General features: G+C 51.2%; 52 protein-coding genes, 5 pseudogenes and 1 riboswitch (1 of these 58 running past the window's edge). Of the genes and pseudogenes, 22 read left to right on the top strand and 35 right to left on the bottom strand.

From position 1 onward, the window contains the following. The 3 genes from HBN79_RS20125 to HBN79_RS20115 all read right to left on the bottom strand — a co-directional run. Positions 1–926, bottom strand: partial view of a hypothetical protein gene (locus tag HBN79_RS20125; protein ID WP_169917097.1) — the start only. The gene continues 2,413 nt to the left of window position 1, outside the view; only the first 926 of its 3,339 coding nucleotides appear in the window; the start codon lies at positions 924–926; the stop codon falls past the left edge of the window. Further along, positions 923–2,329 (bottom strand): site-specific integrase, encoded by a 1,407-nt coding sequence (locus tag HBN79_RS20120; RefSeq protein ID WP_169917096.1) that lies wholly within the window; start codon positions 2,327–2,329, stop codon positions 923–925. Before HBN79_RS20120 ends, HBN79_RS20125 begins: the two co-directional genes overlap by 4 nt. A 488-nt stretch (positions 2,330–2,817) precedes the next feature. Then, entirely contained in the window at positions 2,818–3,291 is a 474-nt protein-coding gene (locus HBN79_RS20115) for a hypothetical protein (protein ID WP_169917095.1), read from the bottom strand. A 561-nt stretch (positions 3,292–3,852) separates the two neighbouring features. Between HBN79_RS20115 and HBN79_RS24025 the strand changes: the two genes are divergently transcribed. Further along, positions 3,853–4,182: a 3'-5' exonuclease gene (locus HBN79_RS24025; RefSeq protein ID WP_262372719.1), complete on the top strand. Its 330-nt coding sequence runs from the start codon at positions 3,853–3,855 to the stop codon at positions 4,180–4,182. Positions 4,183–4,603: 421 nt separating this feature from the next. Here HBN79_RS24025 and HBN79_RS20105 read toward each other — a convergent pair whose 3' ends face one another. Continuing rightward, complete coding sequence (locus HBN79_RS20105; protein WP_169917094.1) at positions 4,604–6,145, bottom strand: AAA family ATPase; 1,542 nt, start codon at positions 6,143–6,145, stop codon at positions 4,604–4,606. 469 nt (positions 6,146–6,614) lie between these two features. On the opposite strand from HBN79_RS20105, the gene HBN79_RS20100 reads away from it, so the two are divergent. Together HBN79_RS20100 and HBN79_RS20095 are read left to right on the top strand one after the other, a co-directional pair. After that, entirely contained in the window at positions 6,615–7,253 is a 639-nt protein-coding gene (locus HBN79_RS20100; protein WP_169917093.1) for a hypothetical protein, read from the top strand. Next, positions 7,250–8,452 carry an XRE family transcriptional regulator gene (locus HBN79_RS20095; RefSeq protein ID WP_169917092.1) on the top strand — a complete coding sequence of 401 codons (1,203 nt, stop codon included), beginning with the start codon at positions 7,250–7,252 and terminating at the stop codon, positions 8,450–8,452. Before HBN79_RS20100 ends, HBN79_RS20095 begins: the two co-directional genes overlap by 4 nt. Positions 8,453–8,686: 234 nt before the next feature. Here the strand turns inward: HBN79_RS20095 and HBN79_RS20090 are convergent, their stop codons facing one another. Next, positions 8,687–9,874: a restriction endonuclease gene (locus tag HBN79_RS20090; RefSeq protein WP_169917091.1), complete on the bottom strand. Its 1,188-nt coding sequence runs from the start codon at positions 9,872–9,874 to the stop codon at positions 8,687–8,689. A 169-nt stretch (positions 9,875–10,043) separates the two neighbouring features. After that, a pseudogene (locus HBN79_RS20085) lies at positions 10,044–10,307 on the bottom strand (DDE-type integrase/transposase/recombinase); the annotation flags it as partial. 173 nt (positions 10,308–10,480) lie between these two features. Here HBN79_RS20085 and HBN79_RS20080 point away from each other — a divergent pair. Next, entirely contained in the window at positions 10,481–11,605 is a 1,125-nt protein-coding gene (locus HBN79_RS20080; RefSeq protein WP_169917090.1) for an alpha/beta hydrolase, read from the top strand. Positions 11,606–11,842: 237 nt separating this feature from the next. On the opposite strand, the gene HBN79_RS20075 is transcribed toward HBN79_RS20080, so the two are convergent. The 5 genes from HBN79_RS20075 to HBN79_RS20055 form a co-directional block, all read right to left on the bottom strand. Next, complete coding sequence (locus HBN79_RS20075; RefSeq protein ID WP_048350899.1) at positions 11,843–12,052, bottom strand: hypothetical protein; 210 nt, start codon at positions 12,050–12,052, stop codon at positions 11,843–11,845. A 369-nt stretch (positions 12,053–12,421) separates the two neighbouring features. Further along, entirely contained in the window at positions 12,422–13,987 is a 1,566-nt protein-coding gene (locus HBN79_RS20070; RefSeq protein ID WP_169917089.1) for a PAS domain-containing methyl-accepting chemotaxis protein, read from the bottom strand. A gap of 288 nt (positions 13,988–14,275) precedes the next feature. Next, positions 14,276–15,808: a sensor domain-containing diguanylate cyclase gene (locus HBN79_RS20065; RefSeq protein ID WP_169917088.1), complete on the bottom strand. Its 1,533-nt coding sequence runs from the start codon at positions 15,806–15,808 to the stop codon at positions 14,276–14,278. An 801-nt stretch (positions 15,809–16,609) separates the two neighbouring features. Next, positions 16,610–17,032, bottom strand: coding sequence for a DUF6691 family protein (locus HBN79_RS20060; protein WP_153328856.1), 423 nt, complete (start codon positions 17,030–17,032; stop codon positions 16,610–16,612). A gap of 2 nt (positions 17,033–17,034) precedes the next feature. Continuing rightward, positions 17,035–17,469 carry a YeeE/YedE family protein gene (locus HBN79_RS20055; RefSeq protein WP_169917087.1) on the bottom strand — a complete coding sequence of 145 codons (435 nt, stop codon included), beginning with the start codon at positions 17,467–17,469 and terminating at the stop codon, positions 17,035–17,037. A 472-nt stretch (positions 17,470–17,941) separates the two neighbouring features. Between HBN79_RS20055 and HBN79_RS20050 the strand changes: the two genes are divergently transcribed. Beyond that, entirely contained in the window at positions 17,942–19,816 is a 1,875-nt protein-coding gene (locus tag HBN79_RS20050; RefSeq protein WP_095019782.1) for a DUF294 nucleotidyltransferase-like domain-containing protein, read from the top strand. Positions 19,817–19,818: 2 nt separating this feature from the next. Further along, the gene (locus HBN79_RS20045) at positions 19,819–20,541 is read left to right on the top strand and encodes a 3'-5' exonuclease (RefSeq protein ID WP_095019783.1); all 723 of its coding nucleotides are present in this window, start codon (positions 19,819–19,821) and stop codon (positions 20,539–20,541) included. 90 nt (positions 20,542–20,631) lie between these two features. On the opposite strand, the gene HBN79_RS20040 is transcribed toward HBN79_RS20045, so the two are convergent. The 4 genes and pseudogenes from HBN79_RS20040 to HBN79_RS20030 all read right to left on the bottom strand — a co-directional run bounded on the left by HBN79_RS20040 (position 20,632) and on the right by HBN79_RS20030 (position 23,842). Further along, positions 20,632–22,296: a BCCT family transporter gene (locus tag HBN79_RS20040; RefSeq protein ID WP_095023404.1), complete on the bottom strand. Its 1,665-nt coding sequence runs from the start codon at positions 22,294–22,296 to the stop codon at positions 20,632–20,634. A gap of 256 nt (positions 22,297–22,552) precedes the next feature. Then, positions 22,553–22,942, bottom strand: coding sequence for a hypothetical protein (locus HBN79_RS20035; protein ID WP_346010147.1), 390 nt, complete (start codon positions 22,940–22,942; stop codon positions 22,553–22,555). After that, positions 22,942–23,058: pseudogene (locus tag HBN79_RS24020) on the bottom strand (glycoside hydrolase family 19 protein); the annotation flags it as partial. The gene HBN79_RS20035 and the pseudogene HBN79_RS24020, both read right to left, overlap by 1 nt. 418 nt (positions 23,059–23,476) lie before the next feature. Next, a complete protein-coding gene (locus tag HBN79_RS20030) occupies positions 23,477–23,842 on the bottom strand; it encodes a histone-like nucleoid-structuring protein, MvaT/MvaU family (protein WP_095019784.1) in 366 nt (121 codons plus the stop codon). 692 nt (positions 23,843–24,534) lie between these two features. Between HBN79_RS20030 and chrA the strand changes: the two genes are divergently transcribed. The 4 genes and pseudogenes from chrA to ppa all read left to right on the top strand — a co-directional run bounded on the left by chrA (position 24,535) and on the right by ppa (position 27,078). Then, positions 24,535–25,728 carry a chromate efflux transporter gene (gene chrA, locus HBN79_RS20025; RefSeq protein ID WP_095023405.1) on the top strand — a complete coding sequence of 398 codons (1,194 nt, stop codon included), beginning with the start codon at positions 24,535–24,537 and terminating at the stop codon, positions 25,726–25,728. A 72-nt stretch (positions 25,729–25,800) separates the two neighbouring features. Continuing rightward, positions 25,801–25,861, top strand: a riboswitch (Fluoride riboswitch). Between the two features lie 137 nt (positions 25,862–25,998). Then, entirely contained in the window at positions 25,999–26,382 is a 384-nt protein-coding gene (crcB, locus tag HBN79_RS20020; RefSeq protein WP_095019786.1) for a fluoride efflux transporter CrcB, read from the top strand. 10 nt (positions 26,383–26,392) lie between these two features. Beyond that, positions 26,393–26,488: pseudogene (locus tag HBN79_RS20015) on the top strand (DUF190 domain-containing protein); the annotation flags it as partial. A 59-nt stretch (positions 26,489–26,547) separates the two neighbouring features. Further along, a complete protein-coding gene (ppa, locus tag HBN79_RS20010; RefSeq protein ID WP_095019787.1) occupies positions 26,548–27,078 on the top strand; it encodes an inorganic diphosphatase in 531 nt (176 codons plus the stop codon). Positions 27,079–27,294: 216 nt separating this feature from the next. Here the strand turns inward: ppa and HBN79_RS20005 are convergent, their stop codons facing one another. The 3 genes from HBN79_RS20005 to HBN79_RS19995 form a co-directional block, all read right to left on the bottom strand. Then, positions 27,295–27,729, bottom strand: coding sequence for a universal stress protein (locus HBN79_RS20005; RefSeq protein ID WP_095019788.1), 435 nt, complete (start codon positions 27,727–27,729; stop codon positions 27,295–27,297). Positions 27,730–27,796: 67 nt separating this feature from the next. Further along, positions 27,797–30,529 (bottom strand): cation-transporting P-type ATPase, encoded by a 2,733-nt coding sequence (locus HBN79_RS20000; RefSeq protein ID WP_169917108.1) that lies wholly within the window; start codon positions 30,527–30,529, stop codon positions 27,797–27,799. A gap of 424 nt (positions 30,530–30,953) precedes the next feature. Further along, the gene (locus HBN79_RS19995) at positions 30,954–33,164 is read right to left on the bottom strand and encodes an LTA synthase family protein (protein WP_095019790.1); all 2,211 of its coding nucleotides are present in this window, start codon (positions 33,162–33,164) and stop codon (positions 30,954–30,956) included. A gap of 271 nt (positions 33,165–33,435) precedes the next feature. On the opposite strand from HBN79_RS19995, the gene nhaA reads away from it, so the two are divergent. Then, entirely contained in the window at positions 33,436–34,638 is a 1,203-nt protein-coding gene (gene nhaA, locus HBN79_RS19990; RefSeq protein WP_169917086.1) for a Na+/H+ antiporter NhaA, read from the top strand. A 112-nt stretch (positions 34,639–34,750) separates the two neighbouring features. Here nhaA and HBN79_RS19985 read toward each other — a convergent pair whose 3' ends face one another. The 3 genes from HBN79_RS19985 to HBN79_RS19975 form a co-directional block, all read right to left on the bottom strand. Continuing rightward, a complete protein-coding gene (locus HBN79_RS19985) occupies positions 34,751–35,284 on the bottom strand; it encodes an NUDIX domain-containing protein (protein WP_095019792.1) in 534 nt (177 codons plus the stop codon). Positions 35,285–35,375: 91 nt separating this feature from the next. Beyond that, positions 35,376–36,227, bottom strand: a complete 852-nt coding sequence (locus HBN79_RS19980) for a universal stress protein (protein ID WP_169917085.1) — start codon at positions 36,225–36,227, stop codon at positions 35,376–35,378. Positions 36,228–36,238: 11 nt separating this feature from the next. Continuing rightward, positions 36,239–37,726 (bottom strand): SulP family inorganic anion transporter, encoded by a 1,488-nt coding sequence (locus HBN79_RS19975; RefSeq protein ID WP_169917084.1) that lies wholly within the window; start codon positions 37,724–37,726, stop codon positions 36,239–36,241. A gap of 792 nt (positions 37,727–38,518) precedes the next feature. Here HBN79_RS19975 and HBN79_RS19970 point away from each other — a divergent pair. Together HBN79_RS19970 and HBN79_RS19965 are read left to right on the top strand one after the other, a co-directional pair. Then, positions 38,519–38,989 (top strand): anti-virulence regulator CigR family protein, encoded by a 471-nt coding sequence (locus HBN79_RS19970; RefSeq protein ID WP_169917083.1) that lies wholly within the window; start codon positions 38,519–38,521, stop codon positions 38,987–38,989. Positions 38,990–39,605: 616 nt separating this feature from the next. Next, positions 39,606–41,063 (top strand): TrkH family potassium uptake protein, encoded by a 1,458-nt coding sequence (locus HBN79_RS19965; protein WP_169917082.1) that lies wholly within the window; start codon positions 39,606–39,608, stop codon positions 41,061–41,063. A 135-nt stretch (positions 41,064–41,198) separates the two neighbouring features. On the opposite strand, the gene crcB (HBN79_RS19960) is transcribed toward HBN79_RS19965, so the two are convergent. The 9 genes and pseudogenes from crcB (HBN79_RS19960) to arsN2 all read right to left on the bottom strand — a co-directional run bounded on the left by crcB (HBN79_RS19960) (position 41,199) and on the right by arsN2 (position 47,688). Beyond that, positions 41,199–41,603 carry a fluoride efflux transporter CrcB gene (gene crcB, locus HBN79_RS19960; protein WP_095023947.1) on the bottom strand — a complete coding sequence of 135 codons (405 nt, stop codon included), beginning with the start codon at positions 41,601–41,603 and terminating at the stop codon, positions 41,199–41,201. Between the two features lie 16 nt (positions 41,604–41,619). Further along, a complete protein-coding gene (gene crcB / locus HBN79_RS19955; RefSeq protein ID WP_169917081.1) occupies positions 41,620–42,000 on the bottom strand; it encodes a fluoride efflux transporter CrcB in 381 nt (126 codons plus the stop codon). A 150-nt stretch (positions 42,001–42,150) separates the two neighbouring features. Beyond that, positions 42,151–42,254: pseudogene (locus HBN79_RS24100) on the bottom strand (fluoride efflux transporter CrcB); the annotation flags it as partial. A gap of 134 nt (positions 42,255–42,388) precedes the next feature. Next, positions 42,389–43,444: an ArsO family NAD(P)H-dependent flavin-containing monooxygenase gene (locus HBN79_RS19950; RefSeq protein WP_262372711.1), complete on the bottom strand. Its 1,056-nt coding sequence runs from the start codon at positions 43,442–43,444 to the stop codon at positions 42,389–42,391. A gap of 165 nt (positions 43,445–43,609) precedes the next feature. Continuing rightward, positions 43,610–43,855: pseudogene (locus tag HBN79_RS19945) on the bottom strand (arsenical resistance protein ArsH); the annotation flags it as partial. 373 nt (positions 43,856–44,228) lie between these two features. After that, complete coding sequence (locus HBN79_RS19940) at positions 44,229–45,773, bottom strand: LA2681 family HEPN domain-containing protein (RefSeq protein ID WP_169917079.1); 1,545 nt, start codon at positions 45,771–45,773, stop codon at positions 44,229–44,231. Positions 45,774–45,869: 96 nt separating this feature from the next. Continuing rightward, positions 45,870–46,166: a hypothetical protein gene (locus tag HBN79_RS19935; protein ID WP_169917078.1), complete on the bottom strand. Its 297-nt coding sequence runs from the start codon at positions 46,164–46,166 to the stop codon at positions 45,870–45,872. A 308-nt stretch (positions 46,167–46,474) separates the two neighbouring features. Next, positions 46,475–46,729, bottom strand: coding sequence for a hypothetical protein (locus HBN79_RS19930; RefSeq protein WP_095023960.1), 255 nt, complete (start codon positions 46,727–46,729; stop codon positions 46,475–46,477). Positions 46,730–47,223: 494 nt separating this feature from the next. After that, positions 47,224–47,688: an arsenic resistance N-acetyltransferase ArsN2 gene (arsN2, locus tag HBN79_RS19925; RefSeq protein ID WP_169917077.1), complete on the bottom strand. Its 465-nt coding sequence runs from the start codon at positions 47,686–47,688 to the stop codon at positions 47,224–47,226. A gap of 127 nt (positions 47,689–47,815) precedes the next feature. On the opposite strand from arsN2, the gene HBN79_RS19920 reads away from it, so the two are divergent. From HBN79_RS19920 to HBN79_RS19885, 8 genes are all read left to right on the top strand, one after another. Further along, positions 47,816–48,238, top strand: a complete 423-nt coding sequence (locus tag HBN79_RS19920; protein WP_095023940.1) for an arsenate reductase ArsC — start codon at positions 47,816–47,818, stop codon at positions 48,236–48,238. Then, positions 48,235–48,591: a metalloregulator ArsR/SmtB family transcription factor gene (locus HBN79_RS19915; RefSeq protein ID WP_153405723.1), complete on the top strand. Its 357-nt coding sequence runs from the start codon at positions 48,235–48,237 to the stop codon at positions 48,589–48,591. Before HBN79_RS19920 ends, HBN79_RS19915 begins: the two co-directional genes overlap by 4 nt. 25 nt (positions 48,592–48,616) lie before the next feature. Beyond that, positions 48,617–49,900, top strand: coding sequence for an arsenic transporter (locus tag HBN79_RS19910; protein ID WP_153405720.1), 1,284 nt, complete (start codon positions 48,617–48,619; stop codon positions 49,898–49,900). Between the two features lie 16 nt (positions 49,901–49,916). Then, entirely contained in the window at positions 49,917–50,387 is a 471-nt protein-coding gene (locus HBN79_RS19905) for an arsenate reductase ArsC (protein ID WP_095023937.1), read from the top strand. A gap of 46 nt (positions 50,388–50,433) precedes the next feature. Then, the gene (gene arsH / locus HBN79_RS19900) at positions 50,434–51,147 is read left to right on the top strand and encodes an arsenical resistance protein ArsH (RefSeq protein WP_169917076.1); all 714 of its coding nucleotides are present in this window, start codon (positions 50,434–50,436) and stop codon (positions 51,145–51,147) included. Positions 51,148–51,167: 20 nt separating this feature from the next. Further along, complete coding sequence (arsC, locus tag HBN79_RS19895; protein WP_169917075.1) at positions 51,168–51,590, top strand: arsenate reductase (glutaredoxin); 423 nt, start codon at positions 51,168–51,170, stop codon at positions 51,588–51,590. Between the two features lie 38 nt (positions 51,591–51,628). After that, complete coding sequence (locus HBN79_RS19890; RefSeq protein WP_169917074.1) at positions 51,629–52,702, top strand: ArsO family NAD(P)H-dependent flavin-containing monooxygenase; 1,074 nt, start codon at positions 51,629–51,631, stop codon at positions 52,700–52,702. A gap of 61 nt (positions 52,703–52,763) precedes the next feature. Further along, on the top strand, positions 52,764–53,315 hold the full coding sequence (locus HBN79_RS19885; RefSeq protein ID WP_169917073.1) for an arsinothricin resistance N-acetyltransferase ArsN1 family B: 552 nt from the start codon (positions 52,764–52,766) through the stop codon (positions 53,313–53,315). Between the two features lie 76 nt (positions 53,316–53,391). On the opposite strand, the gene HBN79_RS19880 is transcribed toward HBN79_RS19885, so the two are convergent. The 3 genes from HBN79_RS19880 to arsH (HBN79_RS19870) are packed head-to-tail and all read right to left on the bottom strand — an operon-like array spanning position 53,392 to position 56,168. Next, on the bottom strand, positions 53,392–54,606 hold the full coding sequence (locus HBN79_RS19880) for an MFS transporter (RefSeq protein ID WP_186348357.1): 1,215 nt from the start codon (positions 54,604–54,606) through the stop codon (positions 53,392–53,394). Between the two features lie 36 nt (positions 54,607–54,642). Beyond that, positions 54,643–55,431, bottom strand: a complete 789-nt coding sequence (locus tag HBN79_RS19875; RefSeq protein ID WP_169917072.1) for a metallophosphoesterase — start codon at positions 55,429–55,431, stop codon at positions 54,643–54,645. Continuing rightward, a complete protein-coding gene (arsH, locus tag HBN79_RS19870; protein WP_346010148.1) occupies positions 55,428–56,168 on the bottom strand; it encodes an arsenical resistance protein ArsH in 741 nt (246 codons plus the stop codon). Before arsH (HBN79_RS19870) ends, HBN79_RS19875 begins: the two co-directional genes overlap by 4 nt. A 205-nt stretch (positions 56,169–56,373) precedes the next feature. Here arsH (HBN79_RS19870) and HBN79_RS19865 point away from each other — a divergent pair, with 205 nt between their 5' ends. Then, on the top strand, positions 56,374–56,754 hold the full coding sequence (locus tag HBN79_RS19865) for a PadR family transcriptional regulator (RefSeq protein ID WP_217902871.1): 381 nt from the start codon (positions 56,374–56,376) through the stop codon (positions 56,752–56,754). 501 nt (positions 56,755–57,255) lie between these two features. On the opposite strand, the gene HBN79_RS19860 is transcribed toward HBN79_RS19865, so the two are convergent. Both HBN79_RS19860 and HBN79_RS19855 read right to left on the bottom strand, forming a co-directional pair. Next, a complete protein-coding gene (locus tag HBN79_RS19860; RefSeq protein ID WP_169917070.1) occupies positions 57,256–57,525 on the bottom strand; it encodes a hypothetical protein in 270 nt (89 codons plus the stop codon). 42 nt (positions 57,526–57,567) lie between these two features. Continuing rightward, positions 57,568–57,671: transposase domain-containing protein (locus HBN79_RS19855; protein WP_169916207.1), on the bottom strand; the 104-nt coding region annotated here is incomplete at its 5' end.

The following is a 57,671-nucleotide window of genomic DNA, read 5'->3' as shown; positions in this document are numbered from 1 at the left end:
TGTCCAATCTGCAAGAACTTAATTTCCGTAGGCCCAAAAAAAGTCATATGGCATTTACTTCGGTGCGCTTTAAGCCTCTGCAATACACCATCAGCAGTCAGGACATCGTTAAATATTTTTTCTACAAAATCCCCGTCAGCTATTCGCTGCCTTCGCGCGCCCCTGCCAGCTTGGAAAATCACTGAAGCTTCCGATATATCTTGCGAAAGCTGCCCAGGAAAAGCCGTATTGATATGGGCAAATAATTGAGCAAATGGGATCGGAGATATTTCGAAACGTCCACTGGAGGAAAGCTTAGTTTTGCGCGCGTGCTGCCATGATACGCAATCGTCCAAAGTAATATCTGCAGGCAAAAACCAATTGGATGCAAACAAGACCTTGGTAGACATGTCCGCTAGACGCTTAGCTTTCCTTTCTGCATAATTCTGATCATCACGAGCTTTCGATTGCGGAGAGTTATAGATGTTTTCAAGCTGAACAGACCGCATGAGAGGGGTATAGCAACTCACTCCATTCTCTGGATCATCCATCCATGTACCCTTAGGTCTTGAAAATTTGTACGGTAATAACACGCACTCAGCTTTGTACATCAACATTAGTAATATGCGGCAACCTGTCCGAAAAGTGTTACGAAGAAATTTTTCTCCAAAGCTGCCAACTCCTAGAAAATTTTCAAACTCCAGCTGTTTGTTACGCCCAGAGCGCCGGTAAGCCTCTAAGCAGAAATCATTCATATGTGTCAGCAGATCTCTTGCATCATAATTTGCGTAGCCACACATTTCAAAAATCTTCCAGAACCCCCATATATCAGCTTGAGTTTTCCTAATCTCCGAAAGCCGTATCAAGATAACAACTGAATCATGAAGAGCCAGATCAAGATCGCGCTTTTCTTTAAGAAATATCAGTTCAAGAGATGTATTTATCATACAATCTTCACCTCTTGATCCTTCAACTCCTCCTCAACCGCTTTCTTGAATGTCTTAGCTCTATCCATATGATAGATAAGCATGAGTTCATTGAAGCTCTTTCTGTGCCGGTTATCCCTCAAATTGAACGCCAGCGCGAGCTTTTCTTCGATCTTGACCTTATCTATGATTGCGTATATCTGAACACTTTCAACTGAAACATGCCCAGTTAGAAGAATTATCTCACTATCCGAAAGCCCCATACCTTCTGTGTGCAATATAAAGTTCTTAAGGAAAACGCAATAACTATGTCTCAGACTGTGAAGCTTCATTCTATAAGACTTAATAAAACCTTCCCCCAACACTACTGTAGCTGCAGCCTGAAAAGGCCTTATCACATTGTACTTATAATCACAGAAACGAAGAGGCTTAGCATCAGTACCTTGAAATATAAAATTGTGTCTCGCCTTAGCGTCGTACTCATACTTCATATAAAGCGAAAGTGCTTCAAAAAACATTGTCGCATAGGGCTCAATCAAAAATGTGAACTTCGTACGTCGTCCTTTCCAGCTCAACCGATTAATTTCTAACTCACCCAACCCAATATAAGAAAGCTTTATATCCTCGCGCTCTTTAGGGTTTACTGTATATACTTTAGCTTCAGAGAAATCTATATCCTCCCAAAGCAGCTGCAACACTTCGGATATCCGTAAGCCTGCAGCAGCCAAAAGGCACCAAATTGCTGCGTCCCTGTAACAGGTGGCGCGCTCAACCAAACTTAAAATAAGCTCCAACGGAAAGAACTTTGACTGGTCAATTATCTGAACTTGTTGATTATGCCTCGGAATATCACGATATACCCGATGCGATCTACCGACATTCTTTCGACCAGTACCCCACAGACTTATCCTGCCAATCAATAATATACGACTTGAAAACTCCTGTAATGCCGTAAGCATATCGATAGAAAAATCCCTTTCAAATTTCGGCGCAGAGCTATTACGCAGATCCACAAGAAATAGATTATTGAGACACAGAAACTGCGTCACAACCACATGATAGTTTCTGGCCGTTCTTGCAGACACTCCACGACGAGGGCACTCAATGCTTATATCTTTAACCAACTCATCAGCCGACTTGCCCCCATGAACCAAGTACGAGTAATAGCCATTGCACAATTGGTTAGCAACAGATGCTGACACAGCGCCCGCAAGTTCAAACCCTGCAAACAGATAACGTAAAAAACCAACTAAACAGTAGAGATATTTGGTTACGGAATTAGGTGCCATACTGGCATCAATCATTTCCGTGAGAAATATCCGAAACGGGATAAATTCAAACCCCCGCCCCGTCCCATCTATGCAAATCAGCCTGGGACAGCTACGCCCTTTATAAATGGATCTAACCAGATTGAACTTATACATAGATATAACTCCCATCATGAAAGACAGTACGAAACCAAATATCACTACCGCCGAAGCAATACTTGTGAAAAAACAGAGCCCAGGCTTTCACAACATCACACATACAGCACGAATAACCCTCGCGCGTGAATCCATAGCTTGCGACATTATCTTCTTCGGATTCGGATGTAATGCGGAAAAAATCCACTCCAAGGACGACTTCAAAAAACTTGGCATGTGATCGGGTTACCAAGAATCACAGACTCTGAAACAAGAGAAAGCCACTCCGAGCTCTTGCTCCAGTTGCTTGCAAAGCATTTTGACGATCAATTGCCGCTCACGCAGATCCCGCCCACGGCCTAGCTCGTCTAGCGTATCGAAATATCACCCCGACTTACTCACTATCACGAGTCCGGCCTTCAAAAAAGCTCGCACATATGGGTGGAATTATCTTCGAAGTAAACCCAGCAGCACCCAGCATGATTGGAAACAGACAGTGCAGAGAATTATCAGAAGTTTAAATTTTTATTAGTATCAGTGATCGGGAATACCGACATCGGGCAAGTAAAGTTGCGCGTAAATAAGGGAGATAATGCATGTACCATTCGGCCTTTATTCGCCACAGGACAGCGGGCGACCACCTTGACGCACAGATATCGGACTTCTTGTATCGATAAGTAGGTTGTAACCCCTGCCCCCCAAGGAGACGAGGTCTTTGCATGATCTGATTTTAACTTATAATGATTTACGACCGAATCATCGGGCCAATCATCGCAGGATAAGATCCTGTATGGCCCAAGTACCAGAGCATTGGATTCAAAAATCGGTCGGTGGTACAAGATTGCAAATCGTTGCTTGGCCGCCTCAGGCATTACATCAAAATTCGAGCTCTTCCACCGTGGGCAACTGAACAGCTGGTGGCTGGTGACGTCATCAATAGCGACGGGGTCAGATTCAGCGTGAAACAGGATGGACAAAGGCATGGTTCGTCTCCTCGTTAGTGAGGAGGAGTCAAGTCGCGCTAGAGTAAATCGTCAAGGATGCGCCCCCCTATAAAACCATGTTAATCAGTAGGTTAGCAAACATATGGCATAAATTGACACACTACCATATATGCATTTTTTACTGCTCTACATCGTAGACTTTCAACAATTTACGCGATCAATTCGGCCCAAGAAACGAACACGCTGCGACTATACGTGTGCGGTAACCTTCTGATAAATTTCGAAAAATACTCACAGACGATGGTATAGAGTCATCTTTCATTCCGACTGATGCGTTCTTGGTGCTGGCATAACATGCCACGATTGACACCGCAGCCTTCAGGTGACCGGATGAATGAAAAGTGGAAAGTTTCTCTAAAAAAAGGCTTTAAAATAAGCGACGAACGGTCATGATTCTAACGTTTTTTACGCCCGCGCTGATTTACGGATAGCTATGTGGTGGTTGGCTTATTGCACCACAGCTCCCCCTTTCACGCACTGCTACATTGGGTTGAAGGCTAGGTGAAACCTGCACAGACTCTATATTAGGTCACCCCAGCCATGAGTATTGAAGCAAAGCTTCTTCACCTCCAAGCCATTCAAAACGTCCTCGCGTCATTCCGCTACCTCTATTGTGTAGACCTTGAGGCAACCTGTGATGAGGTTGGCGCAAACGAATCTCTAAGGCCGCTCGCAGTCGTCCCTGAACAGATGAAGACGATTGAGATTGGCTTGGTGGTGATCGATCTGGAAACGCTTAAAGTCATTGATGAGTTCCAGAGTTTCGTTCGACCGCAGATCAATCCTGCCCTCACCGACTTCTGCAAACAGCTCACATCCATTCAGCAAGCGAAAGTAGATGGTGCAGGAACCTATGTGGAAGTTGGCTAAGAGCTAGGAGCATTTATTACGCGATTTCCAAATGCGGCTTGGGCATCGTGGGTTGACTAAGGTGCAAGGCAACTTGAGCGAGACGTAGGGGTTGCTGCGCTCCCATCCCGAATCGAAGGCTTACCCCATCTCAATGCCAGGAGATGGCATGCAGGCAACTGTAAATTGCACCAGGCCGGCACGCCCGATGAGCCCTACATTGATATGAGCTGCTCAATCCTGAGGAGGCCCCACCGGTTGCGATAGTACAAGCTTGCAAACCGGCCTACTCTAGCTATCACGAACGAGTGGCCTTCCTGCAGGAGCCGCAAAAGCCTACTGAAATGCCGCCTCGCCTGGGGTGCGTTAATCACCTGCATTTCATACCCTGCCTCTAATGCGTTCGCCAAGACCAAACCTGGCGAAATCTGAGTTCAGCATCTCAAGGTAGCATGAGTGAAATCGTATTTTTTAAGTCATCGAATTCTTCAGAGAAGTTTTTATATACAATACCGCACACCAATATGAGGCATCGCTCTGGCTCTAGGTTAACTTGCTCACCGATTTCGGCGAATTCCTCATGTTTACCTGCTTGCAATGCATATTCGACAATTGCAGATGCGCGCCTAGAATCAACACCTAGTTCAACACCGAGCTCTTGAGGTATTTCGCCGCATTTTTGCAAAAGCCAGGCTTCAGGCCATGTGTCACCTGGTAGATAACTTGTTCGTGCAAGTAACCAATTGGTGATTTCATCATCCTTTCGCTCCGCCATGTTTTTGGCATGCTCTATGTTTTTAGCTTGGAGCTTTCTCTGATCAGCATCATATACAGCCAATATGTTTGCATGCTCATTTTTTAGATAGTTGGCTGCTAACTGGCGAGCCACTGCAGCGGCGGAGCCGATACGAGTGACATTGACTCTGCTGCGGGTATTTCCATCCAATACTGTTTCGATCATTACCTTTGCGACTGGGTCTTCAACAAATATTTCGAGTTCTTTTTCACCAATCGCTCCCATTTTCGAGAACGCAAATTCCGCTGAAACACCGGGGGTGATCTTCGTCTTGCCTCCGTTCTTCTCAATAAAAAACCTAGCGTCGTCAGGTAGACACTGAAAGACTTGCTTTGAATGTGTCGTGCATATAACTTGAGTGCCCGTGCTCATGCAAACTTCTTTTAGACGCTCAATGAATAGTCTTTGAGCCTTTGCGTGGAGGCCAAGCTCAATTTCGTCGAGAACTAATAAGGCGCCTTCGCCGGAAGCATAAATTGTGGAGAATATATCAAATAATGCATTTTCACCTGCACCCATGTTAAAACCAGAGTAAATCACATCACCGACCTTAACTATTGGGAGGCCGTACTTCCTGTATTCTAATTGCCGGTAATCATCGTATCGCTTTCCAAGGACATAACCGACCGCATCCTTAACTTTTTGCTCCCAACCATGAACTCTCAAGTCTTTGAAGGCGCGAGAGTAAGATCGTGACTGACTTCGTTCAGCATGAGGAACAATACGTTCAATACCCAAAAAAACCACTGTCCGGTTAATCCTAGTATCGTAGTCGTTCCACTTACCGCCGGCCTTCTTTTTTCGTACTTGGGTTCCAATCCCTTCAGGTCTGCCTTTCCAATTGTCATGAGCGAAGGTATACCAAATTTCTACTCCAGGAGGAGCAATCTCTTCTGAATGCTGCACGAAAAAATCGGAGAACGTGTAATAACTTCTGGTGCGTTTCGGAAGTTTGAATCCTTTCGACTTATTGTGATAAGCGCAGGCAGCGAGCGCCAGCATAGTTGACTTTCCGGATCCATTAACTCCGGCAAACGCGGTAATCGGATAGTCTAGATTTACCTTGAATGACGTCAGCCCGCGAATGCCCCCCGTTGAGATTTGAATGCTTCGAAGTAGCGCTTTGGTATTATCCTTACAAAACCACTTCCGTAATTTCTTATCTAGATTACTTTCCCTGTACTTCATCGGTTCTCCAAATATTTGACTTAGCAACGCTGCAAGACTATGTGGCTATTTGCTATACGTATCACAAAATTCGGAGACTATCGAGCCAGCAAATAGCTTTACCCGAAACTACGCGCGCATAGTGCTGGTCGCCTCTTAGCCTGAGATGCCTGGTCGAACAAAAAAGGTCGACCAGCGACACCAGTGTAAAGGACGTCGCACGACTGGTACGGGAGAAGAAAAACAATCCGGTTAGGACGGGCGACCCTGGCGCTAATGGGGGCGGGACGCTTTCCTTATGCCCACAAAGGCGTCCATCTCCATGTCACCTAATCCTAAATGACAGGCACGATTCGCCTACGACCTTATGCAAGCGGTAGGCGAAAAACCGATAATAAGGCTCATAACAACATCAAAACCCAGAAAACACCTACTAACACGAAATTTTTAAGGTGTATAATCTCGAAAACCGAAACCTGAGCACGACTACATGATCCCAAATCCGGATACTATCGCCGCTTTGCTAATCGCCAACGTTCCGCGTGACCTTGTGATGGGTGTCGAAGACGCCTTTGCCGCAGGTGCGCTACAAGCCTTTGGGTTGACGAAAGAGGTCAGTAAAAAGCAGAGGAAAACTGCGCTGGGGTACATGCGGCACATCCAGATGAACGAGCGCTTCAGTGATTTGCTGGAAGCATCCAACTCTGAGCTGATTTCCTCCCAAGGCAACCGCGTGATCGTGGGCGTGGCTGGGATGTTCAAATTTGCGCGCTTGAACATGAGTACGACGAACTGGAATCGCCCCACTCGTAGCACCATCCGACGTGAGCTGGCTGAAGCGAATGAAGCCATGAGCCAACTGGTGCAGCCGTCTCTTTTTGGGCCACAGGATGTGACCTCGGGGGCGTTTTTCTTCGTCGCACGCTTCAGTGGCTCACTGCATCACCACCCCGAGAAGCCACTGCAGGTCTACATCGCAGTGCCCAATCCGAAAATGGACGGGTGGCTGTTTCGGGAAACTTTGAGCCAGTTCCTAGATCGCTATGATGCGGCTCCGAAGCAGGCCGACAACGCAACAGTAAAACTCAAAGCGGGCTTCATCGAGCTCGGAGGACAGGAAGAAACATGAGCCGGGGCATTACAGACTTTCAGCCAGGTCGATTAATTCAAGCATTGGCTGTCCGAGCGCTTTCGCAAGTACAGCTCGCTGCCATGGTCGGCGTATCGCCGGCCACAATCAGCAAGTGGAAGTCTGGGCAGCAGGCACCAGAAGCGGAGGCACTAGACAGCCTCTCCAAGGTCATCAATGTCAGCCCTGAATGGTTCACCCGCCCTCTTCCTAAGAAGGGGTCGCTGCCTCTTTTTCGAAGCAATGCGTCTGCACACGTCTCCGCGCGGGCGATGCTGGAAGCCCGGCTAGAATGGACGCAGGACATTGTCTTGGCGATGAACGAATTCGTGGACTTTCCGGACGTAAATCTTCCGGTCAGGTCGTTCACCGATCCTCAGCAAATCGCCAATTCCGACATCGAGGAAGCTGCCAGTGAATGCAGAGACCTCTGGAGTCTTGGCCGTCGTGCAATTCCTGATTTGGCAATGGCTGTGGAAGGTGCCGGCGTTATCGTAGTGCGGGAGGAAACGGGTATCGCGCCAATCGAAGGCCTTTCTGCATGGAGCTACGAACTTCAACGGCCACTGATACTTCTGTCAGCCGACAAAGGTAATGGCTTTCGCAGTCGATTTGACTTGGCGCACGAGCTCGGCCATCTCATCCTTCACAAAGGCATAGACCGCTCAACGGATCCCGAGCGATACAAGTTGATGGAGTCACAGGCTCATCGATTTGCGGGAGCATTTTTGCTGCCGGCAGAAACGTTTGCAGCTGACGTGAGGACTCCCGTCACGCTGGACAGCCTACTGTTGCTCAAGCAGCGCTGGGGCGTCTCAGTCGCGGCCATGATCATGCGTCTTGAAGCGCTCAAGATCATCGACGCTGATGCGAAGCTTGTTTTGTTCAAGCGAAGGTCTGCCAGGTGGGGAGCCAAATCCGAGCCAGGCGATGACGCGCGCGCCCCTGAACAACCTCGGCTTCTCAAGCGCACGATCGAGTTGTTATCGTCTTCTGGGGTTATGCCGATTGAGTCGGTATCGAGCTATATCGGTTTGGCTGCAAATGATGTCGAAAAGCTGGCGGGCTTGCCGGAGCGTTATCTGTCGGGGAAGGCTTCTGTTTTCCATCTAGCGAAGCTTAAGTCCATGGTGAGCAGCAACTCGGCGGTTAAGTCTGACGACAGTGCTGTAGTGCTCCCCTTCAATCGGGGTAAATGATTCAAATCCGCCACTAGACGAACGCCCTCTGTTGGGCGCTCGCGTCATTGTTTGAAATTCTGACCCAGATTATTGCATGTGTTGGCTAAGAAGCCTGCGGACTATAGACGCTGGGGGTTATGTCATGTGTGTGATTTGCAAGAAACGGGCTCCAGCACTCCAATCCCCACCAGCGCCAAGCTGATGAAGATATTAGGTAAACGACGACAACGGCGCCAAGTGCCGATTGAGATATCAGTCGATATGGCTGAAGAAACTTGGCTTCCTATCCCATATCGAGTAAAGATTTCTGCCATCCCAGTAGTCCACCCGCCCTTGACTATCTACTGATCGCTTCGCCCGAAAAACGGTGTCGATATTTTTTGCATTTAGGATCTGCTTATCCAAGATGGGCAGTTCGTGCCCTTCTAGCCCATGCGCATCCTGCCCAATGATCTGCCTTGGTAGCCTCATGAGCAGGGCGGCATGCTTGGTTTCTTTGAGGACAAGGGCAAAACTGTTACCAATGGTTTGATACCCAGTTCGAGCATGTACGACCAAGGCCTGACTTCCACCTTCACTGCGGCGCAGCACTGAAAGAAGATGAGCATCTGATACCAAGACGGATTTATCCCGGATAATCCCTTCTTGAGCCTGCTGACACCATTGAGCAACGTCGGCCGAAGTCTTCAGCTCCAGTTTTCCATTCGAACGACGTGCAAACGTTTCCGCGCTGCGTAGATAACGCGACGTGGTCACAAATATACCTCGTTCGACCCCGTCGTTTGCTACAGCACCACGTAACGCTTGCACTGCTTCAAGGCCTATGGGACGTCTCGGCGCATAGCGTTTGGCTTGCACGTAAACCAAGGTGTCTCCCAGCGGGCCTCGCTGAAGCAACCGGACATCAACCCCGCCATCTCCGACCCCTGGCCCAAGCTCGGACTCATAGCCGAGGCTCTGGAAAACTCGGTAGAGGAGGATTTCGAATTCGCGATGATGAAGGTTATAAAGTCGCTCAGGCCGAGCTTGAAAATACTGGTACAGCTCTGAGTAAACATCACCGAAATCCTCGATGATCAGGCTGCACACCCACTTCCAATGAAAAAACTGGTCGTAGGCGGTCTGCAACTCTTCTGCCGCTGCGAAAAAATAGTATGAACAGCCATCGTGATTGTCATACCAAAAGCCATGTGCTTCTACAATTCGGTCAAATTGCGCACGCAGTTCTGGGTCAAGATCCTCATCGAGAAGGCGCGCCAGATCTCCACTGCTACAAAGAATGAAAATCACAGCATCCTCACCAGGCTCGCTGTCTACGCGCTCGGCAAAGCTGGTGAAGCTACTGTCGTACCAAAGGTTGTTAGCAACGGCCCATACCTGCAGATCCCTCTGGGCATTCTGGATTAACCGTTCTAATTCCTTGTCCGCATACGCTGTCATCCCTATCCCCCAATTCACAACCCATACTGAACCTCTAGCGCTATTCCGTACCATGGCAGCATGATTTCAACCAACTGCAAATCCACACCGTCAAAGATACTTCACGCGCCCAGATGGTTGGAAGCGAGCCTCAGATCGGATCGGCCAGTCCTATCCAATGAATCGCCCCGGGTTCTTTAGACACTACGGCCATCAATAATGCATCAATGGCCAAATCGCTTGTCATCTGCGGTTTCATTGACCAGCCAACTACTTGGCGAGAAAACAAGTCCAGTACCACTGCCAAATACAGCCAGCCTTCGTACGTGCGGATGTAGGTGATGTCAGTGACCCAAACGGTGTTGGGTTCCACCACATCAAACTGACGCTTCAGTAAGTTGGGTGAAGCCACCGCAGGTTTACCTCCGTACTTCCTTGGACGTCGGCGGCACCCTGCCGACGCAGCGGGCAAGTGAGATTACAGAGCTCCTTCCACATAAGTGGCAACCGGTTTGGTTGCCAAAAAAGGATGCCCGCACGCATACGGTCTTTCGCATCCACATGGCCTATGATTTTTTCTCCGCAAGAGTACAACGGAGTTCGCACATAGTTCGAATGGACGATGTAGTGAGCATTGCAGAACACCAGTATTTTCGTGTATTCGACCACGTTAGCCGTTGCAACGAAATACCATTCAATGGAACCAATACGGGATCGCTTGAAGGTCGGATCGCCATACAAGACGTGTGCGTTACCGCCACCAATATTTGTTCCCAGGAGAATGAAATGCCCTTGCTGCCCCAGCTGAAGAGCATGTTCGAAGCGATGCAAACACTGCCAACGCCGGCAAGCGACACGACACCGGGAGAGTTGCGTGAAGCGATGCACGCGATGCTCGAAGACCATTATTACTCCCTTCGCACGTCGCAGGATCCGGCTGGGCCGGAGAAGGACATTTTGATTCCTGTCCAGGATGGAGAAATCATCCTCCGGCTCTACCTTCCTGATGATAGGCAAAGCCCCCTGCCATGCCATATCTACTACCATGGCGGCGGCTTTTACCTCGGTACGCTTGATCAAAGTGACAACACCTGTCGTGCACTGGTGAGGGAACTCGGGTGTGCGGTAGTGTCCGTCGACTATCGCCTTTCACCGGAAAATCCGTTTCCCGTGCCAGCCGAAGATTCCTATGCCGCGCTGCTCTGGGTCGCCAAGCACGCCGGGGATATCGACGTCGATCCTTTGCGCATCTCTGTAGGCGGTGCCAGTGCCGGTGGTAACCTCGCTGCCGTGGTAGCACAGATGGCGCGGGATCGGAGCGGGCCCCGGATTACCGCACAGGTTCTGGAAATCCCTGTGACTGATTTTACAAGCAATCGAACGCTCGATTTTGCGGGGGAGAACATCCACATCGGGAGCGCTAAAAGCTATGCTCCGATTTATTTGCGCGAGGAGAGGGACGCTCATGATCCTCTCGCTTCGCCACTGCTTGCTGCAAGCATGCGTGGGCTTCCGCCCGCATTAGTGATGTGTGTTGAGTATGATCAGTTGCAACCGGAAGGCGAAGCCTACGCTATGCGATTAAGCGAGGCCGGTGTTCAGACTAGATATCGTTGCTGGGAGGGGCAGTTTCACGGCTCGCAGATGTTTGACAAGCTGATTCCAGAGGAAAGTAGCGCTTACAGGGCTGAAATCACGGCTTTTCTTAAGAGCATGCAATCAGCTACCCGGCAAGCATCAAAGCGTTGTTAAACGGGCGCCCACTTATGCGGTAGCAACTCCGTAATATCACTTGCCCGCTGCGTCGAAAGACGAGTCAGCACGTCCTTCAGACAGGACTTACCTTGGCGCATTAAGGGTATTTGCGTCCGCTTAAATTACGCGGACACAAACGTCCTTATTACTCAGGATCGTAAGGTGTGTTCTCCAACCGCTTACGAATAAAAAGCGCAACTGATGCGGAGATGCATTTCTCAAGTGTAATCCATTCTAGTGAAGCGTTATGAAGTCAGCACCAGCCGCTAAAAGCTGATAATCGGTTACTGTCTGGACTAGCGAATCAGCCAATATTTTCAGTTGATCAATTTCTTCTTGAGGGCGGCCTAAAGTTTTAGCCTCGCGATAAAGACGCAGAGCTTCTAAGGCCTCTAAGATCAACGGCTCGCCAGCCTCAGTCATTCCCAGAATTGTCCTCTTCATCAATACCCGCCCTCTCAGTAGTCAAATCAGTATAGCGGTTGCCCACCGGCAGTCAGCCTCGACCCAGAGCTGTCGCTGGCCAAAGACAGTTATCGGTCACTTGCATGCTTCCTTGCGCTGTAACCTGCCAGTCAGCTCGCGGTATTTACCACGTGTAAGCACGAGTCACATCGGTAACTGGGCGAAGGCTTCTGACAGAAACCGGGACACTTTGCGCTCAGCATGGGAGAGGGTTAGCTGATTGGCACCGCTATCAACAAGCCCCTCTAAACCTTGGATTTGCTCTCGCAAAACCTTGAGATCAGAGCCAGGCTAAGAGCGCAATTGAGAGCCCGCACAGAGCGGGCTTTTGTAGAGAAGGTTCGTTTGTTACCGGTTGAATCGTTCGACCAATGAGTACTGGGTTGTCGCTGTTTGAGTTAATTCTTTGCTGAGCTCTGCCGAGCTTCTTGCTTGTTGAGATGTTTGATCTGCAAGATTTGCGATGGTCGTAATGTTGCGACTAATCTCCTCTGCAACGGCAGTTTGCTCTTCAGTCGCTGCGGCGATCTGGGTGGTCATATCAGTAATGTGAGCTACCGCATCACTAATACCGACCAATGCCTTGTCAGCTTCTAGTACCCAGGCGACTCCTTCTTCAGCTTGGCGATGTCCATTCTCCATGGTTTTAACAGCACTATTTGACGAGGTTTGCAGCTTGGAGATCAGGCTATGAATTTGAATAGTTGACTGAGTGGTGCGTTGTGCCAACTGACGCACCTCGTCTGCAACCACAGCAAAGCCTCGGCCCATATCTCCAGCACGTGCAGCTTCGATCGCGGCATTCAAAGCAAGCAAGTTGGTTTGATCGGCAATACCTTTAATGACATCGACAACCGTTCCGATTTCATTGCTGTCTTTAGCTAACTGTGCAACCGCTTGGCCAGTCTCTCCGACAACGATCGAGAGGCGTTGGATGGCCTCTCGGGTATCTCGAGCTACATCACGGCCCCGTCCTGTTAGCTCATTGGCTTCTTGAGTAGCGCTAGCGGTTCTCTGAACGTGGGTTGCGACCTCCTGCGTGGTCGCAGCCATCTGACTAACTGCAGCTGACACTTGCTCAGTCTCGACTCGCTGACGTTCAAGTCCGCGCGAGCTATCTGAGGCAAGGTTATCCGACCTTTCAGCCAGACCAGTGAGCTGCTCTGCGGTGTCTTGCAAACGAGTAAGGCAAGTCTTGAGCCTCGATGTCTGGCTCACAAATGCGGTTTCAAGCCGCGCCTGTGGGCCGCGCTCATCGCTATACATCTGTGCAATTAACTGATCCGAGGTTGTGGGGTCAGCCATTTTCAACAGATGCAGCGCCCCTTGATTTTTCTGACGCGAAACAATCAGCCCGAAGAGAACAGATATTAATACCGCCAAGGTTAATGCCAGAGAAGTACTGAAAAATACTCCCCCTAAGGAGCCCACTAGCCCCATAGCCAAAAGTGGTAGCCAGTCCATGAGGATAGGTTTCCATTTGTCACTGCTGGGGATAGCCGACTTGCCTAGGTTTAGGCGATTGTAAAGGTTCTCTGCGCGTCGAATTTGATCGGTCGTAGGCTTAACCCTGACCGATTCATAACCAATTACCTGGCTGCCCTCGAAAATTGGAGTGACATAAGCATTCACCCAGTAATGGTCGCCACTGCTAGTTCGGTTCTTTACGATACCCATCCAAGGCTGGCCCTGTTTGAGAGCGCCCCACATATGAGAAAATATGGCAGAGGGGACATCGGGATGTCGGACGATATTTTGGGGCGCGCCTATAAGATCTGACTTATTGAAACCGCTGATCTCGACAAAAGCATCATTGCAATACGTAATGACACCTCGTGCATCAGTTGTAGAAATAAGTTTTTGTTGCGCTCCCAAGGCAATCTCGCGCTGCGTGACCGGTTGATTGTTTCTCATTTAGATAGATCCCTTGCCCTGTGCCAAGGGTATCGGCAGCTAATATGAAAAGCTTAATAAGTATTTCCATAGGGTATTTTGCACCTAGTAATCTGTCTGCGCTCGGAATGCGGCCCATTGGCAATAACGAACAAGCTGCCACCAAACTCTATGAGTCCTCCATCGCATCAACACGACCGAGGTGTAAAACAGCTCCAATAAATAGCCGCTTCGCGCAGGCTGTAACTTTCCTTCAAAAATAAAAGCCACGCTTACTTTATTCGATCCGCTTAACCTTGCCGCCAAACACTAAGAGTCATTTGTCGACAGCGTCGTAACTTGCGAAGCGTCATCATTTCCACGAGCAGAACAGACCCTATTACGACCAGCTTGCTTTGCACAGTAAAGCGCATCATCCGCTCTAACAACTAACTTACTTGGGGCATCTCCCGAGGGCTGCGCGAATGCTACACCCATGCTAACAGTCACCCAAACTAGACCTTTACTTGTTGAAATCTTTGAGCATTCAATCGCCAGCCGTAACTTCTCTGCAACACCGACGGCGCTTGCCCCATCCGTACATGGGAGGATCACACCAAACTCCTCCCCCCCTAGCCGCCCAAAACTATCATGTGTTCGAAGTTCGGCGCAACACACAGCAACCACCTGTTTCAGAACAATATCTCCAATCGGATGCCCATACGTATCATTTACTTGCTTGAAATGATCAATATCAATCAATATCAAGCTTAACTTCGTACCGCAGGATTCTGAATCCCTGAACTCCTTCTCAAGGACTTCTAAAAAATGGCTCCTGCTCAGTGCGCCAGTTAAAATATCAACATTTACAAGTTCCCGAAGAGTTTTGTGAGCCTGCTTGAGGGCTTTTGCATCCTTCAAATGCTGCCACACGGTGGAATATATCAACAAAGCAAAAGACAGTAGCAATATCGTGACAGCACTTGCACAAAAAATTAGCACTTTATGACGCTTACCAGATGACATCAAATAATCTTCAGGTGAAAGCTGAACAAGAACAACCAAACCAGCGTCTTCTAAGCGACGGTATGCGGTCAAGCTCTCAGACCCATCGAATGCACTAACTCCTTTATATAGCCCTTCAGACAACACTTCCTTAACAAAATATGGCGCACTTTTCAAAAGCAATAACTCGCCAAAATTAATAGCACCACTATCCTTTGATGCCACTGCACGAGGAACACGATCCATACCTACAAGAGCAATCAAACCATTAGCCCCAACATTAATTTTTTTATAAAAATCCGAAAAGAAAGACATAGGGATTGACACTACCACGACCCCTGAGAACTTATCACCCTCAATTATTGGTCGAGTGAACTGTATAGACCAAATACCAGAAACCCTGCCAAACACGGGCTTACTAATAAATAACTTATCTTTTGAAGGATTATCACGATGGGCGCGAAAATGATCGCGACCACTCAGATCTACCGCACCAAAGGCTGGGGCTAGCGACGAATAAACTAGCATCCCCTCCGGAGATATCAGCGCAACTTGAGCAACCATATTCCCATAAAGCACAAGCTCCTCTTTAACTATGCGCCCAAAATCACTTCGATCTTTAACAGCATGCTCACGCAAATCTTGAGTTAAAGTATCTACAAAACGAACCACGCTTTGAACGTGCACATCGAATGCAACGGCAAGATTCATCGCATCACTACCCGCAGCTTTTTCCACCAAAACGTTCTCTTGATCAAGCCAAGCATGGAGCGTGCCCCACATAGGCACGAGCGTGATCAATAGAAACGCGATGGCTGCTATGCCCGCTTTCGTTTTGGTAGCACGATGCTGGTACAATCTGAACCTCCATTACTGACCAATAGCCATTAAGATAACTATTCAGATTAGTGACATAATTCAACATACCTAGACACCTGAGCATCAGCTAATCAAAGTAGCTGACTAGACCTTAAAAACAGAGCTGCACAATAGACTTACTGCAACCTCCACCCTTTCGCCTAGAGTAATCATAGTACAAAAACCCAAACTATAGACTGAGACTTAAGGGACAAGCTCCTTATAGCGCTTTGTTTGGCTAGATCAACTAAACGGTTAAAAATCTAAAGACAGCATCTCCAAAACATGTTGATTCGATCACTCCTTTTTTTACTTGCCGATACTTCCTGGGTAGGTTTTCAGGGCGATCAGCCCATGGTCGCCGACGATTCGTCTAGCATGAGCTCGGTCAAGTTGGGCTCTATGGGCGCAATAAACCACGCCGCAGTTGTGGTCAGTCACAACCAGTTGTGGCGGTGACATCGCGTGGGACTGACAGCCGCAGATCAGCAGCAAAGCGGTCACGAAGGCGTGCTTGTTTGGTTTTTCAATCGGTCAGCTTTGGCAGTCAGATTCTGCGCGAGGGTCGAGTTGGGTATTGGAATTTGCAGCATAGTCCGGATCGTTCAATCAAAAGCTAAGCGCCATCAGCGAAAATTTTATTCGGTTCCAGGCCAGCAAGAATCGCTCAGCGAAAATGAAGACTTGTGAATCGTTCAGCCCGGACATCAAATATTCATTGGCCGGAAATACGTGTTATCCATCTGGTCAGCAGGTTTGAGAGTCTGACTGTGCTCCCAGTATCGTGTCCACGGTTTCAGCCTAATCGGGTCGTGCGCTACGTTCAAATAGGTTAAACAAGTACATTCCGGCCAACATGGCCAATACGAATATGATGATTTGGTCGTGCCCTGTAAGCAGAATTGTTAACGCCGGCCCAGGACATATCCCCGCAAGACCCCAACCTATACCGAACAACAGGCTGCCGCCAATCAAGCGGGAATCCAACTCCCTTTTCATTGGAAACTGCATCGGGGCACCCAACAAGGATTGTTTGTTTTTGCGCGCCCAATTCAAGGGAATAATCGCCACCGCGATGGCCCCACCCATCACCAGTGCGAGTGATGGATCCCAGGCCCCGGCCAAATCAAGAAAAGCTAATACTTTGGCGGGATTCGCCATGCCTGCCAGGAGAAGACCAAGGCCGAAGATCAGTCCTGCAAAAAAGGCGGTCAACTTGATCATTTTCATGCTCCCACCACATGACGGATGACGTACACCGTTGCAAAGCCAGCAAACATAAAGCACATCGTTGCCGTGATGGATCGTGCTGAGAGTCGAGAGATCCCGCAAACGCCATGGCCGCTTGTACAACCAGATCCGTAACGAGTACCCACTCCGACAAGCAAGCCCGCAATGATCAACGTCGGCCACCCTGCCTTAATCTCGATCTCTGGCATTACGGTAAACGCTCCCCACAACAATGGAGAAATCAGTAGACCAAGAAGAAATAACGCCTTCTCACTCCAACCCTCACTATCGAATCGCAGCACGCTTCCAAGCAGTCCACTGATGCCGGCGATGCGTCCATTCGCGAGAATAAACAAGCTAGCAGCCAGCCCTATCAAGGCGCCTCCAGCTAATGAAGTCCAAGGCGTGAAGTTGATCCAATCAATGCTCATTTTGCATCTCCTGCATATAAGTGCTGGTAAAAGACATGGATTTCAAAGGTGTCACCTGAGATTCTGAGCTCCCCCTAAAGGCGATCAAAGACCCTGTCGAGACCCGTATAGGATTTCAGCCCCTGAATCCGCCCCGGCTCTCCTAGAGATATCGAAGCCTCAAAAGGACACAAGATGAGGCAAGGTTCGATCAGTCCGCTTTTGGCTGGTTGCCGCATTTCAGGAGGGGCATTTCTAGGCGAATAGTGATTGCTGAACACCTCAGAAACCCGGGGCGATTAATATTGATCCTTTAGGTATCGCAAAAATTACCGTACGCAGTTACTCAAAGTGGTTACAACGCATAACGTAAGTCAGCCACGAAGCTTGATCCTAGTCACCGGATGTGATGTGGTGGCCGATACAGAAAGACTATTCCCATTCGCCAACTATGGCGCTCGCGACTTTTATTTTTCCAGCATCACGAGGTTTCATGCAGATTGAGTTACAGGAGATTAGCGACCACCTCTATCGTTTCGCTCCTTTTGATGCCCTGCCAAAGGAGTCGGTAGACGCCATCGCTCGGCGAATTGAAGTGAGTTATTTCAAAGCCGGCAGTGACATTCTTGAAGCCGGTGCGACCATTCAGGATCTGCATTATGTTCGTAGTGGTGCGGTGGAGATTTACCGGCGTAATGGTGAGCTCTATGACCGTCTCGTCGAAGGTGACCTATTCGGTCAGGCAGGTCTGTTACGTAGCAACAAGGTACGCTTTCCCGCCCGAGCGTTGGAAGATAGCCTGATCTATTACATCCCTGCCGACGTTTTCGCTGACCTTTGTGCGCAACATGATGCTTTCGCTGACTTCGTTGAAGCAGAGGGAAACTCGAGACTCAAAACTGCTGTTGAAGCTCAGGGGCGTGCTAGTGAGCTTATTCAGCTCAAATGTCGCGCCCTTATCTCACGTCCCTTGGTGTGGGTCACGTCAGATATCTCTGTCGGCGGCGCTGCAAAAATCATGACTGAGCAAAGTGTATCCTGCGTTCTAGTCATGTCTCCAGCAGGTTTAAAGACGGCTGAAATAGAAGGGATCGTCACAGATAGAGACCTTCGCACGCGATTTGTTGCAGTGGGCCTAAACGCTGACGAAACTCGTGCCAGCGACATTATGACAGTCGATCCGGTTGTAATTGGCTCCGATGATTCAGTTTTTGAAGCCATGCTTGTGATGTTGCGCCGCAATATTCATCACTTGCCGGTTGTGCACGATGGTAATCCAATTGGCCTTATAAACCTGTCGGATATCATCAGGTACGAATCGCATAGCAGTTTGTACTTGGTTAACAGAATCTCTAACCAGACCTCAGTTGAAGGCCTGAGATCACTTTTGCGTGACCTGCGAGGAACCTATATCCGCATGGTGCGTGACGGGGCTACTGCGCACATGATCGGAAGCGCGATTTCAGGTATTGGCCGTGCCTTTACCCAGCGTTTGCTTGAGCTGGCCGAGAAAAAGTTAGGCCCGCCTCCAGTGCCTTACTGCTTTATGGTTTTGGGATCAATGGCGCGTGATGAGCAGTTGTTAGTGACTGACCAGGACAACGCGTTAGTACTCGACGACAGCTTCGATCCGATCCAACACGACTCTTACTTCCGAGCCCTGGCAACGTTTGTTAGCGATGGACTGGCCGCGTGCGGTTACAGCTACTGCAAGGGCGGGGTCATGGCGACCAACGAGCAGTGGCGACAGCCTTTGAAGGTATGGCGAAGTTACTTCGATCAGTGGATCGAAAAACCTAATCCAACTACGTTGCTTAATAGCTGTATTTTTTTCGATCTGGATGGGGTTTTTGGCAAGCTTGAGTTGGTACAAGAGCTTAAAGACCTGTGCGCTCGAAAAGCCAGTACACACCCTGTATTTCTAAGCGCAATGGCTCGTATTGCCCTTAATCGAACGCCGCCATTAGGATTCTTTCGTACTTTTGTCGTTGAGACTGACGGACAGCAAAAAAGGATCATCAACCTTAAAGGGCGTGGCACGGCACCGCTGACCGACCTTATCCGGATTCATGCACTAGCATGTGGCAGTACCGCTCAGAATTCATTTGATCGCATGGATGCTATAGCCCGCAGTAAAGTCATTCCTCCAGAAGCATTAAAGCAACTTCGGTACGCACTAGAGTTCCTGTTGATGGTGCGTATTCGACACCAGGCGGACGCACTTGAACAGGGGGCATCACTCAATAACTACATTGAGCCCGAGCGCTTTTCTAGCAGTGAACGACATAACCTCAAAGAAGCGTTTCAGGTGTTGAGCAATGGCCAAAATTTCTTGCGATTCCGATATCCTTCAAAGGGCCGCTTTTAGCGATGAAAAACCTAAAAAAGCAGCCTAAAAATAGAGTGCTGGACTGGTCTGCCGAGTTCGAGACATTGGCGAAGATTTCGGTTAATCCTCTATTACGAAAGTTCTATCAAGCTGGCGCGGTTTCAGCGCTGGCACCCATTGAGAGCGTTCAACTGCTGGCCATGGACGTAGAGACTACCGGCCTTGACTCACAGTCCCACAGCATCGTGAGTATTGGTGTTATGCCGTTCACGCTTAATCGTATTTGTTGCGGGAATTCACTCTACTGGGTGATAAAACCATCGTCCGAACTGAATGAAAAGTCAGTGACCTTTCATCACATAACCCATGCCGAAATTTTAGATGCCCCTGTGTTTGCGCAGGTGCTTGATCCTTTGCTTGAAGCCATGGCGGGCAGAGTGATTGTAGTCCATTACCGGAATATTGAGCGCGCCTTCTTGGATCAGGCAGTGCGTAGGTATTTAGGTGAAGGCCTTAAGTTTCCAGTAATCGATACGATGCAGTTAGAGGCACACTTCCATAGGCAAAAAATTAGCTGGTTCGGCCGACTGATTGGACGCAAGCAACAGTCCATACGGCTGGCAGACAGTCGCTCTAGGTTGAACCTGCCGGCTTATCACGCACATCATGCATTAACCGATGCTCTCGCGACTGCCGAGTTGTTGCAGGCGCAGATAGCAACTCACTACTCGCCACTCACACCTGTCGGTGAGTTATGGAATTGAACCAAGTTAATAGCTTCAAGGTGCAAGCAGATAGATATGTTACACCTTGAAGCTTGAGGTCAATCTTACCTATAGCCTAGCTCATACTGACTAGCGAGGCTCAGACATTAGTCCTTTCACTAGAGAGATACACCCTATCATTAGAACTATTGCGAAAGGCAACCCCGTGGATACTGCCATTGCCTGCAGTGCCACCAGACCGCCCCCCAATAGCAGAGCAATCGCAATCACGCCTTCGATTACCGCCCAGAACACCCGTTGAGGAACAGGCGCGTCAACCTTGCCTCCAGCTGTGATGGTATCGATCACCAATGAGCCGGAGTCAGAGGAAGTAATAAAGAACACTATGACCAGAATAATACCTAGGAATGAGCTGATCTCCTTGAGGGGGAGCTCTCCCAGCATGGCGAACAACTTCAGCTCTAAGACCGCGTCCTTGACTCCCATAAGGCTTTGAGTGGTCACTTGGTCAATTGCCGTACCGCCAAACGTAGTCATCCATAATACAGAAACTACTGAAGGCACAAGTAGAACAGAGATCAGAAACTCTCTGACAGTTCGACCACGACTGACGCGAGCGATAAACATGCCTACAAATGGTGACCAACTGATCCACCAAGCCCAGTAGAAGGCAGTCCAGCCTTGAGTGAACTCGATATCAGTACGTCCAAATGGGTTTGAGAGCGCAGGCAAATATTCAACATAAGTCACCAGATTTTTAAAGAATCCAGTGAAAATAGCCAGAGTCGGCCCCACAATGATGACGAACACCAACAAGAGCAGCGCAAGCCCCATATTGATCTGGGAAAGCATTTTGACGCCCTTGTCCAAGCCGGAAAGGACTGACCAAAGAGCGATTATGGTGATCCCAACGATCAGTACAACCTTGCTCAGATTCGTCGATTGAATTCCGAAGAGATATTCAATCCCTGCAGCAGCCTGTTCTGCGCCAATCCCTAAAGAGGTCGCCAAACCAAATAGCGTGGCAAATACCGCTAGTATATCGATGATATGTCCCGGCCATCCCCAGACACGCTCACCCAATAGTGGATAAAAAATTGAGCGTATTGAAAGCGGCAAGCCTTTATTATAAGAAAACAATGCTAAAGACAGCGCCACAATCGCGTATATAGCCCAAGGATGGAGTCCCCAGTGAAAGATGGTAGCCGCCATCGCCAAGTCAGCAGATGCCTTCATATCACCTTCGGCACCTCCTAGGGGCGCCCAATCCGTGCGTAAACCGCTCGCATCGACTGTCACACCTCCCATGGAAGCAGCGTAATGCGACATGGGTTCGGCTACCCCATAAAACATCAACCCAATGCCCATCCCCGCAGCAAAAAGCATTGAAAACCAACCGACGTAACTATGGTCTGGTTTGGCATCTCTGCCGCCCAAACGAACCTTGCCCAGCGGAGAGAAAATAAGTGCAATGCATAGCAAGACAAAAACGTTCGCAATGCTCATGAAGAGCCAGGCTAGATGGCTGGTTAGCCAGTTTCGAATGGAGCTAAAAAGGGGTTCTACTTCATTCTGCAATGCCAGCGTCAAAATCACGAATAGTAAAATGGTGGCTGCTGAAATGATGAAAACTTTACCGTGGATATCGAGTGAGAACGAAAACTCTCCCTTGATGTTGTCTTGACCAATGACATAGTCAGTATCGATAAGATTGGCCGCTCCAGTAGGAGCAGGAATGCCTTCACTGGGTTGAGAAGGTGTGTTTGGACTATCATCCGTAGGCTTTCCAACCATAAGATTCCCCTTTTGAGATTCACGTCATAAAACGTGTAATTATCATTATCCCCGCTGTTCCTATGGTAAAACGAGATTTTAGCCAAGCTATCCTAGCAAGCTTTGGGAACAAAATTTCTAAAACCTCAGCTCTTTTGACTTCTTACCACAGACTTCTCTCGCGTAGCCTTTGCAGGCTTGCAACGCGATTAGTCCCTAATCGCCGTCGCCGTAGACTCCGATAATTCGTTGGGCATGCGCTGGAACAAGTTGGGTTCTAAGGGCACCAAAGCCATGCCGCCGGCACCGGTGGTAGGTTGCACTGCGTCACAACCATTCGTAGCTCCGTCGAGTTGGACTTAAAGCCGCAGGTCGGCAGTAGCAAGCGATCACCCAGGCGTGATTGTTTGGTTTTTGCATCGGTCAGAGTTCGGCAATAGGATCGGTCACTGGCTGCCAGCGATTGCTCCAGCGTAAGGAACTTGCCCTGCTCTGCCAGAACCCGCGTGGGGCTGGCATTGGCCAGAAGGGTGAACTTGGTTTGGTGGGCAGCTTCCTTGGCGACCAATTGCTCATCGTAGGCGTGGCCTGCCACGGCCATGCAGTTCACGCGCTGCCCACCATCAGGGCAAGGATGATCAGCAGCACCCAGCACCGTATCCGCCATCACGCCAACACCTTGAGCGTTTGGGCATACAACGCTTGCCGATCGGCCACTCCATTCTGGTCACCATTGATGCGCTGGGTGATCCTGTCGAACTGACTAGTGTCGGCAAAGGTGTTGTCGGTCTCTTTGCCAACTAGCCCCGTCGGTGCGATTAAACGCTTGTGGCTCCGGTCGTGCCTAGGGATATTCTCTAGCTCTCAGCTTAAGTAATACAACCACTCATCCACGCACGGAACTATGAACTGGGGGGGGGCTGTTTTTAGAGTCGATGTCGCTAATACGACGGGGAAAACCGTCCTTGTTTATCAGGTTATTGTTTTGATACTCAGCAGGGGCGTTCAGGATGGGTCGTAATCTGGGGGAGTTGGCTAACACTAAGCTTCTATGGCCAGAAACGCACAGATTTCAGCGTCAGATAGGAGTTACTCAAGAGCCTCTGGAGATGCTTGAATTCTCCGCCGAGAAGATCAACCACCTATCTCAAATAACATACAAAAAGGGCCTTCGAAGGGCCCTTTTGTACTCAAACCAAAATCACTTGGTCAGCCAGGACTCAACGGTATCTGAGCCGTGTTCTGCCTTCCACTCCTTCAGACCTTTGTGATTCCCACCTTTGGTTTCGATGACCTCGCCAGTGTACGGATTTTTGTAGACCTTCACCTGACGTGGCTTACGAGTGCCAGCTTTGGATTTGACTACTGGAGTGCTGCGGCCAGTCTGAGGATCCAACAAGTTGATGATGTTAGACAGGCTGTAACCGTATTCAGCAAGCAGAGCGCGCAGCTTCGACTCAAACTCTATTTCCTTTTTGAGACCAGCATCGCCTTTCAGTGTTTCGAGAGCCTCGAGTTGTTCGGCAAGGTGTTTTTCGAGTTGGCGAAATTCAGCAAGTTTGGACATGTTTAGTCTCTACGTAGTTAGTCCCATAACAATACACCAACTTTGGAGTTTTCCGTCAATCGTTTAGGTATAAGATCCATGAGTAACGATCACGAAGACGCGTACTGTGGAGTCTGGGCTCACACTCTAAATTTATTCGTTCCCTGTCAAAAGCGAAGTATTGAGGTCAACATCTTTGTGGCATGGATGTGTCTATGAAACTAGGGGTTATTCAGGATGATGTGCTGAGTATTCTGAGATTTACCCAGCAGCTGCAGACGCGGCTGTGCCTTATAGGTCGGTTGAGCAAGGGCGAATCGCGACTTACTCCGCTCACGCCGAGTATCTTACTAGCGAGATACTGAAAATCATGCCCGTCGGGGCATTGCCGACCAATTTGAAGGGTTCCCGTCTTGAGGCAGATTTTGGTATGTAGATCGGACACCGGGCCCAGCCCAAGCAGGCCTTTTAAATCCACTGAATGTCCAGTCACGCCTCGGGCTACTTCAACGGCTTCTTGCGGATTGACCTGCTGACTAAGGTAACCATCGCCCTGCCTCTGCCCAAAGTCGTCGGTGTGTGTGTGTGTAAATCGATGTAAGCGCCTCCTAAAACAGGCATATTGGATTGTAGAGCGTAGCCACAGTGTTAATTGGTCAGTACAGCAGCTATTTTTGGGAGCATGAATCTTGTCAGCTGAAAGTAGTACCAAGATGATTACAGCCCATACCCCGTGGACGGTTTTTCTGGTGTTCTTGCGCTTGGGATTCATCTCCTTCGGAGGGCCAATTGCACACCTAGGTTACTTCCGCGAAGAGTTTGTTGTTCGGCGCCAATGGCTCAGTGAGCGCAGTTATATCGATTTGGTCGCCCTGTGCCAGTTTCTGCCAGGGCCTGCCAGTAGCCAGGTAGGCATAGGTTTGGGGCTATCGCGTGCTGGTTTCTCTGGAGCAGTTGCCGCGTGGGCTGGGTTTACACTGCCATCGGCAATAATCCTCGTTTTGTTTGCGCAAGGGATGTCCGCGTGGGGAAATGCATTCCCAAGCGGTCTTTTGCACGGACTTAAGATCGTCGCGGTTGCTGTTGTTGCTCAAGCCGTCTGGGGAATGGCGCGCAATATTTGTACTGATGTGCCCAGGGTAACCATCGCTGTGTTTGCAGCTTGCGCAGCACTCATCTGGCCAAATGCCTGGGGGCAGATCGCCGTGATTATCTGCAGTGCTGTCATCGGTCTGATGCTTTTCAAGCCTGCTCAACAGCATACTGCTGAGCCCCTTCCAATATCAGTTAGCCGAAAAGTAGGTCTGGTATCGTTGGTGGTGTTCTTTGGCTTATTGGTAGGCCTACCATTTTTGATCCAGGTTTGGCCCTCTGAAGCACTAGCTATGACGAATGCCTTTTTCCGAGCAGGGTCATTAGTTTTTGGAGGGGGGCATGTTGTACTACCGTTACTTCAGTCTGCGACCGTATTCAACGGATGGGTAACCAACGACACATTCATTGCTGGGTATGGCTTAGCACAGGCCGTACCGGGCCCGCTCTTTACCTTCGCAGCATTTCTCGGAGCGTCCATGAACGCCCAACCCTCTGGTTGGATCGGAGCTACGGTATGCCTGGTCGCTATCTTCGCACCTTCATTCCTACTCGTAATCGGCGTGCTGCCATTCTGGGAGCAACTACGACATAGTTTTCGCACCCAATCGGCCCTTGCAGGAATTAATGCGGGAGTAGTAGGGCTACTCTTGGCGGCCTTATATAACCCAGTCTGGACGAGTGCAATTTTGAAACCTCAAGACTTCGGTTTGGCGCTGATAGCCCTTGTCGCCCTAATGTTTTGGAGGGTTCCCCCATGGGTAGTCGTCTTGGGCAGTGGAATGCTTGGATGGTGGCTCAGCGGTGTACTTTGAAAGCAAGCATCAGCCAAAGGTATCTTGATCTCTAGAGGAGGTTATTGATGTCAGTAGCGCAGATGCTATAGGATCTTATCAGGAGATGGCATTCCTCCTTTAACCGCCTTGTGCTGATGATGCCTACGTGAACCCTGGACAGGGTGCGTAGGTGTGCCTCCCTGTCCCTAATTTAGGACAGGATATGATCTTACTTTTCGTGCTTCGCCCATCTTACAGCGCTGTCCCTCTGCATGCTTGGCCCTCCAGGTTTGGTAAGGAGTGCTCGCCATGCTGAAATCATTGATCGTCATTGCCATCGGCGCCTCAGTTGGTGCTTGGTTACGCTGGCTTTTGGGTATAAAGCTGAACGCTCTATTTCCTACGATTCCTCCCGGGACTGTAGTCGCGAACATGGTCGGGGGTTATCTCATAGGGCTGACCATCGCCTTCTTGGCTGCATCGCCTTCGCTCAGCCCTGAATGGCGCCTCCTGATCATCACCGGATTTTGTGGTGGTCTTACCACTTTTTCTACATTTTCAGCCGAAACAGTCACCTTGATTCAGGAAGGAAAACTGCTCTGGGCGCTTGGCTCAATTTCGTTGCACGTGGTTGGTTCGTTGACGATGACAACTGCCGGGCTTCTTTCATACCAAGTGATTGGTACTCGCTGAGGGGATAGACATGAAAGGCTTTATGGTCGTTTTCTTTACTCAACAAAACCGTCGCTATCAGGTAAAGATGTTAGGTGAATGGATCGTCGATTTGCCAAAAGAAATGAGCCCACTTGGGATAGATCCGTCCGACGCAACCACTTCTACAACATCGGAGGTAAGAACATGAGCTACGCGGACATTCCTGCTGGTAACGCGATCCCCGATGACTTCTTCACAGTTATTGAGATCCCTGCAAACCACTCGCCGATCAAGTACGAGGTCGACAAGCAGAGCGGACAGATCTTCGTTGACCGCTTCCTAAGCACACCGATGTTCTATCCGGCCAACTACGGGTTCATTCCAAATACGTTGAGCGATGACGGAGATCCTCTGGACGTCCTGGTGGTTTGCCCTTATCCCGTCTCACCTGGAGTTGTAATACGCAGTCGCCCGGTGGGTGTGATGTACATGACTGACGAAGCCGGAGCGGATGCCAAGGTGATCGCTGTGCCTCATGAAAAACTCAGCTCGATGTACAACGACGTAAAGGAGTGCTCAGACCTCCCTGCGCTACTCCTCGCACAGATCCAGCACTTCTTTGAAAACTACAAAGCATTGGAGCCGGGTAAGTGGGTGAAGATGGGGCGTTGGGGGAGCGCGGATGAGGCGCGGGAAGAGATTCGCAAGTCGGTAGCTGCGTATATTCCCAAGTAGGTTTCACTCCAAATTGAAAGCATCAGCCGGGAGTCAGAACTGAGGGGCAAGTGATTTGCCTCTCAGTCGCTCGGGACATCAAATGTCGAGGGAACCACACGCATAGAAAAGTGGATGGCTATGCTGCGCATGACTCAACTCAATCAAAGTCATTCCAGAATATCGGCCTTTGATAACCCACTTATGGGGTCGCGCTAGCATGCATTTGACGATTTCCTATTTGACTAAGGTGATTGGTATATCTGAGAGCTGAATCACCTTTGCCGCGACAGAGCCCAGAAAAATCCCTGCAAGAAAGCCGTTGCCATGTGAGCCTAGGATGATGTTGTTACATCCTAAAGAGTGTGAGCACGCCACGATTTGGCTTGCTGCATCGCCTTGTAAGGTGTGAAGTGTAAATGCAACCCCTTCCTGCTTCAGAAGCACCCCAGCTTTTTGTGAGCTCTCAGCACTTTTATCACCGTAGTAACGATCAATCTCATCCGCTCTCATGTCGTGTGCAATTCGAGTTGGTAACAGTGGCTGTACATTCACCAGATGTACCTCAACACTACCGCCCAGTAATCCGCCATCTTGGATTAGCCCAATAAGGTAACGCACTGCGCGCTCCGAGTGCTCGGAGCCATCGACAGCTACAAGTATTTTATGCATTTTCTAAATCCTCTTTCAGTGGCATGAAGATGCTTGTCGTTAGGGGATTGCCAGCTTGCAATCAGTTCTACTCGGACAGGCGGATTCGAATCTGTTTTTCAATCTCGATGATCGCAAAGAGCGCAACACCGACCCCGATGATAAGTAGGCCATCAAGGAAGGGGATCGCTTCTGTGGCAAACACCTTTTGCAGAGGTGGCGCGTAGGTGATGGCGAACTGGGCCAAGGTAACCACTGCGACGGTCATCCACACGACCTTGGTGCCACGAATGCCCTTCCAGGTGAGCGATGTGCTGTAGAGATTACGAATAAAGAACAGATGGAAAATTTCCATCACGACTAGCGTATTCACCGCGATGGTTCGGGCCAACTCCACGGAGTAGCCACGGTCGAGCGCATACGAAAAAATGCCGTAAACACCACAGAGGAACAGAATAGAAACAAGCACCATATGCCAGACTAAAGCACCGCTTATCAATGGCTCTTTGCGCGAACGAGGCGGTCTGCGCATGGTGTTATCTTCGGTGGGCTCGAATGCCAACGCTATGCCGAGCGTTACTGCGGTTATAAGATTAATCCACAGAATCTGTATCGGCGTCACCGGCAGTGTAAGGCCGAGGAGCAGGGCCACGATGATGGTCATGGCTTCACCTGCGCTTGTGGGAAGCGTCCAGCTCAGGACTTTCTTAATATTGTCGTAGACTGTACGCCCCTCGCGCACTGCAGCAACGATGGACGCGAAGTTGTCATCAGCCAGCACCAAGTCGGCAGCTTCCTTGGCGGCGTCACTACCTTTCCCCCCCATAGCGATGCCAGCATCGGCACGCTTTAGCGCTGGTGCGTCATTAACGCCATCGCCCGTCATTGCCACTGTCATGCCATTCGACTGCAGCAGCATGACCAACCTGAGTTTATGTTCAGGGCTGGTACGAGCAAAGATATTGACTTCCTTTACCGCCTCCTTGAGGGCGGCATCGTTCATGGAGTCCAGGTCTACACCAGTCAGCACCTTGTCGGGATTATGCAAGCCAATCTGACGACCAATTGCGGCGGCGGTGCCGCCATGATCGCCAGTGATCATTTTTACAACAATTCCCGCTGCCTGGCATTGTTGAACTGCCTTTATCGTCTCGGGTCTAGGCGGATCAATTAGCCCGACCATGCCCAACAAGGTTAACTTTCCTTGCACGTCCCCAAACTCCAACACAGTGTGCTCTGGCTGAACTGACCTAGCTGCAAACGCCAATACACGCTGCCCTTTTGCGGCGATGGTGTTTGCCTGTTCGTACCAGTAGTCCGCGTTAAGGGGCTCAGTCACGCCATCGGTTACGAACTGCCGCGTGCTCATGGCCAGTATTTGCTCTGGCGCACCTTTTACATAGATAGAAGCATGGCGATTATGGTTGTGATGGAGGGTCGCCATAAAACGGTGTTTCGCGTCAAACGGAATGGCATCGCTTCGTGGCCAGGTACGATGATCTTCATCGCTATCTATTCCGGTTTTTCCGGAAAACGCTAGCAAGGCTCCCTCCATCGGATCGCCTTCAACCGTCCATAAGTCTTTATTCTGGCGCAGCACGGCATCGTTGCAGAGACCTGCTGCTCGCCCCAATTCTGAGAGCGCAGGGTGAGACGATATCTCGATCAGCTGATCGGCAATCCTGAAGCCTCCCGCTGGCTGATAACCTGCGCCATCGACCGTGAAGAGAAGATCGTTCGTGACGACCGATGCGACCATCATTTCGTTGCGGGTCAGTGTTCCAGTTTTGTCAGTGCAGATGACGGATACCGAGCCTAGTGTTTCGATGGCAGGCAGGCGACGCACGATAGCGTTGCGGCGAGCCATTGCGCGAACTCCGACAGCCAACGTGATGGTAAGGACGGCGGGCAATCCTTCAGGTATCGCAGCTACTGACATCCCGACTACGATCATGAAAATCTCTGTGAACTCGTAGTGCGCGACATAATGGCCGAATACGAGCAGAAGGCCACCGACTAGCAAGATCAAGATCGTCAGCCAACGTGCAAAGACGTTCATTTGCTGCACCAGCGGAGTTGTCAGCGTTTCTACTCCAGCAAGTAGCGTACTGATGCGTCCGATCTCAGCTGCTGCTGCGGTAGCAACTACAACCCCTGTAGCTTGTCCGCATGTCACGAGAGTGCCGCTGAACGCCATGCAATTACGATCACCCAAGGCTGATTCGAGGCCCACTGGCTGGGTATGTTTCTCTACTGGTACGGATTCACCTGTAAGAATGGCTTCTTGAATCTGTAGTCTGTTCACGTGCAGCAGGCGTAAATCAGCAGGGACTTTGTCTCCCGCCTCCAGCAATACGATATCGCCCGGTACTAGCTCCTCGCCCACAATACTTAAGCGTTGGCCTGCGCGAATCACGGCGGCGTGCGGTGCCAGCATCTGCCGGATAGCGTCCATGGCTTTTTCCGCTTTGCCTTCCTGGACGTAGCCAATGATTGCGTTTGCAATGACCACCGCCAGAATCACCACCGTATCCCACAGATGCTGCAGCATCGCGGTAATCGCAGCGGATCCTAGAAGCACATAAATCAGAATGTTGTGAAATTGCAGCATGAATCGCAGCCAGGCGGGTCGCCGTGCGGCTTCTGGCAAACGATTGAAACCAGTGCGGTCAAGCCGGGCTTGAACTTCGGCGGCCTCCAGCCCGACATGCTCATTGACCTCAAGCAGGTTTGTCACCTGCTCTGCAGGTAGGGAGTGCCAGGCCACGGAATGCGGAGGGATTGGTGTTTGCCCCGTTGATGCGTCGACCACCTGCTTCATCAATGAGTATCTCCTGTGCACACAGCTCAAGTGAGACGGGCTGAGGTGATCATGAGCGAGCGTGGGAATATAAGGCTGAAAACATTATTTTCGGTCTTACATCCTATAGTTCCTTCTAGCTGACAGGAACTATAGATGTAACGCAATCAACCGGTTGGCAATTACTGATGTAGATCAAACTATCAGCAGCAATTAATGTGACAAAATGTTTTGGTGAGAAGTTTAATCTTCTAGATTTTTATCTAATATTGCATGCAGCCGAGCACTGCGCGAAGCAAAAACGGGGAGGCATAAATACTACTGCTGCTTTAAGAAAACTCTGTTTATTCACTATATGGCATGCAGTTTTTGCAATATTCCTGTGTTGCCTTGTTAAACCCGGAATATTAATACTTTCAACTTAATCCCAGTTATGCATAGCGCCCTAACTTGATTTAGCTACGTTATCAACCTGGGACTCTTCCAGCGCCTCCGGTGCTTCTAGCAGCTCGGTAATAACGCTGAAGTCACTCACTTCAACGGCACCTAGCCCATAGCCAAGCAGGTGGAACGAGAACGCTTTACGCGGCTGCGTATTATCGAAACTGAAGTCCATCTCCAGCGGCTGATCGGCAGTGACGACCATTTCTGCTGGCAGCCCCAGTGGCACATCCTGCTCCAACTCCTTGGCTTTCAGCAGGATGTAGGCGTTCTGCTGTGGATCTAAAGAGCGCACGGTCAGGCGCACGCGTGTTTGTGAGCCCTTGGGCATTTCCAGATACTGAGCACCGATCAGGTTGTCAGCCCAGTCATCCTTGATCTGTGCCTGAAGCGGGATGATGGTGGGACTGCCGAACTGGTAGTGCTGGTTCAACGGTGTCCGGATCAGCGAATGATCCAGCGCCGAGGCTTTTGATGTGATTTCTCGTGCTCGTTTGCCCCCGTACTGTCCAGCAAGGGTAGCGTGGTCGGCAATGAACCCTGCGCTATTGTAATTCCTGCAACGCTGTTGAAAGTCACACTCGATCAAGGTGCCTTGGCCATCGTGATAACGCAGCTTGTCGTTGGTGAACGACATGATCTCGCGGCCTGTTTCATAGTCACGAAACAGCGAGCGACCGCTCAAGGCTGAGGGGACAGGTAAGGCGAAATAGTCGAGTATTGAGGCACTCAGATCGACATGCCCGTAGACCCCAGACTTTACCTTGGGCAACTGATCCTGCTCGGGCGCTAACATCAGGTTGAAACCCCAAGAGGAAGCTAGGCGCACTCCATCAATTCCGTGAGATTCGTCCGAGGTGATCACCACCAAGGTGTTTTTCAAGATGCCTTGGCGTTCCAGGCCGTTGAGGAATTGCCCTAGGGCATCATCCAGATATCCGACGGCAGCCTGCTTGGGTGTGTCGTAGCGCTCAAGATAGTCCTGAGGGGCCGAATAGGGTTGGTGGGTGCCAACGGTCAGCAGGGTCAGCATCCATGGTTTTTTCTGCTTTTTCAGCTGGCCGACGTAGTCGAGTGCCCCTTCGAAGAACGCCTTGTCGTCTTTGCCCCAAGGAAAATCTAGATAGTTGCTATTGGTGAACCATTCCAAGCCGTGGGTAGCATCGAAGCCAATGTGCGGCATGATCTTGTCTTTGGCCATGAATCTAAGGCCTGCACCCTGAAGGTAGTGCGTGGCGAATCCGTTCTTGTGCAGTTGGGCTGGGAGGCACGCCTTGTTCCGTTTGTTCTGGGTCAACATCTCAACCCCCTTGGGCGTTCCGTTGTCCAGTTTGTCGTAATCGCCGCAAAGCATAGCGTAAAGGCCGCGAATGGTTTGATGGCTATGCAGTACATAATCCGGCGTATTCATTCCGCGTTCTGCCCAGCGACTGAGGTTGGGCATGAGATTTTCTTGATAGCTGCTGTGCAGGGCTTGGCGGTTGACGCCAACGTAGGCACCAGGAATACCTTCCAGCGCGATGATCAACACATTTCGCGCCCGCCCTGGTGCCGCGAGCAATTTCTGTCCGTCCAGATCGAGTTGAGTAAGCCCCGCCATTTGCGGTGGAACATCGACAACATCACGCTCCAGCCACTCTTCTGCGCTTGCCTGAACATCGCCAACGCTCGCGGCCATCAACTGATGTGGCAGGTTGAACAAGCGCCACTGGTCTTCTTCTGAGGGGTACAGGTGCTGAGCACCCCAATGGGTGATCAACAGCAGTAGCGGTGCTGCCCACGCGTTTCGTGGCAAGCTCGGAGACGTAGCGGAGCGTCCTAGGTACTGCGTGACCAGCCAAACCACCAGCCCAAGAAACAGAGTAGCGGCCAGCCAAGGCTGGGCGAAACCACCCCCGGTAGAGTTTTCCAAAAACTGAGGGTCGATCAGGTAGTGCAGGTCTGATGAGTTGGGAAGCCTACCGACCGCGCTGACCAGTTCGGCAGTCGCCAGAGTCATAAGCCCCCATGCCAGCAATACCGGTAGCGCTAACCACCAAGGACAGCGATGCAAGAGTACGATGAGCAGGCTCGCAATTCCCAGATCTGAAAGATAGCCAAGTGGATTCGACCAACCCAGAGCTGCACGCAGGCACAAAGGCATGATCAGAACCAGTCCGATCAAGGCGATGAGACGTGCACGGGGTTGACTTAACCAGCGATGGATAACGTTCACGCAAAGGCCTTCCAGACATTAAATCTTCATATAAGTGTGCTGGATGGTATCAAGCAGTGGGACGACTCATCGGGTTATTCGAAAAGGAGACGGTGGATCGAGTCAGTGACGGCATTGGTGCTTGGACGTAAGCCCTATTTCAGAGGCTTGCGTTGAGGAATGCTCGCTGACTATGCCCTTCAGCATTAACTGTTTCAGGCTGTTTAACCCCGCCGCGCATGTATGGGCCAAGTGTTAATATATTACCTTTTAAGTGATCCAAAGGACGTTGATGACTAATCATCAAGCTAAAGCCGAAACCCCTAGAGCAGCCGCGATTCTGGCTCGCTTCCTGTCGTCGGAGTCCGCTGGCGGTCTTGTGCTGATGGGCGCAGCACTCGCGGCACTAATCGTGGCCAACTCGCCTCTCTCGCAAAGTTATTTTGCAGCCTTGCACAGTGTCTGGTTGGGCATGTCTGTCGAGCATTGGGTCAATGACGGCTTGATGGCGATCTTCTTCCTGATGGTCGGACTCGAGATCAAGAGAGAGGTTCTGGCAGGAGGGCTCTCCACTTGGGGACAGCGCGCCTTGCCTGGATTTGGTGCCGTCGGTGGCATGGTTGTGCCTGCGCTTATTTACATCGCAATCAACTGGAGTAATTCTGAGACGTTGAAGGGGTGGGCTATTCCAGCCGCTACCGACATCGCATTCGCCTTGGGCGTCTTGTCGTTGCTGGGGAAGCGAGTCCCTACGTCGCTGAAGGTCTTCCTCGCTGCCTTGGCGATCATTGACGACCTGGGTGCTGTGGTTATCATCGCCTTTTTCTACACCACTGGTCTTTCCATGCCGATGTTGCTGGCATCGCTCGCAACCCTGGTCATTCTGATCGCAATGAATCGATTGGGCGTCAGACGATTATTCCCATATATGCTGGTCGGTGGTGTGCTGTGGTTCTTCGTGCTGCAGTCGGGGGTGCATGCCACTCTTGCGGGTGTTGCCGTTGCACTGTGTGTCCCAATGGGCAAGCCAGAAGAGGAAGCTAGGTCTCCACTGCTCTTCCTAGAAGAGAAGCTGCACATGTGGGTAGCATTCGCTGTGGTGCCGATTTTCGGCTTCGCCAACGCGGGTGTTTCATTAGCCGGTATTTCGATGGAAAACCTAGTCGATCCGGTTCCGCTGGGTGTTGCGCTCGGCTTGTTGGTGGGCAAGCAGATTGGCATTTTCCTATTGGCTGCTCTGGCCATTCGTATGGGCTTGGCCAAACTGCCGGAAGGCAGCAATTGGGCACAGCTTTACGGCGTTGCGCTCCTGTGTGGCATCGGCTTTACCATGAGCCTGTTCATCGGAAACCTGGCGTTTGCTGGATCAGCTCACCTGATCGACGAAGTAAAAGTCGGTGTGTTGATCGGTTCGACCTTGGCTGCAATCGGTGGAGTCCTGATTTTGCGACGCAGCGCTGGGCCCGCCATTGTCGCCGCCACGGTCTCTAAATAAGCCTAAGCGAGCCGGCCACGGAGTTTCTCCCAGACAGAAATCCTGTGGCTGGAACATCGTCTCGCGAAGTGAGGTCATCGTGCTTTACGCCACAAGCTGCTGAGATAGCCCCTCAAAGGCTGATTGGCGGCATCAACTCGGACGCGACTTTTTTCAGCATGAACGTTTCGCGCTGAATTGACTGCCCCATCGATGACTCCTGACGCTGCATCACGGCTTCATTATGCGTTATGGCTTCATGCAGGTTGATCCAGACAGGCCGCATACCATTAGCGATTTCGTGGCTTTCCATTCTCACGGGCGCTAGCTGGGGCGCGACTTCGCATTGATAAAAATGCGAGGTCATGTGCATCAGATCGTACTGTGGCTTCCAGTAGGGCCGGTACTCCTCGATATAACCGTAGTGCTGGAGTACCTGTATTTCACGGGCACCAGTCTCTTCCTCAAGCTCACGCCTCAGGCCTGTGACAATGTCCTCGTCACCATCAAGACCGCCTCCAGGAAAGCTGAAGTCGTTATAGCGCTCGGTGAACAGCAACAGGATCTGATCATCCCGCATCACGATGCCGCGTGCTGCATGTCGACGGAATACTCTGCCCTGTTTGGATTTCAGCTCGGGGTGAACAATTTCAGTTATGAGTTGCATGTGGTCTCGTTACGGCAAGATCAGTAGTCATCGTCCAAGGTGGCCACGGCATTTCCGCAGTTCTGGAAATACTGTGACCAGTGGAATTGGCTCAGCGAAGCAGCAATACGGGTAAAGTGGATGTTCGCAGCATCGTCGTGGTCGTGCTGCCTACCAGAAACTGCCTGATGCGAGAGTGCCCATACGCCCCCATGACCAAGAGGTCAATGCCTTGCTCTGCCTGATATGCATGAAGTACCGACTCCACTTCGCCTGGGCGGATCTCGGCATGCACCAACGAGCCAGAAGAGGCAAATGTGGCTCGTGCTTTCTCCAGCTCGTTCTGATTTTCTTCAGAGTCCTTACCAACCATGACGATATGAATTGGCAGGCCTTCGCACAGCGGGCTTGAAGCAATCATCTGTACAGTCTTGTGGCCTGTAGCGCTGCCGTCAAATGCCACCATGACCGTTTCAGGTTTCCTGAAATGGCTGGTTGTAATCAGGATGGGGCGGTGGATAGTTCGGACTACCGCTTCAATCTGGGTGCCAAGACTTTGGGCTCTGCGCGTGCTGTCCTCACCGACTCTTCCAATCACCAGTAATCGAATATCGTCTTGGAGATCGCTCAGGCTCTCGACGAGATGGCCATGGCGCTGCTTCAGATCAGGTGACATGGCGCCAGAGATAACTGTCCGCTCGCGAGCTTTTTCAAGCATGTGCTGCCCATGCTCCAAGGCCAGTTTTGCACGCTGCGCATCCAGCGTGGCCAACTCTTCCATTAGATGCTCTCTGCTACCGAGACCGATATTGCCGCTAAGGTCTGCGGATGCAGGATATTTCTCCTTATCCAGCACATGAAGCAAGGTCAGGGGAGCGCTGAGTCGTTGCGAGGCCCATGCTGCGTAATCGCAGACCGCCAATGAGGATTGTGAGTTATCAATGCATGCCATTACGTGGGTCATTGTCGTTCTCCTTAGTGGCTCATGAGCTTGTCGATGGCACCGGGTTTGTCATGCACACCGAAGCGGTCAACGATTGTTGCGCTGGCTTCATTGAGACCGAGCACTTCAACCTCAGCGCCTTCACGACGGAACTTGATCACGACCTTATCCAGCGCTGCGACGGCAGTGATATCCCAGAAATGCGCCTGTGTGAGATCGATGGTGACTTTGTTGAGAGCTTCCTTGAAGTCAAAGACTTCAGTGAACTTGTCCGCAGAGCTAAAGAACACCTGGCCCACGACGTGGTAAGTCCGATGCGATTCCGTCTCTTCCAAAGTGCTCTTGATATCCAGGTAGTGCCCAACCTTATTGGCAAAGAACAGCGAAGCCAGCAACACACCTACCAGTACGCCATAGGCTAGGTTGTGAGTGGCCACGACGACCACGACGGTCGCCACCATCACGAGGTTGGTCGACAGCGGATGCTTTTTCAGATTGAGCAAGGAATCCCAGCTAAACGTGCCGATGGACACCATAATCATCACAGCTACGAGTGCCGCCATAGGGATTTTGGAGAGCCATTCGCCAAGAAACACCACCATCAGCAGCAGGAAAACGCCGGCGCACAATGTTGAGAGACGGGTACGACCACCGGATTTCACGTTGATGATCGATTGGCCGATCATGGCGCAACCAGCCATGCCGCCAAGCATGCCGGCAGCGATGTTGGCCACACCCTGGCCTTTGCACTCGCGGTTTTTATTGCTGGTGGTATCGGTCAGATCGTCGACGATGGTCGCGGTCATCATTGACTCGAGTAGACCCACTACGGCCAAGGCAGCCGAGTACGGGAAAATGATACGCAGGGTTTCAAAATTCAGCGGTACTTCAGGCCAGAGGAAGATCGGGAGCGTGTCAGGCAGTTGGCCCATGTCACCGACGGTGCGGATATCCAAACCGAGGTAAATGGCGACGGCAGTCAGCGTCAGGATGCACACCAACGGTGACGGAATCAGCTTGCCGATCTTCGGTACGTATGGGAACAGGTAGATGATCCCGAGGCCTGCTGCGGTCATGGCATAGACGTGCCAAGTGACATTCGTAAGTTCCGGCAACTGCGCCATAAAAATCAGAATCGCCAAGGCGTTCACAAAACCCGTGACCACAGAGCGAGAGACAAAGCGCATCAGTGAACCTAGCTTCAGGTAACCCGCGAGAATTTGAAGTACCCCACAGAGCAACGTGGCTGCAAGCAGATACTGAAGTCCGTGCTCTTTAACCAGAGTAACCATGAGCAGTGCCATGGCGCCGGTAGCCGCCGAGATCATGCCGGGACGACCACCGACAAAGGCGATAACAGCACAGATACAGAAAGAGGCGTAAAGCCCAACCTTTGGGTCAACGCCGGCGATGATGGAAAAGGCGATGGCTTCGGGAATCAGTGCAAGTGCGACCACGATCCCCGCGAGCACATCTCCACGGACATTGGAAAACCACGTTTGTCTAAGTTTTTGCAGCATATAAATATCCAAGGCAAAGCATCGCGCACGCCAAAGGAATGGCGAGCGAACCGATGCAAATTCAAATTTTGAGGATTTTTTGCTGTGTGCTTAAGGTGTAGAACCAGGCGTACAGCAGTGCGCACCCGCGAGCGAGGCTAGCGGAAGCAGGGTGTTGCGAGGGGGCGTAGCGCTAAGGCGGCGTAGGCTGCCAGTAGATCGTTTGGAGTACAGTCATGCTAGTGTTCCTGTAGCTCAAGGGGTATGCGAGCCGAAATTATACATTGTAACTACTGTCGATTACGACCTGTTGTCTCGCATTGGGAGATTTGCGTTGACTAACACCTCTTGGATACATCCCTCGCCTACGCTTCCTCTTGTAAGCTCTCGACCTCTCAGTTGGGAACTACACTTCTGAGAAGTGCAGATATTAGCCAACCAGATGCAATTTATTGTTTTCTAGCCGACTTTTGATCTAGGTCGCTCAAAGGTGGCTTTTGAACGCATTAAGCCTCGCTAACGGTAAGCGTCCGGCAAAAGCATCTGGACAACTTCTTAAGCCAGATTCAACTTGCCTTGAACCCATGCCAGACGCTTACCTTGCCAGCGCTATTAGTCACGCTGATGCCCGATCCTCCTGATTCCTTGGAATCATCCTTCAGCTTCGGAAATCCATCCTTGATGCGCAGCACGGCCTTCTTATAGCGAGTCGTCTTTCTATGCGGTAATCCGCCATGGCTTGCAGGCCATGCAACCTGCATCGTCAATAGCGTCTAAAGTTCAGATATATCCCGCCCCCTGAAGGAACGACTCATGCACAGATCACGCTCATTGGTTGCCGCGTTAACATGTCTTGCGCTGGTCTGCGGCTCAGCGAAAGCATTGGCCGATCCTAGTAATGGAAAGGGGCAGGGAAACGGCAAGGGAAACCAGCAAAACAGCCAAGCCCATGGCAATCAGGCTGGCCAGGGAAGCAAAGGCAAAAACTCCGGGGGCGGTGATTGGAATCATGGCCCAAGTATCAATCGGGGAAGCATTCTTGGGATTGTTGGCGGATATCGGGACTACTGGAATCTAGGCCCTGCTTTGCCACCCGGCATTCAGAAAAACCTCGCTCGCGGCAAGCCTCTTCCACCAGGTATAGCGAAAAAGCTAGATGGTCGATTGATCGGCAGGCTGCCGCATTATGATGGATACGAATGGCAGCAGGCGGGCACCGACTTGATACTCGTCGCACTAGCAACCGGGCTTATTTACGAAGTGCTCAACGGGGCTTTTGATTAATACCTGAATGGCGACTGCGGTTTCAGTGCCGGCCCCCATGTCCACGGGCTCGGTGGCGAGCCAGATAGAGTCGATGCGGATCATCACAGCAGGTCTCGTAGGAAAGCGGAACACGCCGCTGCATTTTCTGCCGACGAGCTCACAACGACTACGCCTTTTGAATGAGGCACTTCGATCAGGATCGTGCTGGGAAGGACTTGATGCACCGCTGCCGATGGCGGCGCCTTTACCGGAATAAAGGCACTTTGAAGCGCCAGATTTTTTTGCGTACGCACCCGAATCCATTTATGGACGAGGTTGGCATTGAGGTTGTAGGTCAATGCAACATTGACAATCGAGGTGTCAGGCTGCGCACACTCGGCAATGACTTAGGCCTTGAAGGATTTAGAATAGGAACGGCGTTCTTGTGGCATGGGTGTCCGCTTAATTTAGGTGGAAACCATCGCCTTAAGCGATGGCATCAGGGAGGTGTATTGCCCGGACGGTTACCGCCAACGTCCGCAAGATGCTGGTATGCGCTGTCGCCCTAATTTATTAAAGATTTTACGAAAATTTTACAACCCCTAAAGATGGAGCATCCAATACTGCACTGCGCTAATTCATCAGGCTATTTTATATGTCTCTCGCAGGACTACGGCTTATCGGATTCATCTTAGGCATTTTTCTAATCACGCTAGCTATAAGCATGATTATCCCAATGATCACACTGGCGGTCTATGAGCGGGATGGTGGCGATCTTTCAGCTTTCCTGTGGTCTAGCTTAATCACATCTGTCTGCGGCCTTCTGTTGATCGCACGAGGACGCCCAGATACCGCCCAGCTTCGTCCCAGGGATATGTACCTGCTAACTACTGGCAGTTGGGTTGTGGTGTGCATCTTCGCATCGCTGCCAATGGTGTTTATCAGCGACATCAGTTACACCGATGCATTCTTTGAAACAATGTCGGGCATCACAACTACAGGGTCAACGGTACTCACTGGCTTGGATACCGCTTCACCGGGATTATTGATCTGGCGCTCAATGCTGCATTGGCTCGGCGGTATAGGCTTCATAGGCATGGCTGTAGCGATCCTTCCACTGTTGCGGGTAGGTGGCATGCGTCTCTTCCAGACAGAGTCCTCAGACTGGTCGGAAAAAGTAACGCCTCGCTCCCATGTGGCCGCCAAATACATCCTCTTTCTCTACTTGGGACTCACGGGGCTCGGAGCGCTAGCTCTTTGGGTCGCTGGAATGACGCCGTTTGAAGCGGTCAACCACGCCATGTCCTTGATCTCAACTGGAGGATTCTCGACTTCGGACTCTTCACTGGGGCATTGGACGCAGCCAGCGATCCACTGGATAGCTGTGGTCATCATGATTCTGGGTAGTCTACCGTTTACCTTGTATGTTGCGACATTGCGCGGCAACCGGCGTGCGCTGATTAAGGATCACCAGGTACGTGGATTTATTGGGTTCTTGATTTTCACCTGGCTGGCCGTAGGGACATGGCTCTGTTTTCACAGCGATTACGGATGGTGGGATGCGTTTCGTATCGTAGCGGTCAACGTGACTTCTGTTGTCACGACCACTGGAATTGCGGTTGGCGATTACACACTATGGGGAAGCTTTGCTGTTCTTTTGTTCTTCTATCTCACCTTTGTTGGTGGATGTTCGGGCTCCACGGCTGGAGGCCTCAAAATCTTCCGCTTTCAGGTTGCTGCAACTTTACTGATAGGTAGCTTAAAGCAACTAATCCATCCAAGAGCCGTGATTCAGAAGAAGTACAATGGCCATCCAATTGACGAGGAAATATTACGCTCGCTTTTGACTTTCTCATTTTTCTTCAGCATCACCATTGCAATTATCGCCTTAGGACTTGCCTTGATCGGCCTGGACTGGACAACGGCATTGAGTGGCGCGGCTACTGCGGTGTGTAACGTGGGCCCTGGAATTGGCACCATCATCGGGCCTGCTGGTAACTTCTCATCATTACCCGACGCAGCAAAATGGTTGCTCACCATCGGCATGCTGCTGGGCCGATTAGAGATACTCACTGTACTGGTACTTATCACACCCGTTTTTTGGAGGTACTAATGATGATTAAGAAAGTAGCCATCTAAGATTCTGGTTGGTTAGATTTTAGCCAACCCAGCATGAAGCCCGGAGGGCTACAAATATACGAAATAAAAAGCCCTCAATACTCAAGGGCTTTTTATGTATCAGGAACGTTTAGTGCGAAGAGTCCGCTGCTGGTATTGGCGAGACCTTGGCCCCGGCTACGAGGCCCAACTCCACTGCAGCAAATCCGATGACTAGACTGAGCACTAGATAACTGATGGACACGAACACACTGGCGGGATCTTTCATCATCTCCACGGCGCCAAAGACAAAGCTTGAGAACGTCGACAGGCCGCCCATGATCCCGGTGCCGACCATGACGTGTACGTATTGATTGATCCGGTTGCTCTTGAACAGTGACGTGGCCACCCCCAGCAGGAAGGCTGCGACGATATTGACGACAAAAATATCCATGGGAAAGCCGTCGGCCAAGCGCGGCACTGACAGCATGACAAATTCGCGGCACATGGCGCCAAACGCGCCGCCGACGAAAATCAGAATAATCATGTTCAACATGGTGTTTGCTCCTGTGTCAGCGCGCCAGCCAGGCGCCGAATGCGGCGGCGGCCAGACCGACCAGTACCGAGATGATCAGATAACCTGCCGCCCATGCACGATCCTTCGCCTTGGCCAGTTTGGAAGCATCCAGCTGCATGCTACTGAACGTTGTGTAGCCGCCAAGAATACCAGTCAGCACGGCAGCACTCAGGAAGTCGCCGTAGCGGTCACGCCAGTCCACGGTAAACAGAATGCTCAAGTAACCGATCACAAAGGCGCCACTGACGTTGATCAAAAACGTGCCCAGCGGGAATGATCCCTTATAGATCTGCCCCACCCGCAGTCCGATCCACCAGCGCAACAAAGACCCCAGCCCGCCCCCCAATCCGACCCAAAAAACATCCAGCGCAGTCATGAAGTTCCCTCTCGTGCCTGTTGATAATTTCAGGGAACTCTAGTTGATAAAAACCGCGTAGACATGAATGAGGCATCAATCGATAGGACACGTCGCCTGCATGGTAGGCAAGCCAGTACCGACATAAGTGGGGGCTGTACAGCCCTGTCCGCCCTCTTGCTTCAAAGCAACCGTTTCGGCTGAAAATATAGAAAAGTGGCGTGACCGCAACAGAAACCCGTGTTTATAAGGAGGCGCCACTTAGGGCTTAAGGTCGTAAAGTCCAAGGTATGAGGCTGACCCAATCAACGCTCATTGAGCATCTTCTGCGCAGAAGTACTGATAGTGGGCATTGATTCCCAAGCTTGAAGTCGCGTCATAGTAGGTGCGCTTGATCTACTACGAACCATCAGGCTACGCCCGCGAGATAGCTATGCACTTGTTTGACCACATCTCGTGCAGTACGGGTCACGCCGATTAATGTTGCAGAAGCGAGCCCCGTCCAATCGCCGTAACCCATCAGCCATAAATTGGGTAAATCAACACTTCGGTTTTCGTCCACTGCTACTTTGCCGTCCTGGCCTACAAGGCCTAGGTTGGTAAGGTGGTCTAGCGCTGGAAAAAACCCGGTGCACCAAATAACGACATCCACCGTCGTCTCATGTCCTGACGGCCATACGACACCTGTCGGAGTAAAATGAGTGAACGGTCGTACCGCGTTCAGCACACCGCGTTCACGAGCCTCTTTTACCGATGGAACCATAACGATATCACCTAGCCCACCTATGAGTTCTTTAGGTTCTGAGCCCTCCTGCTGGGCTTTCAATCGAGCCGTAGCTCGTTCGAACAGGACGCGGCCGTCAACCTCATCAGGCAGAAACCTTGGGACTTCTTGAGTCACCCAGGTTGCCTGGGCTACTTTGGAAACCTCGGCGTAAATCTGGGCTCCCGAGTTCCCCCCACCCACGACAAGGACGGTCTTTCCCTCAAACCTATTCGGCCCTACATAATGAGCGGAATGAAGCTGCTGCTCTAAAAACAACTCCTGTCCTAAATAACTTGGAATGAATGGACGATTCCAAGTGCCTGTTGCACTGATGACCGCTTTGGCATCCCAATATCTATCCCCCGAAACAACGCGTAAACCGTCTTCAATTCTCTCAACACGGGATACCCACGTAGAACGAATGATGGGAAAGTTGTATCGCTTTTCATACTGAGTCAGATAATCGACAACATCGTCACGGCTAGGCGTTTCTTCCGACACAGCAGGCATAGGCCAGCCTGCAATCGAACTCCATGAAGACGGAGAAAATAGTCGGAGTGAATCCCACCCATGCTGCCATGCGCCTCCTGGCGCCGGGTCTGCATCAAGTAGCACGTATGACATACCTGAACGCTTCAGAAAATAGGCGGTTGCGAGTGCGGATTGGCCGCCGCCAATGACTACAACATCAAATTTCATATTTGGATTCACCGCTATTACTCCATGCTCATTCATTCAGCTTCATTTGCGTCGGTTCAGCCCCTGCAGCCATTGTTGCGGATCAACGCCAAGGTGTTGCGAGAGGTGCCACACTCCGGTTCTAAGAGATCGTGATCTGACTCATGCAGTTCCCACGTAATGACACTAAATAGAGCGCTGATTAACACGCTTGGACAGCTCTTCTGCGGACTCTTTGCGCTCGGAATATCTATCAACAAGATAGTCCTGGCGATCCCTCAGAAGTAGGGTGAACTTGTTAAGTTCTTCCATTACGTCCACTAGACGGTCGTAGTACGAGGACGGCTTCATCCGGCCTGCCTCATCAAACTCGGTGAACACCTTGGCCACCGAAGATTGGTTGGGGATAGTGAACATAAGCCTAGGATAGCGGACAGCCTGGCAACACCTAGGAGAAATGAGACAGCAGCTGCGTTTCCTTGAACCAGGCACGGAAGGCCGCCTGCATTCATTCATTGATGGAGCGGAGCTGTCTCGATCAAAAGTGCGTAAGGTATGGCCCAGAGCACGTCTCTATGGCGCCCTCAACTGCGTCATGTGCAGAGGGAACTCACGGGTGAACTCTAGAGCTAGGCGCCCTAGCTGCCCGACGCCGACCCATGCGTCATCGCAGCCTTCTTCAGCCAAGCGTTCCACAAGCGAATCCATATCGCTCTCGTCAGACGTCAATTGGTAATAAGGGTGAAGGTATAGACCATCTGGAACACTCCATTTCAGCTAGGGCCAACTGTTCAACAGCACGGAGTTAAAGCTCTTCATCTTCACCACGAATCCAGTGCTGATCCGGAACAATTAAGGTTTCGAGAATGCCGTCCGTTTGTTGCCTTAAGATTTCTTCATGCTGAGAAATTGCTAGCGCGAGCATCTGGATTGCAGATCTTGCGACCCGAAGAGCACGCAGTGCCTCATCGATAAAGTCTGAGTGGTTGATATGCTCGACTTCAGGAGTTTGCCTAACCCTCGTGGTATCCCCCAAGTCATGAAGCACCACGAATCTGTGCGTGCCAAAATTTCGCAAATCCTTTTGTGAATGGAGAATTCCATCTCTGGCGTCGTAGTCTTCTGCCAGTTCAGCCAAGCCGTACATCGCGTATACACCTGCACGAATTAGTACTTCTACTTTGTTTGCTAGCGGCGAAGTGCCTCGTTTTTTATCAACGCGAATTCTCCATATCTTCCCGAAATAAACCTTGTCAGGCGGATGTCCCAAATCAAAATAATAATTGGCCGTCACTGCAACCTTATCGAGCAGATCAAGGGCAGTTCGATGTGCCAGTATGAGTGCGGAGGTATCAGGGCCGTACATTGCATAATCGAGAGTATCTGCAAACTGTCCTGTCTTCGGCCAAGCGCTTCCGTCACTTGCTCGCCATGCCAAATCCCGTGCTAGGACAAAATCGCTCTTCAGCATATTGAACATGGCAAACAATGGCGGCGGTCTGCTGCCCACCCCTGGTTCGCGCTCGAGAATACCTGGAAGAGTAAGCCAATCGAGCTTACCCAAGGATGGATCTACGAGTTCTACAGCAGGAGCAAGTGTAAGACGCTCCTCTTCCACCCATCTGATGAAGGGGTTCGTGTGCAGAGACCTAGGTGGCGGATCAGTTAGCTTGCTGGCGAGTGCTTCCACCTTGGCCACGACTCTTGCACCGGCGTACTGGACAATTCGCTCCTTATTTCGAAGTGCCTGCCTGGCTAGCATCACTGCTTCCATATGCGTTAACTCTGAGCAGCCTCCACGCTTAAAAAGCCACATCAAATCCAATGCTGCGCAGAACGCGGCGACGCCGTTCTTGGGATCAATTTTAAGAGCGGAGAGGCGTGCGTCATGTGCTTCAGAGAGCCGATAGGTTTTTGCGAACAAATTAGCGATATTCGTCCAAGCTTGGGTGCGCAACTCCACATCAGCATCTACGTCTTGCAGCACCTTCCAATAACATCGTCGGGCTTCGGCCCTGTAGGCGCGGGTCTGTTCCTGATGATCCAGCCATTCAGAATCATCACCCCTACAATCTGCGGCCTCCACGAGCCCATTTGCTAAATTGTAGGTGATGTCGGCTGTCGGATATAAGCGATGAAGCTCACGGTATAGCTCAAGGCCTTCATCAATGGCTTCTTGGCGCCCAAGCGAGGCACCGGCGTTAACCAGAGTGGCTGCACGCAGGGACATCAGATTAATACGATTAGGCCCATCTAGATCGAGTTCACGAGCTTCTTTTACTGCAAGTGCAGGATCAGCATCCACCAAGGAATTGAGGTGTGATGAGAGTTTCGAGAATACGCTCAACATAGGTAGTGCCGTCCTTCAAAATCAGCGATGTCGTGATTCGGGAATATCGCTACTCACCTTGAAAGTCATCTCTTCATCTGATGAAGATTTAGAGTATCAAGTCGTCCCTGCCCCCCACGCCCAATCACCTCCTACCACAATGAAGATCTCAGACTTCAGAAGTCGAGCTCGGAAAGCAGCCTGTACCGAGTTACGCACGTCATTGCGCACAGCCGCCGCACTGGTGCCGTTAAAGAAGCCCATCGTAGACGTGGTAGGAATAACCACCTGCGGCCCCTCATCTGCCTTGACTACTTTCGCAAGTCCGATCCGCTGAAGATCCGCGTACGCGTTCTCGTAATCCTTGGCCGAGGCGTTCTTCAGGTCAAACGTGCAATAAACCAAATAGCTCATAGTGCAAACTCATGGAAAAATCACATTCAATGAAAATGGGGGCCAGCCAATGAGGCAGCCGGCTTACCCAAAAGTCAAAAGCCTGAGGTAGAGATGCGATCTACTGAGTGTGGCAAGCCGACGAACACGTCCGACAACCGTTCGACTGCGGGTATGTATTGCGAGCTTGGCGCACAGCACTTACACAGGTGGTGTGATGGCCAAGGTCAAGGCGATTGTGGAGTGCCGGCAAAAAGATGCAGGTATTGGTATGCACCTCATGGTCACCGTTGCTCTGTGCATTGCTATTAACGAAGTATTGAGTCATTTCACTTACCCCGTTCTTTGTTAGATTGAGCAAGTACCGAGGCCGCTAGGGTCTTGGTCGTGGCGTTGTACTTGTTGCTGTCCAAGACTTGGCTGGCCTTGGTCTCCATATCAGCGCCGGTCTGCTTACCAGTCGACGCTTGAGCCATAGCCGAACCTGCCAATTCTTTCTGAATGGCAGAGGAGCTATCGTCGCGGAGGATTTTGGAGGCTAGGCTGGCCACGGAAGTCGAGGTTTGTTTTGTATTTTTAGGCACGATTAGGTGCTCCTGTATCTATATTCAGATCGAGTAGGCAGGAGCAACCCTTGAGCGGAAAACCGGACTGGATGATTGACATCCAAAGTCAGATTTTTCTCTAATGCGCATCCTACCAATGTACGCATTGGCTCAGGGTAGGCGGGTATGCGTGCTCGGCGTCCAAACTTCGCACGCATGCCCGCCGTCTTTACTGAATCCGCTGCTGACTCACAAAAAACACAACATATAGTGTCTCTAGATGAATCAACTACAAGATAGTGCGAGTGCTTTGACATAGCAAGATGACAAAGCTGCGGGCAAGCTGTGTGCAAAGTATGGCTTGGATCCACTCTGATGCTGTATGGATGGTCAGACCTTCTAAATCACGGGTTACGCCGGTTTTGGCCTGTAACAACCCGAAACACTCTCCCTAAATCTACCCACGCGGTCTCTTAAAACAGCCAAGAACGACATTGGAATTTGACGATTTTATGGCGTCATTTATTGGTCTGCTAATGTGGTTGCTCGCTTGTTAACACCTTACACATGTAGCAAGCCGAGCCAGGGCAAAGCCCCCTGAACTGCTCCGTCTGAGAAATCATAGGCGGCGCAGAACTTCGTTGATTTACTGCATATCCATGCTTCTCAAAAAAAACCGACGCAGTTGTCGTCAGCAAATGAAAGCGAGCAATTCCCTGCTCAGCGGCTATTGCCTCAATGGCCCGAAGCACTGCGGCCCCGAACCCTTTGGATCTGCATTCAGGCAATACGATCAGGGAGCGCAACAACCCGTCTGGCCCATGAGTTTCAAACCCTCCCCACGCGACTGTCTTACCGCCGCCCGTGAACTCAAAAAAGGTTCGACCTGGTAGATTAATATCGTCTGCGGGAAGCTCGGCGGATTTCAAGGCAGCTCGAAAACGCTGCCATTGCTCTCCGGTAATTTTCGTTGCCCGGATCGTCACATCACTATCCATCACTTCAACTCCTTATGTTCCCGCGTTTGGACAACGACAGTCTAAACAGGAGAATCACCCATCACATTCGCTTTACCGAATATTCGCCAAAGCGTATATTCAGTTTTCCATATGCGTAGAAATCACCATGAGCGTTGCTATCAAAGTGCTTTTCGTCTGTGTTGCCAACTCTGCCCGCTCTCAGCTTGCAGAGGCTTTGCTTAGGCACACCGATTCGCGCTTCGATGTCTTTAGCGCGGGCTATGAGCCCTCTCACGTTGACCCGCGCACGATTCAGGCGCTGGAGGCCGTCGGGGTCGATGCAACCGGTTTACGCAGCAAGTCCATCAATGAATTTCGCACTGAACGATTCGACTACGTAATTACCCTCTGTGACAAATCCGTAAGCGAGTGCCATTCGATGCCCGGCGCTAATGAGGTTATCGCGTGGGATTTTCCTGATCCGGTGATCAGCGATGATCCTGTCGCATTTCGACATACGCTCCATGACATCCACGAGCGCATCAAGCTCTTCGTTTTGGTCAAGACCAAACATCTGGAGGATCTATGACAGAACCCATGAACCCCACCACGCTATTCAAGTGCCTGGCAGATGACACTCGAACCAAAATCACCCTGCTCGTCGTGAGTGAGGGTGAGTTGTGTGTCTGCGAACTGACGGCAGCATTGGATCTGAGCCAGCCAAAGATTTCTCGCCACTTGGCGCTGCTTCGCTCAGCAGGTTTGCTGCTGGATCGTCGTCAAGGCCAGTGGGTGTATTACCGACTGAACCCCGATTTGCCTGTCTGGGTGACTAGCGTTTTGAAAGAAGTCGTAGATGCCAATCAGCAATGGTTGGAAACCGAGGCTAAGCGCCTATGCGGCATGAACGATCGTCCTATCAATCAGGCCGTGTGCAACTGATTCACGTCCAAACCGGGTTATTGAAATGTTGATTGCCGTATTGATCTTTATTGCCACCATCGTGCTTGTCATCTGGCAACCCAGAGGGCTTGGGGTAGGTTGGAGCGCCATGATGGGTGCTGTCGTGGCTCTGCTGACGGGCGTCGTTACCCTCGGGGACATACCTGAAGTTTGGAGCATCGTCTGGAACGCCACCGGGACGTTCATCGCGGTCATCATCATTAGCCTGCTGCTTGATGAGGCGGGATTTTTCAAGTGGGCTGCGCTGCATGTTGCGAGATGGGGCGCTGGCAGCACCCGCAAGCTCTTCGCACTATTCATCCTGTTAGGCGCGGCGGTATCGGCGTTATTCGCCAATGACGGCGCGGCACTCATACTCACGCCTATCGTAATTGCAATGCTGCTGGCATTGCGTTTTTCTCCCGCTGCAACATTGGCATTCGTAATGGCAGCCGGTTTTATCGCCGACACGGCGAGCTTGCCGTTTGTGGTTTCCAACCTGGTCAATATCGTTTCTGCTGACTACTTCGGTATTAGCTTCAATGAATACGCCTCGATTATGGTGCCCGTAAACATTGTCAGCGTGGCGGCGACATTAGCCATGCTGCTGTGGTTTTTTCGAAAGGATTTGCCCAAAACCTACGACCTCAATCAACTGGGCAATCCGGCCGAGGCAATCCACGACCGCGCCACCTTTGTGGCCGGTTGGTGGGTGTTAGCACTGCTCTTGATCGGTTTCTTTGTCATCGAACCATTGGGAGTTCCGATCAGTGCCATTGCAGCGTTCTGCGCACTCATCCTCTATGTCATCGCGGCTCGTGGCCATGCGATCAACACAGGAAAAGTGCTCAAAGAGGCTCCGTGGCAAGTGGTGATTTTTTCTTTGGGTATGTATCTGGTCGTCTATGGCCTGAAAAACGCAGGCCTGACTGACCACATCGCGCAGATCCTGAACGTATTCGCCGGCTATGGCGTCTGGGGCGCGTCCCTAGGAACAGGGCTGCTAACAGCATTCCTGTCGTCAATCATGAATAACATGCCCACCGTCCTGGTAGGAGCCCTGTCGATTCATGCCGCCGAAGTCGATGGCGTCGTACAGCAAGCAATGGTGTACGCCAATGTCATCGGTGCCGACCTGGGCCCGAAGATCACTCCAATTGGTAGCCTGGCAACGCTGTTATGGCTGCACGTGTTGGCTAAGAAGGACATCAAGATCAGCTGGGGCTATTACTTCAAGACCGGGATCGTGCTGACTTTACCCATCCTCGTCGCCACCCTATGCGCCCTGGCATTGCGCCTTAGTTTCTGAATCATGGAATCTTTTGATGAAAGTCTTATTCATGTGCACCCACAACAGCTGCCGCAGCATTCTGTCTGAGGCGCTGTTCAACCACCTAGCACCTGAAGGCTTAGAAGCGGTTAGTTCGGGAAGCTTTCCCAGTGGCCGAGTGAATCAACGGGCATTGCAAACGCTGGAGGCGGTCGGTATCTCCACGGTGGGATTAAGCAGCAAGGCTTCGGATGCTTTTGAAGGCTCCCCTCCAGATATCGTTATTACCGTTTGTGATCGGGCTGCGGGTGAAGCGTGCCCAATATTTTTCGGGCCAGCCTTGAAGGCGCACTGGGGCTTGGCCGATCCGTCCGAAGCCTCCGGGTCAGAGTCTGAGATTACCGCAGCGTTTGAAGCCACCCTCAACAAAATTCGTGAGCGTGTTACAGCGTTTCTTGCGCTACCGCTGCAAACCATGAGCGCTGACGAGCTCAAAGCTGAACTGAACCGTATCGGTTCGCTTTGAAGAACAATCGAGGCCTTGCCTGCTTGGCAAGCCTGTAGGAGTTTATATGCAAGACACATTGCCAAACGTAGACGCTGACCTGATCGACATTCCTTCGTTGGAGCAACTGTCGCCTCGTACACCCACGCTCCATAAGCCTCGAATTCTTCTTCTGTACGGATCGACGCGAGAGCGCTCATTCAGCCGTTTAGTCACGCAAGAGGCCGCACGTCTGCTGAATGAGTTTGGCGCCGAAACCAAGATCTTTGACCCATCGGGCTTGCCGTTGCCAGACGATGCTCCGGAAACTCATCCCAAAGTCGCAGAGCTGCGCGAGTTGATGCAGTGGTCTGAAGGCCAAGTATGGTGTTCCCCAGAGCGTCATGGCTCCATGAGTGCAGTTTTCAAGGCCCAGATCGACTGGGTTCCGCTGGCGATTGGCGCTGTACGACCTACCCAAGGAAAGACCCTTGCTGTGATGCAGGTCTGCGGCGGTTCGCAATCATTTAACGTGGTCAATCAGTTGCGGGTACTGGGTCGGTGGATGCGGATGTTCACCATCCCCAACCAATCTTCGGTGGCCAAGGCGTTCACCGAATTTGATGAGGCAGGTCGGATGAAACCGTCCTCGTACTACGACCGTCTGGTGGACGTAATGGAAGAGTTGATGAAGTTCACGCTGCTCTTGAGGGATCGCCAGGACTATCTGGTTGATCGATATTCAGAGCGCAAAGAGTCCGCAGAAGAGCTGTCAAAGCGTGTCAATCAGCGCTCCATTTAACGTCACTGCGAGGAAAGTTTATGAGTCAGATCACGATCTACCACAACCCGCAATGTGGCACCTCTCGGAACACTCTAGAGTTGATTCGCAACAGTGGAGAAGAGCCGACTGTTATCGAATATCTAAAGACTCCTCCTGATCGCCCCACGCTTGTAGGGCTGATCAAGGATATGGGTATCGAAGTGCGGGCCCTCCTTCGCATCAACGGGACTCCGTACGAGGAGCTGGGACTGGGCGACACATCACTTTCTGATGACCAGCTCATCGATGCCATGATGGCTAACCCCATCCTGATTAATCGCCCCATCGTTATAACCGCCTTGGGCGCACGCTTGTGTCGTCCGTCAGAGGCTGTCCTCGACCTGCTACCGCAAGAGCAGCGTGGTAGCTTCACCAAAGAAGACGGACAAGCCGTTATTGATAAGCATGGCCGCAGGGTCTGAACCGACGCAGATAGAGCCAAGTGAATGTGCCAGGAGGGATGGCGGTGAATCAAAATTTGAAATTTGATGTTGTAGTCATTGGCGGTGGCCAATCCGCGCTCACCGTCGCCTATTTTCTGAAGCGCTCAGGGTTGTCTTACGTGCTGCTTGATGCTGAGCCAGCGCCGGGAGGCGCATGGAGGCATGGATGGGGTTCGCTCCGGCTCTTCTCGCCGTCTGCATGGAGTTCGATTGCAGGCTGGCCGATGCCTGCTGTATCAGAAGAAACGCCTCACCGTGATGATGTTATCGACTATCTGACTCAGTACGAGCGTCGATATGACTTTCCCATCATTCGCTCTACGCGAGTAACCCGTGTCGAGAAAATGGAAGAAGGGTTGCGCGCTGTCTCCGGGGATAGATATTGGGATGCCAAGGCGGTCATCAGCGCGACAGGCACCTGGAGCCACCCATTCATCCCAAACTATCCAGGCCATGAGTTGTTTGCAGGGCAGCAACTTCATTCCGCCCATTACGTTGGGCCGAATGAGTTTGAGGGGAAGACCGTCCTTGTTGTGGGTGGTGGGAACTCGGGGGCCCAGATTTACGCCGAGATTTCGAAAGTGTCTCAGGCAACCTGGGTGACTCAAGAAGCCCCAAAATTTCTGCCTGATGACGTCGATGGTCGTGTTCTATTCGAACGAGCAACTGCTCGATTGAAGGCTCAACAGGATGGCGTAGAGTCTGAACAGCCCGTAGGTGGGCTTGGCGATATCGTAATGGTTCCATCGGTAAAGGAGGCCCGCGAACGCGGAGTATTGAATGCGGTACGGCCATTCACTCATTTCACCTCAACTGGTGTTGTGTGGCCATCAGGAAACGAGACGAAGGTGGATGTCGTCATCTGGTGCACCGGGTTTTCTCCTGCACTCGACCACCTGACCAACTTTGGTATTGTTGGTCAAAACGGCAAAGTAGCCGTGGACGAAAACCGAAGTGTTGATTTACCTAATCTATGGCTGGTGGGCTACGGTGATTGGACAGGGCTCGCCTCCGCTACATTGATTGGAGTGACCCGTACTGCACGAGATGTGGTCAAGCAGGTGCAAAGCTATCTCACTGAGTTGGTCTGATGGCTACACAAAGCTGATCTATAAAAACACTGCTCAGATTTTGAATTAGGGATGATCCTACATGGCTTTAGAAATCCGTACGGCGGTGATAGCTGATGCAGAAGCCATCCAACGTATTTATGCCCCCATCGTTTTAAAGACTGCAATCTCGTTTGAAGAGATTCCTCCAAGCGTTGATGAGATTGCTCAGCGAATAACGATGACGCTTCAGACTTATCCATATCTAGTTGCTGAAGAAGGTGGGGAGATAAAGGGTTATGCCTACGCAAGCCAGCACCGGGCCCGGCCGGCCTATCGCTGGGCTGTGGACGTGACGGTCTACATAGCCGAGTCGGCTCGCCGTCAGGGTATTGGTCACCTGCTCTACGAGACGCTGCTTCCGATACTTGAAAAACAGCGGTTTCGTGCAGCTTACGCTGGAATAGCGCAGCCCAATGAAGGCAGTGTAGGTCTGCACGAGTCACTCGGATTCGACCACATCGGGACATATCCAGAGGTAGGCTTCAAACTCGGGGAATGGCACGACGTGGGCTACTGGCGGCTCGGCCTGTGCCAGCTAACCCCACCGTTGGAGCCGTTGCTTTTCTCCCACGTGGAAGTTGACTCAAAGTAGATCAATCGGTGCGTGCTACTTGCTATGAGCGGAGTAGCTGAAGAGTTTGTAACTTTCCTGACGTGACATTTGGTGTTCAGACCACTGATGAGTCGAATGTTCGTAGCTTGGTGAATGCGACCAAAGCGCCGACCCCCAATATTCCTGCCATGATCCATATCAGCCAGTTTGGCCCAAGCTGCACCAAGATGTATGCGCATACCATGGGCGCTACCGCTTGAGCGATCAACACTGGGCGGGCGATCAGCCCAAGATGCATTCCCAGATTGATGCTGCCTAACAGGGTAAGTGGGACTGTTCCTCTGGCGATGGTCATGATTCCATTTCCACCGCCGAAGGTAACCACTGCGAGAAGGGACAGCATCACTATCCCTGGCCCCAAGGCCAAAAGTCCGACCATGCAAGCCAGAATTCCTAGCCTGGCAATCCATACGGGGTGGGCGTTGCGGCCAAACGCATATTCCAGAAGCCGGGCGACAACCTGTGATGGCCCCATCAGCGCTCCGAACGTTACTGCCATGGCGGCAGAAATTTCATGGCCCCGGAGGAGCGCTATTAGATTCACTGCTAATGCTGACATCACGAACGCATGTAATGTGAACAACAAAGCGATCCACACTAAGCGTGGATCAGCAGGCGCGTATGACTTTTTAGCCACCTTTGGGGGCTCATCTGCTCGCGGCGAAGGCGTTGGAACCGTTAACAGGTGGAGGGGCAAACCGACAACGAGATGGATTAGCGCGAGCACCATGCACGTGGTTTGCCATCCATACCTCGCATCCATGGCCGCCAGGAAAGGCCACGCTACAGTACTTGCAAAGCCCGCAATAAGTGTCAGCCCGGTCATCGAGCTTCTCGCCTTTACCCCCATCAATCGGCCCAGCGTCGCGAAGCCAGCATCATAAAGGCCAGCGGCCATGCCCAACCCCAAGACTGTCCATGCGATGTAGTAGACGAGCAACCCTGTTGCGAAAGACATGGCGATCAAGCCAAGGGCCAGCAACAGCGAACTGAAGGCGAGCACCCATTTCCCGCCATGCTTATCAATAATCCTGCCGACCACCGGCGCGCATAATCCTGCGACAAGCAGAGACCACGATAAGGCACCCACCACAGCAGGAACGGATGTGCTCAGCGAGTGCGAAATGGGCTCGGCTAGTACCGCCGGCAGATAGAAAGTCGAACCCCACGCGAGGATCTGGTTAAAGCCCATCGAGCCAATTAAGGTCGCATTCTGCCTTGTCGTCGGGGAAGCGGTATTAGCCAATTTAAAAGCGAGCCCCTTAACCATAGGAAAAACTTCGTCGCGATAACTCTTGTCGAAATTTCACCGAACCAATGCTGATGATCCAAACCCACTGCTGACCTGTGTATGAACAACAATGCTGTTATCCAGGCTCTGGATCACGCCGTAGCCTGGCGCTTCATCTGCTGGCAAGAGTTTGTGCTGTTGCATGTCCAGCGCAAATCCGACATGAGGTGTCGTCATGACAGCATAGGGAAAACCGCCCCATGTTCCGGACAGGCTACGATGGACATGACCGCAAAACAGGTGAACCGAACGGTGTTTATGCCGCTGCAGAATTTCGTGCAGTGCTTGATCACCGACGTTCAGCCGCATTTTATCCAGCGCAGGAATACCCACCATCGCTGGCGGATGATGCATAAACAGCAAGACGGGACAGTTGCACTGGCTCAATACTTTATCCAGCCACTGCAGACGTACGCTGTCCAATTGCCCGTGATGCTTGCCATCATCAGCTACGGTATCCAGATAAATCAGTTGATGACCGTCGACCACCTCACTGCTTTGCACATACCCAAGCTCATGGGGCATGTGTGGAAACACCTCGAAAAATGCCGCCCGGTCATCATGATTGCCTACCAGAAGTTTGGCGGGCATCGGCATGTCCTCCAGTAGTTCTTTCAACAACCCATAGGCGCCGGTATGACGAAGCTGAATGAGGTCGCCAGTAATAATCAAGCGGTCTGCATCGGCATGGCGCGCGCGTATATCGTCAAGACACATCTGAGCTCTAAGAGCCGGATCAACTCCGCGTGGCAAATCACTGCCAGGGACAACTAGATGAAGATCTGACAACCAGGCAATTTTCATTTGCGCTCTCCTGACATGACATCGGCAAGATTTTTGGCAATCGCGGCCTGATGTTCTTCTGCCTGTTCCATACGCTCTGAGTATCTGTCCACCAGAAAGTCGGAGCGTTCGCGTACTAGCAACGTGAACTTGAACAACTCCTCCATGACATCGACGACGCGGTCATAGTAAGGCGACGGTTTCATACGCCCAGCATCATCGAATTCCTGATGTGCACGAGGTACTGATGACTGGTTCGGAATTGTGACCATGCGCATCCATCGACCGAGGACACGTAGCGCATTGACTGTATTAAAGGATTGAGATCCCCCGCTGACCTGCATTACGGCCAGTGTTCTTCCTTGTGTAGGACGCACGGCACCTTCAGAAAGAGGAAGCCAGTCAATCTGGGTTTTGAAAATCCCGGTCATGTTGCCGTGCCGCTCTGGGCTGCACCAAACCTGCCCCTCAGACCACAGGGACAATTCACGCAACTCTTTGACCTTAGGGTGATCGGCTGAGGCAGTGTCGGGTTGAGGCAGGCCAGTCGGATCAAAGATGCGTACTTCAGCCCCGAGCTTGCGCAGTATGCGAGCAGCCTCCTCAGTCAGTAACCGACTGTAGGAACGTTCTCGTAAGGATCCATAAAGCATTAGGATCCGAGGTGGATGAGTCATCTGCTGACGAGTTTCAATCTTGTCCGCAATCGAAGAATCAAAAGCCTCCTCATTTAAATTAGGGATTTGTAAGGTTGAAATATCAGTTGTTGAATGACTCATGAAATGATGCCTCCTTGAATCGCATGAGCCTGATCGGCCTATGCATTGATGGTCAATGCATAGTATGGATCAATACATTGACCTTCAAGGTATTAGTAGGCATTTTTATCCGCAGCCGACGAAATGCCATGTTCTGGGCAGTGAGTTTCTGGCGCACTGAAAGCCATTGGGTAGAATCGCAACCATGACCAAATCGACAGCAGAACCGACAAAAGCAGCCAAACCTGTGATTGATTACACAGATCGAATGTACTGGAACGGCATAATCAAAATGAGCCTGTCCAAGTTCTTCATTCTGAGCGTGTTGCACGACCGCCCCATGCACGGCTACGAAATCGCTCGCGAAGTCGAAGGCACTACTCACGGGTGCTGCGCCCCGACAGAGGGCACGATATACCCGGTGCTCCGCGAGTTTGAGCAAGGCGGTTACGTTACAGTCCAAAGCGAAACCGTAGCGGGTCGAGGTCGTAAGGTTTACACGCTGACGGACAAAGGTCGCGAGGCTTACGCTGTAGCTGCCGACGCGTGGATGGAGGTAGCAGCTCATATCAAGAAGCGTAAATAGACTTTCTGCGCCACATACAAAAGACCTCACGTAGGTCTGAACTGGAAGATTTGTGGCAGGTATAGAAAGCATGGGGTCAACATCTTAATGCCTGCTTGAGCCAAGACTGGTGCTCAGGTTACATCCTCAGATCAACCTCGGGGCGGGCCCCCTTTAGGCTGGTAGTTAACGTCCCAGCGGGCATGATTTTCAGTAATTCGTAAGCGACGATACTCAGCGGGAGCGAAATAAGTCGCGATCCGCCCCAGCTCAACCGGCCTGTAAGGTACAACCGCACCTACAGCGACTTGGGCAACTCTCAAAATACTCAGTACGTCATCGCCAACATGGTCGCGGCTCAGGTACTCGACAGTTGTGCGGGTAACTACCAGGCCGACCGATTAAGATGAGACGCTGCATTTTTATTGAACAAGGTAAGATCAATCGTCTCCCCAGGGATCGAATTTGTCCCCATACCTAGCGTGTAAAGCGCGATTGCGCTCAACCCGCCTGATCCACGGATCATAGCCATCGGGCCTCATCAGGCTGAAGCATCTCAATAAAGCTACGTCGGCCACCGCCGCGCTTGAAGCTACCAATGAGGTAATTCCCCTCCCCCGTCTCCAAAAGCCAGAAACGTCCTTCTTTCCAAGCCCTTTGAATTTTTGTCGTGCAAATTATTCCGCCATTGGCTGTTCGATTCACCTCGTCTTCCTGAAGGTGATCGAAGAATACGCCAAGGCACCTATCTTCTATGATCACCGCTTCGCTGATAAAAGCCGTGATGACCACGGTGTATTTTCGAAGACTCGTAAGCGTCCAGCCGCCCCACCTTTACTCGGGCTGTGGACCCAGCGGTAGTAGCTCATCGATCCGGCTATTGGGCCAGGCGGGGAGTTTTTCCAGTGTGGCTTTGAGCCAGGCGGCGGGTTCGAGGT

The sequence above is a fragment of the Pseudomonas sp. WS 5051 genome (assembly GCF_012985715.1).
In the GTDB taxonomy this organism is placed as follows: domain Bacteria; phylum Pseudomonadota; class Gammaproteobacteria; order Pseudomonadales; family Pseudomonadaceae; genus Aquipseudomonas; species Aquipseudomonas bubulae.
This window is presented reverse-complemented; position numbering and strand designations above follow the sequence as displayed.

What these genes read in the sequence shown, in the direction of transcription:
- HBN79_RS20040 (WP_095023404.1), bottom strand. Translation starts at nt 22,296, where the DNA reads ATGGTTGGAAAGCCTACGGATGATAGTCCAAACACACCTTCTCAACCC.
- HBN79_RS19905 (WP_095023937.1), top strand. Translation starts at nt 49,917, where the DNA reads ATGAAAGTCTTATTCATGTGCACCCACAACAGCTGCCGCAGCATTCTG.
- HBN79_RS20005 (WP_095019788.1), bottom strand. Translation starts at nt 27,729, where the DNA reads ATGCATAAAATACTTGTAGCTGTCGATGGCTCCGAGCACTCGGAGCGC.
- HBN79_RS19940 (WP_169917079.1), bottom strand. Translation starts at nt 45,773, where the DNA reads ATGTTGAGCGTATTCTCGAAACTCTCATCACACCTCAATTCCTTGGTG.
- arsC (WP_169917075.1), top strand. Translation starts at nt 51,168, where the DNA reads ATGAGTCAGATCACGATCTACCACAACCCGCAATGTGGCACCTCTCGG.
- HBN79_RS19915 (WP_153405723.1), top strand. Translation starts at nt 48,235, where the DNA reads ATGACAGAACCCATGAACCCCACCACGCTATTCAAGTGCCTGGCAGAT.
- nhaA (WP_169917086.1), top strand. Translation starts at nt 33,436, where the DNA reads ATGACTAATCATCAAGCTAAAGCCGAAACCCCTAGAGCAGCCGCGATT.
- HBN79_RS19975 (WP_169917084.1), bottom strand. Translation starts at nt 37,726, where the DNA reads ATGCTGCAAAAACTTAGACAAACGTGGTTTTCCAATGTCCGTGGAGAT.
- chrA (WP_095023405.1), top strand. Translation starts at nt 24,535, where the DNA reads ATGATTACAGCCCATACCCCGTGGACGGTTTTTCTGGTGTTCTTGCGC.
- HBN79_RS20050 (WP_095019782.1), top strand. Translation starts at nt 17,942, where the DNA reads ATGCAGATTGAGTTACAGGAGATTAGCGACCACCTCTATCGTTTCGCT.
- HBN79_RS20075 (WP_048350899.1), bottom strand. Translation starts at nt 12,052, where the DNA reads ATGAAGAGGACAATTCTGGGAATGACTGAGGCTGGCGAGCCGTTGATC.
- HBN79_RS19980 (WP_169917085.1), bottom strand. Translation starts at nt 36,227, where the DNA reads ATGACCCACGTAATGGCATGCATTGATAACTCACAATCCTCATTGGCG.
- HBN79_RS19965 (WP_169917082.1), top strand. Translation starts at nt 39,606, where the DNA reads ATGTCTCTCGCAGGACTACGGCTTATCGGATTCATCTTAGGCATTTTT.
- HBN79_RS20100 (WP_169917093.1), top strand. Translation starts at nt 6,615, where the DNA reads ATGATCCCAAATCCGGATACTATCGCCGCTTTGCTAATCGCCAACGTT.
- HBN79_RS19880 (WP_186348357.1), bottom strand. Translation starts at nt 54,606, where the DNA reads ATGGTTAAGGGGCTCGCTTTTAAATTGGCTAATACCGCTTCCCCGACG.
- HBN79_RS20105 (WP_169917094.1), bottom strand. Translation starts at nt 6,145, where the DNA reads ATGAAGTACAGGGAAAGTAATCTAGATAAGAAATTACGGAAGTGGTTT.
- HBN79_RS20060 (WP_153328856.1), bottom strand. Translation starts at nt 17,032, where the DNA reads ATGATCAAGTTGACCGCCTTTTTTGCAGGACTGATCTTCGGCCTTGGT.
- HBN79_RS20030 (WP_095019784.1), bottom strand. Translation starts at nt 23,842, where the DNA reads ATGTCCAAACTTGCTGAATTTCGCCAACTCGAAAAACACCTTGCCGAA.
- HBN79_RS20045 (WP_095019783.1), top strand. Translation starts at nt 19,819, where the DNA reads ATGAAAAACCTAAAAAAGCAGCCTAAAAATAGAGTGCTGGACTGGTCT.
- HBN79_RS19890 (WP_169917074.1), top strand. Translation starts at nt 51,629, where the DNA reads ATGGCGGTGAATCAAAATTTGAAATTTGATGTTGTAGTCATTGGCGGT.
- HBN79_RS19910 (WP_153405720.1), top strand. Translation starts at nt 48,617, where the DNA reads ATGTTGATTGCCGTATTGATCTTTATTGCCACCATCGTGCTTGTCATC.
- crcB (WP_095023947.1), bottom strand. Translation starts at nt 41,603, where the DNA reads ATGTTGAACATGATTATTCTGATTTTCGTCGGCGGCGCGTTTGGCGCC.
- HBN79_RS20090 (WP_169917091.1), bottom strand. Translation starts at nt 9,874, where the DNA reads ATGACAGCGTATGCGGACAAGGAATTAGAACGGTTAATCCAGAATGCC.
- HBN79_RS20120 (WP_169917096.1), bottom strand. Translation starts at nt 2,329, where the DNA reads ATGTATAAGTTCAATCTGGTTAGATCCATTTATAAAGGGCGTAGCTGT.
- HBN79_RS19950 (WP_262372711.1), bottom strand. Translation starts at nt 43,444, where the DNA reads ATGAAATTTGATGTTGTAGTCATTGGCGGCGGCCAATCCGCACTCGCA.
- HBN79_RS19875 (WP_169917072.1), bottom strand. Translation starts at nt 55,431, where the DNA reads ATGAAAATTGCCTGGTTGTCAGATCTTCATCTAGTTGTCCCTGGCAGT.
- HBN79_RS19865 (WP_217902871.1), top strand. Translation starts at nt 56,374, where the DNA reads ATGACCAAATCGACAGCAGAACCGACAAAAGCAGCCAAACCTGTGATT.
- HBN79_RS20055 (WP_169917087.1), bottom strand. Translation starts at nt 17,469, where the DNA reads ATGAGCATTGATTGGATCAACTTCACGCCTTGGACTTCATTAGCTGGA.
- HBN79_RS19970 (WP_169917083.1), top strand. Translation starts at nt 38,519, where the DNA reads ATGCACAGATCACGCTCATTGGTTGCCGCGTTAACATGTCTTGCGCTG.
- HBN79_RS20095 (WP_169917092.1), top strand. Translation starts at nt 7,250, where the DNA reads ATGAGCCGGGGCATTACAGACTTTCAGCCAGGTCGATTAATTCAAGCA.
- crcB (WP_169917081.1), bottom strand. Translation starts at nt 42,000, where the DNA reads ATGACTGCGCTGGATGTTTTTTGGGTCGGATTGGGGGGCGGGCTGGGG.
- ppa (WP_095019787.1), top strand. Translation starts at nt 26,548, where the DNA reads ATGAGCTACGCGGACATTCCTGCTGGTAACGCGATCCCCGATGACTTC.
- HBN79_RS19985 (WP_095019792.1), bottom strand. Translation starts at nt 35,284, where the DNA reads ATGCAACTCATAACTGAAATTGTTCACCCCGAGCTGAAATCCAAACAG.
- arsN2 (WP_169917077.1), bottom strand. Translation starts at nt 47,688, where the DNA reads ATGGATAGTGATGTGACGATCCGGGCAACGAAAATTACCGGAGAGCAA.
- HBN79_RS19935 (WP_169917078.1), bottom strand. Translation starts at nt 46,166, where the DNA reads ATGAGCTATTTGGTTTATTGCACGTTTGACCTGAAGAACGCCTCGGCC.
- arsH (WP_169917076.1), top strand. Translation starts at nt 50,434, where the DNA reads ATGCAAGACACATTGCCAAACGTAGACGCTGACCTGATCGACATTCCT.
- crcB (WP_095019786.1), top strand. Translation starts at nt 25,999, where the DNA reads ATGCTGAAATCATTGATCGTCATTGCCATCGGCGCCTCAGTTGGTGCT.
- HBN79_RS20070 (WP_169917089.1), bottom strand. Translation starts at nt 13,987, where the DNA reads ATGAGAAACAATCAACCGGTCACGCAGCGCGAGATTGCCTTGGGAGCG.
- HBN79_RS19920 (WP_095023940.1), top strand. Translation starts at nt 47,816, where the DNA reads ATGAGCGTTGCTATCAAAGTGCTTTTCGTCTGTGTTGCCAACTCTGCC.
- HBN79_RS20000 (WP_169917108.1), bottom strand. Translation starts at nt 30,529, where the DNA reads ATGAAGCAGGTGGTCGACGCATCAACGGGGCAAACACCAATCCCTCCG.
- HBN79_RS19885 (WP_169917073.1), top strand. Translation starts at nt 52,764, where the DNA reads ATGGCTTTAGAAATCCGTACGGCGGTGATAGCTGATGCAGAAGCCATC.
- HBN79_RS20115 (WP_169917095.1), bottom strand. Translation starts at nt 3,291, where the DNA reads ATGCCTTTGTCCATCCTGTTTCACGCTGAATCTGACCCCGTCGCTATT.
- HBN79_RS24025 (WP_262372719.1), top strand. Translation starts at nt 3,853, where the DNA reads ATGAGTATTGAAGCAAAGCTTCTTCACCTCCAAGCCATTCAAAACGTC.
- HBN79_RS20035 (WP_346010147.1), bottom strand. Translation starts at nt 22,942, where the DNA reads ATGGCGGATACGGTGCTGGGTGCTGCTGATCATCCTTGCCCTGATGGT.